Annotated in this window: 36 protein-coding genes, 1 pseudogene and 1 riboswitch; of the genes and pseudogenes, 13 read left to right on the top strand and 24 right to left on the bottom strand. The window is 68.7% G+C overall.

Features of this window, described 5'->3' with window-relative positions; translation table 11 throughout:
- The 3 genes and pseudogenes from AC1DYK_RS29630 to AC1DYK_RS29620 all read left to right on the top strand — a co-directional run.
- Nucleotides 1-143 (top strand): annotated as a pseudogene (locus AC1DYK_RS29630) (ferredoxin--NADP reductase); the annotation flags it as partial.
- Between the two features lie 13 nt (nt 144-156).
- Nucleotides 157-960 carry a TetR/AcrR family transcriptional regulator gene (locus AC1DYK_RS29625; RefSeq protein WP_478169557.1) on the top strand — a complete coding sequence of 268 codons (804 nt, stop codon included), beginning with the start codon at nt 157-159 and terminating at the stop codon, nt 958-960.
- 1 nt (nt 961) lies between these two features.
- Complete coding sequence (locus AC1DYK_RS29620; RefSeq protein ID WP_478169556.1) at nt 962-2,149, top strand: amidohydrolase family protein; 1,188 nt, start codon at nt 962-964, stop codon at nt 2,147-2,149.
- 231 nt (nt 2,150-2,380) lie between these two features.
- On the opposite strand, the gene AC1DYK_RS29615 is transcribed toward AC1DYK_RS29620, so the two are convergent.
- The 5 genes from AC1DYK_RS29615 to AC1DYK_RS29595 all read right to left on the bottom strand — a co-directional run bounded on the left by AC1DYK_RS29615 (nt 2,381) and on the right by AC1DYK_RS29595 (nt 8,849).
- Entirely contained in the window at nt 2,381-2,764 is a 384-nt protein-coding gene (locus tag AC1DYK_RS29615) for a GtrA family protein (protein ID WP_478169555.1), read from the bottom strand.
- Nucleotides 2,761-3,723, bottom strand: a complete 963-nt coding sequence (locus AC1DYK_RS29610) for a glycosyltransferase family 2 protein (RefSeq protein WP_478169554.1) — start codon at nt 3,721-3,723, stop codon at nt 2,761-2,763. The genes AC1DYK_RS29615 and AC1DYK_RS29610 overlap by 4 nt, the downstream gene beginning before the upstream one ends.
- Entirely contained in the window at nt 3,720-5,483 is a 1,764-nt protein-coding gene (locus AC1DYK_RS29605) for an ArnT family glycosyltransferase (RefSeq protein ID WP_478169553.1), read from the bottom strand. The genes AC1DYK_RS29610 and AC1DYK_RS29605 overlap by 4 nt, the downstream gene beginning before the upstream one ends.
- A gap of 55 nt (nt 5,484-5,538) precedes the next feature.
- Nucleotides 5,539-8,253 carry a methionine synthase gene (gene metH / locus AC1DYK_RS29600; protein ID WP_478169562.1) on the bottom strand — a complete coding sequence of 905 codons (2,715 nt, stop codon included), beginning with the start codon at nt 8,251-8,253 and terminating at the stop codon, nt 5,539-5,541.
- A gap of 57 nt (nt 8,254-8,310) precedes the next feature.
- A riboswitch (S-adenosyl-L-homocysteine riboswitch) is annotated at nt 8,311-8,403 on the bottom strand.
- 8 nt (nt 8,404-8,411) lie between these two features.
- The gene (locus AC1DYK_RS29595; protein ID WP_478169552.1) at nt 8,412-8,849 is read right to left on the bottom strand and encodes a PACE efflux transporter; all 438 of its coding nucleotides are present in this window, start codon (nt 8,847-8,849) and stop codon (nt 8,412-8,414) included.
- 100 nt (nt 8,850-8,949) lie between these two features.
- Between AC1DYK_RS29595 and AC1DYK_RS29590 the strand changes: the two genes are divergently transcribed.
- Nucleotides 8,950-9,837 carry a LysR family transcriptional regulator gene (locus AC1DYK_RS29590; protein ID WP_478087876.1) on the top strand — a complete coding sequence of 296 codons (888 nt, stop codon included), beginning with the start codon at nt 8,950-8,952 and terminating at the stop codon, nt 9,835-9,837.
- A 21-nt stretch (nt 9,838-9,858) separates the two neighbouring features.
- On the opposite strand, the gene AC1DYK_RS29585 is transcribed toward AC1DYK_RS29590, so the two are convergent.
- The 16 genes from AC1DYK_RS29585 to AC1DYK_RS29510 form a co-directional block, all read right to left on the bottom strand.
- The gene (locus AC1DYK_RS29585; protein ID WP_478169551.1) at nt 9,859-10,656 is read right to left on the bottom strand and encodes an SH3 domain-containing protein; all 798 of its coding nucleotides are present in this window, start codon (nt 10,654-10,656) and stop codon (nt 9,859-9,861) included.
- 246 nt (nt 10,657-10,902) lie between these two features.
- On the bottom strand, nt 10,903-11,949 hold the full coding sequence (locus AC1DYK_RS29580) for a homocysteine S-methyltransferase family protein (RefSeq protein ID WP_478169550.1): 1,047 nt from the start codon (nt 11,947-11,949) through the stop codon (nt 10,903-10,905).
- The gene (locus AC1DYK_RS29575; protein WP_478169549.1) at nt 11,946-13,199 is read right to left on the bottom strand and encodes an MFS transporter; all 1,254 of its coding nucleotides are present in this window, start codon (nt 13,197-13,199) and stop codon (nt 11,946-11,948) included. The genes AC1DYK_RS29580 and AC1DYK_RS29575 overlap by 4 nt, the downstream gene beginning before the upstream one ends.
- Nucleotides 13,196-14,329, bottom strand: coding sequence for a histidinol-phosphate transaminase (locus AC1DYK_RS29570; RefSeq protein ID WP_478169548.1), 1,134 nt, complete (start codon nt 14,327-14,329; stop codon nt 13,196-13,198). The genes AC1DYK_RS29575 and AC1DYK_RS29570 overlap by 4 nt, the downstream gene beginning before the upstream one ends.
- Nucleotides 14,326-15,714, bottom strand: a complete 1,389-nt coding sequence (locus AC1DYK_RS29565; RefSeq protein WP_478169561.1) for an FAD-binding oxidoreductase — start codon at nt 15,712-15,714, stop codon at nt 14,326-14,328. Before AC1DYK_RS29565 ends, AC1DYK_RS29570 begins: the two co-directional genes overlap by 4 nt.
- Nucleotides 15,711-16,529, bottom strand: a complete 819-nt coding sequence (gene hutG, locus AC1DYK_RS29560; RefSeq protein WP_478169547.1) for an N-formylglutamate deformylase — start codon at nt 16,527-16,529, stop codon at nt 15,711-15,713. The genes AC1DYK_RS29565 and hutG overlap by 4 nt, the downstream gene beginning before the upstream one ends.
- Nucleotides 16,530-16,534: 5 nt before the next feature.
- On the bottom strand, nt 16,535-17,917 hold the full coding sequence (locus AC1DYK_RS29555) for a formimidoylglutamate deiminase (protein WP_478169546.1): 1,383 nt from the start codon (nt 17,915-17,917) through the stop codon (nt 16,535-16,537).
- Complete coding sequence (gene hutI / locus AC1DYK_RS29550; protein ID WP_478169545.1) at nt 17,914-19,158, bottom strand: imidazolonepropionase; 1,245 nt, start codon at nt 19,156-19,158, stop codon at nt 17,914-17,916. The genes AC1DYK_RS29555 and hutI overlap by 4 nt, the downstream gene beginning before the upstream one ends.
- Nucleotides 19,155-19,754, bottom strand: coding sequence for a HutD/Ves family protein (locus tag AC1DYK_RS29545; protein ID WP_478169544.1), 600 nt, complete (start codon nt 19,752-19,754; stop codon nt 19,155-19,157). The genes hutI and AC1DYK_RS29545 overlap by 4 nt, the downstream gene beginning before the upstream one ends.
- A 21-nt stretch (nt 19,755-19,775) precedes the next feature.
- Complete coding sequence (gene hutU, locus AC1DYK_RS29540; RefSeq protein ID WP_478169543.1) at nt 19,776-21,494, bottom strand: urocanate hydratase; 1,719 nt, start codon at nt 21,492-21,494, stop codon at nt 19,776-19,778.
- Between the two features lie 39 nt (nt 21,495-21,533).
- On the bottom strand, nt 21,534-23,084 hold the full coding sequence (gene hutH / locus AC1DYK_RS29535; RefSeq protein WP_478169542.1) for a histidine ammonia-lyase: 1,551 nt from the start codon (nt 23,082-23,084) through the stop codon (nt 21,534-21,536).
- Nucleotides 23,085-23,142: 58 nt separating this feature from the next.
- Nucleotides 23,143-23,940, bottom strand: a complete 798-nt coding sequence (gene hutC, locus AC1DYK_RS29530) for a histidine utilization repressor (protein WP_478169541.1) — start codon at nt 23,938-23,940, stop codon at nt 23,143-23,145.
- A 22-nt stretch (nt 23,941-23,962) separates the two neighbouring features.
- A complete protein-coding gene (locus AC1DYK_RS29525) occupies nt 23,963-24,742 on the bottom strand; it encodes an ABC transporter ATP-binding protein (protein ID WP_478087896.1) in 780 nt (259 codons plus the stop codon).
- Nucleotides 24,742-25,584 carry an ABC transporter permease gene (locus AC1DYK_RS29520; RefSeq protein ID WP_478169540.1) on the bottom strand — a complete coding sequence of 281 codons (843 nt, stop codon included), beginning with the start codon at nt 25,582-25,584 and terminating at the stop codon, nt 24,742-24,744. The genes AC1DYK_RS29525 and AC1DYK_RS29520 overlap by 1 nt, the downstream gene beginning before the upstream one ends.
- 33 nt (nt 25,585-25,617) lie before the next feature.
- Nucleotides 25,618-26,583 (bottom strand): ABC transporter substrate-binding protein, encoded by a 966-nt coding sequence (locus AC1DYK_RS29515; RefSeq protein ID WP_478087900.1) that lies wholly within the window; start codon nt 26,581-26,583, stop codon nt 25,618-25,620.
- 255 nt (nt 26,584-26,838) lie between these two features.
- Nucleotides 26,839-27,753 (bottom strand): LysR family transcriptional regulator, encoded by a 915-nt coding sequence (locus AC1DYK_RS29510; protein ID WP_478169539.1) that lies wholly within the window; start codon nt 27,751-27,753, stop codon nt 26,839-26,841.
- A gap of 92 nt (nt 27,754-27,845) precedes the next feature.
- On the opposite strand from AC1DYK_RS29510, the gene AC1DYK_RS29505 reads away from it, so the two are divergent.
- From AC1DYK_RS29505 to recQ, 4 genes are all read left to right on the top strand, one after another.
- Nucleotides 27,846-29,081, top strand: coding sequence for a CaiB/BaiF CoA transferase family protein (locus AC1DYK_RS29505; protein WP_478169538.1), 1,236 nt, complete (start codon nt 27,846-27,848; stop codon nt 29,079-29,081).
- A complete protein-coding gene (locus tag AC1DYK_RS29500) occupies nt 29,078-30,217 on the top strand; it encodes an acyl-CoA dehydrogenase family protein (protein ID WP_478169537.1) in 1,140 nt (379 codons plus the stop codon). The genes AC1DYK_RS29505 and AC1DYK_RS29500 overlap by 4 nt, the downstream gene beginning before the upstream one ends.
- Before the next feature lie 63 nt (nt 30,218-30,280).
- Nucleotides 30,281-30,742, top strand: coding sequence for a PaaI family thioesterase (locus AC1DYK_RS29495; RefSeq protein WP_478169536.1), 462 nt, complete (start codon nt 30,281-30,283; stop codon nt 30,740-30,742).
- A gap of 100 nt (nt 30,743-30,842) precedes the next feature.
- Nucleotides 30,843-32,735: a DNA helicase RecQ gene (recQ, locus tag AC1DYK_RS29490; RefSeq protein WP_478169560.1), complete on the top strand. Its 1,893-nt coding sequence runs from the start codon at nt 30,843-30,845 to the stop codon at nt 32,733-32,735.
- Between the two features lie 123 nt (nt 32,736-32,858).
- Here the strand turns inward: recQ and AC1DYK_RS29485 are convergent, their stop codons facing one another.
- Both AC1DYK_RS29485 and AC1DYK_RS29480 read right to left on the bottom strand, forming a co-directional pair.
- Nucleotides 32,859-34,421, bottom strand: a complete 1,563-nt coding sequence (locus AC1DYK_RS29485; protein WP_478169535.1) for a S41 family peptidase — start codon at nt 34,419-34,421, stop codon at nt 32,859-32,861.
- A 56-nt stretch (nt 34,422-34,477) separates the two neighbouring features.
- A complete protein-coding gene (locus AC1DYK_RS29480) occupies nt 34,478-36,799 on the bottom strand; it encodes an ATP-binding protein (protein WP_478169534.1) in 2,322 nt (773 codons plus the stop codon).
- 120 nt (nt 36,800-36,919) lie between these two features.
- Here AC1DYK_RS29480 and AC1DYK_RS29475 point away from each other — a divergent pair, with 120 nt between their 5' ends.
- Nucleotides 36,920-38,119, top strand: a complete 1,200-nt coding sequence (locus AC1DYK_RS29475) for a threonine ammonia-lyase (RefSeq protein WP_478169559.1) — start codon at nt 36,920-36,922, stop codon at nt 38,117-38,119.
- A gap of 93 nt (nt 38,120-38,212) precedes the next feature.
- On the opposite strand, the gene AC1DYK_RS29470 is transcribed toward AC1DYK_RS29475, so the two are convergent.
- Nucleotides 38,213-38,467 (bottom strand): hypothetical protein, encoded by a 255-nt coding sequence (locus tag AC1DYK_RS29470; protein WP_478169533.1) that lies wholly within the window; start codon nt 38,465-38,467, stop codon nt 38,213-38,215.
- Nucleotides 38,468-38,476: 9 nt separating this feature from the next.
- On the opposite strand from AC1DYK_RS29470, the gene AC1DYK_RS29465 reads away from it, so the two are divergent.
- The 4 genes from AC1DYK_RS29465 (at nt 38,477) to AC1DYK_RS29450 (ending at nt 42,462) form a co-directional block, all read left to right on the top strand.
- The gene (locus AC1DYK_RS29465) at nt 38,477-39,583 is read left to right on the top strand and encodes a capsular biosynthesis protein (RefSeq protein WP_478169558.1); all 1,107 of its coding nucleotides are present in this window, start codon (nt 38,477-38,479) and stop codon (nt 39,581-39,583) included.
- A 214-nt stretch (nt 39,584-39,797) separates the two neighbouring features.
- The gene (locus tag AC1DYK_RS29460) at nt 39,798-40,613 is read left to right on the top strand and encodes an ABC transporter permease (protein ID WP_478169532.1); all 816 of its coding nucleotides are present in this window, start codon (nt 39,798-39,800) and stop codon (nt 40,611-40,613) included.
- Complete coding sequence (locus AC1DYK_RS29455) at nt 40,610-41,275, top strand: ABC transporter ATP-binding protein (protein WP_478169531.1); 666 nt, start codon at nt 40,610-40,612, stop codon at nt 41,273-41,275. The genes AC1DYK_RS29460 and AC1DYK_RS29455 overlap by 4 nt, the downstream gene beginning before the upstream one ends.
- Nucleotides 41,276-41,409: 134 nt before the next feature.
- Nucleotides 41,410-42,462 (top strand): KpsE/RkpR family capsule polysaccharide export protein, encoded by a 1,053-nt coding sequence (locus tag AC1DYK_RS29450; protein WP_478169530.1) that lies wholly within the window; start codon nt 41,410-41,412, stop codon nt 42,460-42,462.
- The last annotated feature ends 432 nt before the right edge of the window (nt 42,463-42,894 follow it).

Here is a 42,894-nt window from a genome sequence, read left to right as displayed (position 1 = left end):
CCGCCGAAGACCGCGTGATGCTGTGCGGCAGCCCGGGCCTGCTGGTCGACCTCAAGCACATCCTCGAGGCGCGCGGCTTCAAGGAAGGCAACACGTCGACGCCGGGCGACTTCGTGGTCGAACGCGCCTTCGCCGAGAAGTAGCCAAGAAGCCGCGATGGCCGAGCCCAAGGCAGCCGCGCGCAAGAGCGCACCCAAGCCCGCGACGCGCCGCACCGGCGTGCGCGAGGCCTCGGCGCAGGCCACGCGCGAAAGCATCCTGCGCGCCGCGACCAAGGTGTTCGCGAAGTACGGCTTCGACGGCGGCAGCGTCGAGAAGATCTCGAAGGCTGCGAAGTCGTACGACCGCATGATCTACTACTATTTCGGCAGCAAGGAAGGCCTGTTCATCGCGGTGCTCGAGGGCATCTACCGGCGGATGGACGATGCCGAGGCCGCGATCGACCTCGATGCGTCCCGGCCGGTGGAGTCGCTCACCGCGGTGATCCGCTTCGTGCTCGGCTACTACCGCAAGAATCCCGAGTTCGTCACGCTGCTGAACACCGAGAACCTGCACAAGGGCCGGCACATCGCGAAGTCGCTGCGGGCCCGCGAATATTCGTCGCGGGCGATCACGGTCATCCACGAGATCCTCGCCAGCGGCGTCGAGCAAGGCCTGTTCCGCGATGACGTGGCGGCGCGCGATCTGTACCTGCTGATCGCGTCGACCGGCTATTTCTACACGTCGAACCGGCACACGCTGACGGCCTTCCTGGGCGAGCCCCTCGAAACGCCGGAAGCCGTCGCACACTGGGAGAACTTCGTGATCGAGACCGTGCTGCGCACGGTCGATGCCGGAGCTTCCGACGAACAAGAGTCCACTCACCCCCACGAGAGAAATATGACCCCCAAAGCTCACATGCGTTCGCAGCCCCCCAAGGGGGCGCAGGCCTCCCTTGGGGCGGCCCGGCGGGAGGCCTGAAATGGCAGAAATCGCAACCAGCGCCAAGTCGGGCAAGGTCGTCATCCGGAACATAGGTCTGCTGCTCTCGGGCGATATCGACAAGCCCATCCTCGACGCCGACACCATCGTCGTCAACGACGGGCTGATCGTCGCCGTCGGCAAGGAGAAGGACTGCGATCTCGAAGGCGCAACCACCGTCATCGACGTGAAGAAGACCTGCGTCGCGCCGGGCCTGATCGACAGCCACGTGCACCCTGTCTTCGGCGACTGGACGCCGCGCCAGGGCCAGATCGGCTGGATCGACTCGACCATGCACGGCGGCGTGACCACCATGATTTCCGCCGGCGAGGTGCACCTGCCCGGCCGGCCCAAGGACATCGTCGGCCTGAAGGCGCTGGCGATCACGGCGCAGCGCGCCTTCGACAATTTCCGCCCCGGCGGCGTCAAGGTGCTGGCCGGCGCGCCCGTCATCGAGAAGGGCATGGTCGAGAGCGACTTCAAGGAACTGGCCGAGGCCGGCGTCGGCCTGCTCGGCGAGGTCGGCCTGGGTTCGGTCAAGGCCGGCTACGAGGCCAAGGAGATGGTGGCCTGGGCCCGCAAGTACGGTATTCAGAGCACGATCCACACGGGCGGCCCGTCGATTCCGGGCTCGGGCCTGATCGACAAGGACGTGGTGCTCGAAGCCGACGCCGACATCATCGGCCACATCAACGGCGGCCACACCTCGCTGCCCGAGGCGCATGTCTGCGAGCTGTGCGAGAAGTCCTCGCGCGCGATCGAGATCGTGCACAACGGCAACGAGCGCGTCGCCATCGCGGCGGCCAAGGCGGCGCTCGAACTCAAGTGCCCGCACCGCGTGATCCTCGGCACCGACGGGCCCGCGGGCTCGGGCGTGCAGCCGCTGGGCATCCTGCGCATGGTGGCGATGCTGTCCTCGATCGCCAACATCCCTGCCGAGCTGGTGTTCTGCTTCGCGACCGGCAACACGGCGCGCATCCGCAAGCTCAACTGCGGCCTGATCGAGGTCGGCCGCGACGCCGACTTCGTCTTCATGGACCGGGCGCAGCATTCGCCCGCGATCGGCCTGCTCGAAAGCGTGCAGCTCGGCGACATCCCGGGCGTCGGGATGGTGATGATCGACGGCATCGTGCGCTGCGGACGCAGCCGCAACACACCGCCGGCGACCGAGATCCCGGTGGTCATTTAGCTCGCCCCCAGGTTGACTCACTTCGTGTAGTCGCCTCGAGTCGCTGCCAGAGGCAGCGGCTCTTCGGGCCGTCCAAGCCTGCGCGGGCAGGCTTGGAGCCGCGGCCCTCAGCCCCCTGCCGGGGGCAACACCAGCGGCCTGGCAAAGCCAGATCCGCGGTGTTTCACAAACGGGCCTGGCTGCGCCGGCCGCGGGAAAACCGGCGCTGTGTTTGTTCTTCGGCTGCGCGGGCTACCTGAACACCAGGTGCCGCGCGGTCAGGAAATTGACCACCAGCCCGGCGCCGCTGCCGAGCGCGACACCGAGCGCAGGCGCCAGCGGGCCGCCGAGCCAGTGCAGCGTCAGCACATACGCCACATAGTTGACCAGCGCGCCGGCCAGCATGGTGAGCAGGTAGCGAAGGTATTCACGCGCGATCGATGCACCCGACCGCCGATCGGCGAAGGTGTAGCGCCGGTTCAGCGCCCAGGTGGCGGTGGCCGCGGCAATGAACGAGACCACGCGCCCGCCATACCAGCCGAGCGTCGGCGCCACCAGGTAGAGCACGCCCAGGTCGACGCCGAAGCCGAGCGCGCCGACGACCACGAACGACAGGAATTCGCGACCGATCTTCACGACCGACCGCGCTGCCGCACGCCGGGAATCGCCAGGTAGCACAGCCGCTTGGCCTCCTGCCGCCCGATGGTCACGGTGTGCAGCACCACGCCGCAGACCAGCGACAGCATCGCGACCAGCATGGTGCCGGTCACCAGCACGGCGGTGGGCTGCCGCGGGACCAGGCCGGTTTGCAGGTAGGTCAGGACCAGCGGCACGGCGAGGATCACGGACAGCAGCCCCAGCAGGCCCGCGATGCCGGCGAAGAACTGCAGCGGCCGCTCGCTCACGAACAGCTTGCAGATGGTCTTCAGGATGCGCCAGCCGTCGCGGTAGGTCGACAGCTTGCTTTCCGAGCCCTCGGGCCGCGAGCGGTACTGCACCGGCACCTCGGCGAAGGGCATGCGCAGTTCGAGCGCGTGCACCGTCAGCTCGGTCTCGATCTCGAAGCCTTCCGATACCGCCGGGAATGACTTGGCATAGCGCCTGGAAAAGACGCGGTAGCCCGAGAGCATGTCGGTCAGGCGGCCGCCGAAGAGGCTGGCCACCGCGCCGGTCAGGAGGGCGTTGCCGAAGCGATGGCCGCGCCGGTAGGTCTGCTGGTCGGCGCGGTCGTCGACCCGCGAGCCGACCACCATGTCGAGATTGCCCTCCACCATCATCTCGATCAGGCGGCGCACTTCGCCGACATCGTAGGTGGCGTCGCCGTCGACCATCACATAGACGTCGGCCTCGACGTCCGCGAACATGCGGCGCGCCACGTTGCCCTTGCCGCGCAGCGCGACGTGCGTCACGGTCGCGCCGCAGGCCCGGGCCACGGACGCCGTGTCGTCGGTCGAGTTGTTGTCGAAGACATGGATCTCGGCCTCGGGCAGCGCGGCGCGGAACTCGTCCACCACCTGCGCAATGGCGAGCGCCTCGTTGAAGCACGGGATCACGGCTGCGATGCGCAGGCCGCTCAGGTCGGGACGATCGGTCATTTCTGGATGGGCAGGATGCGGTAGGCCTTGGCACCGGCTTTTTCGTACATCAAGGCGAAATGGTCAAGGAAGCCGGGCTGGGCTTCGAGCAGCGGGGCGCTTCCGGCGCCCACCGCGATCGCCTCGAAGCCCAGCCCGGCCAGTTTGCGGGCGAACTCGACCGGTGGCAGGACGATGAAGTCGGAATAGCGCCAGGGTCCGATCGCGTCGCCCCACACCGGCGCCGGCCCATAGTAAGTCGCTTCGCTGAGTGCGATCTGGTAGACGCGTCCGGTGGCGTGCTCGCGCAGGTAGTTCATGACGGCGTAGCCGGGCACCTTCGCCTCGAGGAAGGCCGTCCGCTCGGCCGGCGTGGTCGCGATCGCCGCCACGCTGCGCCGCGTCATGTAGAACGAGCCCCCGACCCCGATCACCACCAGCAGCACGCCAAGACCGCGGCCGGCACGGTCGAGGGTGCCCTGGGCGTTCCAGCGCGGCAGCGCGCGGCGCAACCAGCCGGCCAGGCCGCCCAGCAGCGCCTGCCAGCCCACCACCGAGACCAGCGCGATCAGCGGCACCGAGGCCGCCAGATAGCGCGGATAGCGCGAGGTCAGGGCCCAGACGCCCAGCGAATAGATGCTGAAGACCGCGGCCGCACGCACGGCGGGCGAACGCTTCCAGAGCAGGGCGAGCGGGGCGAACAGCACGCCCCAGAGGAAGCCGTTGGGCCACGCGGCGTGGGCCTTCACGTCGTCGAACTGGTTCTTGTAGTCGGCCAGGTTCCAGTTGGTGAAGCCGAACACGCGCGAGCCGATCGGATTGAAGGGGTCGCCAGTCAGGACGGCGTTGCGCGCATACCAGTAGATGCAGGGAATCAGGAAGCAAACGAGCGCCACGGCCCAGACCTTGAGCCTGCGTTCGCGCCGCACCACGAACAGCGCCACCAGCGGCAGCACGGTCAGGGCCTGATACTTGGAACCCGCGGCGATGCCGAGAAAAAAGGCTGCCAGCGCCAGCCAGCGCGGCCCACGCACCGGGTCGTCGGACTCGCGCCACCACCACAGGGCGGTGCAGGCCGCGAGCACGAAGAGCGCCACGCTGATGTCGATCAGCGCGCTTTCATAGTCGCCGATGCCGAGCCAGATCGCGGCGGCGATGAGGCCGGTCACCCGGCTCGCATGCTGCACGCCCAGGCGGTAGACGATTCCCACCGAAAGCCAGCCCGCGAGGCCGCTCAGCAGGTGCGGCAGCACGTCGTCGCCGACCAGCAGCCCGCCCGCATGGATCAGGTTGTAGTTGTACGGGAACCAGGGGTAGCGCAGCCATTCGTGGATGGCGAGCCGGCCGCTTTGCGCCAGCTCGCGCGCATAGGGCAGGTGGTACATCAGCTCGTCGAAGGCCGCCGGCGGCGCCAGCGGCTCGACCAGCGCCGGCAGCGCGGTCAGTGCGAGCACCGCCAGCGCCAGCTTCTCGACGAAGGTCCAGGGCGCCGAGCGCTCGCGCGCGCGCAGTTCGCGCCGCCAGGCCGGCGCCTGCAGGCCGGCCGCCAGCACGCCGGCCGCGACCACGCCGATCACCGCGCCCCGGGTGAACAGGCCGGCGATCGCGATCGCCTGGAAGACGCAGACAAAGATCCCGAGCCCGGCCGCGGCGGCCATGGCGGTCTCGAGCCACACATCGCGGCGCATGGGCGCGCCGATGCGCATCAGCAGCGCCCGGCCGAAACCCCAGCATCCGACCACGAACACCGCCAGCGCCGCATAGTGCGTGGCTGCAAACATCAACTTCTGAATAGGAACTCCCGCTCGCCGTTCGCCCTGGCAACGGCTTCCCGTGTCAAAGATTCGGCGCCAGCAGGCGCTCCAGGTCCGCCTCGCTCTGGTCGCGCCGCGCCGCCTGGTCCTGCAACTGGTCGTGCCCGATCTTGCCGACGTTGAAGTAGGTCGCGTCGGGATGGCTCAGGTAGAAGCCGCTCACGCTGGCGGCCGGCATCATGGCGAGGCTGTCGGTCAGCGTCATGCCGATGTCCGCGCAGTTCAGGAGGTCGAACATCGGCCGCTTCACGCTGTGGTCCGGGCAGGCCGGATAGCCGGGCGCGGGCCGGATGCCGCGGTACTTCTCGCCGATCATCTCCTCGTTGCTCAAGGCCTCGTCGGCCGCATAGCCCCACAGGTCGGTGCGCACGCGGTGGTGCAGCGCTTCGGCGAAGGCCTCGGCCAGGCGGTCGGCCAGGGCCTTGAGCATGATGGCCGAGTAGTCGTCGAGGTCGTCGATGAAGTACTTCTCCTTCTTCTCGACGCCCAGGCCGGCGGTGACCGCGAACACGCCCACGTAGTCCTTCAGGCCGCTCGCTCGCGGTGCGACAAAGTCGGCCAGGCAGCGGCTGGGCCGCATCACGCCCTCGATCTCCTGCTTCTCGGTCTGCTGGCGCATGCCGTACCAGGTCATGGCGACTTCGGTGCGCGACTCGTCGGTGTAGAGCACGATGTCGTCGTCGTTCTCGGTGTTGGCCGGCCAGAAGCCGATCACGCCGCTGGCCGTGAGCCAGCGGCCCTCGATCAGCCGCTTGAGCATGCGCTGGCCGTCGGCATAGACGCGCACCGCCTCGGTGCCGACCACCTCGTCCTTGAGGATCGCCGGAAACGGGCCGGCCAGGTCCCAGGTCTGGAAGAACGGCCCCCAGTCGATGTACTTCGCCAGCTCGGTGAGGTCGAAGTTCTTGAACACGCGCCGTCCGATGAACTTCGGCACCGGCGGCACATAGCCCGTCCAGGCGATCGGCGTCTTGTTGGCGCGCGCCTTGGCCAGCGGCCACAGCGGCGTCTGCTTCTTGTTGGCGTGCTGGTGGCGCACCTTGTCGTAGTCGGCGTTGATCTCGTTGATGTAGTTCGCAGCCTGCTCCGACAGCAGCGACTGCGCCACGCTCACGCTGCGCGAGGCGTCGGGCACGTAGACCACCGGCCCCTCGTAGTGCGGCGCGATCTTGACCGCGGTGTGCACGCGGCTGGTGGTGGCGCCGCCGATCAGCAGGGGGATCTTCTTGATCCGGAAGTGCTCGTCCTTCTGCATCTCGCCGGCGACGTACTGCATCTCCTCGAGGCTCGGCGTGATCAGGCCCGAGAGGCCGACGATGTCGGCGCCCTCGACCTTGGCGCGGGCGAGGATCTCGTGGCAGGGCACCATCACGCCCATGTTCACGACCTCGAAGTTGTTGCACTGGAGCACGACCGTGACGATGTTCTTGCCGATGTCGTGGACGTCGCCCTTGACGGTGGCGATGACGATCTTGCCCTTGGTCCGGACGTCGCGGCCGGCCGCCTCGTCCTGGCGCTTTTCTTCCTCGATGTAGGGGATCAGGTGGGCCACCGCGGACTTCATCACGCGGGCCGACTTCACCACCTGCGGCAGGAACATCTTGCCCTGGCCGAACAGGTCGCCGACGATGTTCATGCCGTCCATGAGCGGGCCTTCGATCACGTGCAGCGGACGGCCGCCCTTGGCCAGGATCGCCTGGTAGGCCTCCTCGGTGTCCTCGACGATGAAGTCGGTGATGCCGTGCACCATGGCATGCGAGAGGCGCTGGCTCACGCCCACCGGATGCTCCGGCGTGCCGCGCCATTCGAGCTTCTTGCTCTCGTCCTTGGCGCCGCTCTTGGCGGTCTCGGCGACCTCGACCAGGCGCTCGCCGGCATCGGGCCGGCGGTTCAGCACCACGTCTTCCACCCGCTCGCGCAGCTCGGGCTCGAGGTCGTCGTAGACGCCTACCATGCCGGCGTTGACGATGCCCATGTCCATGCCGGCCTTGATGGCGTGGTACAGGAACACGGTGTGGATGGCTTCGCGCACCGGGTCGTTGCCGCGGAAGCTGAAGCTCACGTTCGAGACGCCGCCCGACACCTTGGCGCCGGGCAGGTTCTGCTTGATCCAGCGCACCGCGTTGATGAAGTCGACCGCGTAGTTGTTGTGCTCCTCGATGCCGGTGGCGATCGCGAAGATGTTCGGGTCGAAGATGATGTCCTCGGGCGGGAAGCCGATCTCGTCGACCAGCAGGCGGTAGGCCCGCTCGCAGATCTCGATCTTGCGCTCGTAGGTGTCGGCCTGGCCCTTTTCGTCGAAGGCCATGACCACCGCCGCCGCGCCGTAGCGCCGCAGCAGTCGGGCCTGGTGCCGGAAGGGGTCCTCGCCCTCCTTCATGCTGATCGAGTTGACGATGCCCTTGCCCTGGATGCAGCGCAAGCCGGCCTCGATCACCTCCCACTTCGAGCTGTCGACCATGATCGGCACCCGCGCGATGTCGGGTTCGCTGGCGATCAAGTTCAGGAAGCGCACCATGGCGGCCTTGCTGTCGAGCATGGCCTCGTCCATGTTGATGTCGATCACCTGGGCGCCGTTCTCGACCTGCTGGCGCGCGACGGCCAGCGCTTCCTCGAACTGGCCGTTGAGGATCATCCGCGCGAAGGCCTTGGAGCCGGTGACGTTGGTGCGCTCGCCGATGTTGACGAACAGCGAGCCCTGGCCGATCTGCACCGGCTCGAGGCCGGACAGCTTCATCGGGGGGACGGCGACGGAGGAAGGATCGGAGGACATGGGCTCACCTGTGGAAACGGGGTCAGGCGAGCGTCGTTGCACTCCAGTGGCTGGAAGCCCAAGCCTGACGCCGCCGCCCGGATGGACGGCAGCGCTGCAACGCTCCTTGGGAGCCGCGGATTTTACGCCGGCTGGGCGGCGCCGGCCGCCGATGCGGGCAAGCCGAAGATGGCGTCGAAGGCCCAGTTGAAGACGAAGGTGTAGACCAGGAAGAAAACCACCAGTCCCAGGTCCATCACCAGCGCCTCCCACAGGCTCACGTCCAGCCACCAGGCGAAGATCGGCACCAGAAAGGCCACCAGGCCGCCCTCGAAGCCGATCGCGTGGGCGACGCGGCGGCGCACGCTGCGGCCGCGCACGGCCTGGCGCGATTCCCAGCGCTCGAACAGGGCGTTGAACGTGAGGTTCCAGAGCACTGCGATGACCGAGGCGATGACCGCCAGCACGCCCGAGTGGCCCAGGCCCTGGCCCGACATCAGCGCCAGCCCCGCGCTGGCCACGACGATGGCGATGCCCTCGTAGAGGCTGATGTAGACGAAGCGGCGTTTGAGCCCTTGCATGAAATCGATCCCGTGTTGGTTGGTGTTGATGGGTACTTTATATTTGTTTGACTGACATATAAAGTCATCTTCTTTCAAGTTAATTGATAGGTCGGACCACATGAGCTTTTCCAGCGACAACGTGGAGGTGTTCCTCGCGGTCATCGACCACGGTTCTTTCTCGGCCGCGGCGCGGGCCCTGGGCCGGGTGCCCTCCGCGGTCAGCATGGCGATCGCCAATCTCGAGGCCGAGCTCGATCTGCTGCTCTTCGACCGCAGCGGCCGGGAACCGCAGCCCACCGAGGCGGCGCGTTCGCTGGAACCGCAGGCGCGCCTGCTGGCGGCGCAGCTCAAGCAGCTCCAGGTGCAGGCGCTGGCGCTCACACAGGGGCTGGAGAACCGGCTCACGCTCGCGATCGCGCCCGAGTTGCTCGCGGCGCCCTGGAGCGGCCCGCTGGCCGCCCTGGCGAACGAATACCCGCTGCTGGAGGTCGAGGTGCTGGCCGCGCCGCAAGCCGATGCGCTGGCGCTGCTGCACAGCGGCCGGGCGCAGCTGGCGCTGGTGTTCGAGCGTCCCAGCCTGGACGGCCGGGAGGGGTTTCAGGAGGTGGCCAGCGACACCATGGTGGCCGTGATGGCGCCCGACCACCCGGTGCTGGCCGCCGCCGGCGGCCGGCTGCGCGAGGAGCACCTGACGACCACGCGGCAGATCGTGGTCGCCGGCCGTGACCTGGCCACCAGCGACCCGCGCTTCGTCTTCGCACGGCACGTCTGGCGCACCGACAACGCGCTGGCCGCCCTGAGCCTGATCACCGCCGGCCTGGGCTGGGGCTGGCTGCCGCGCAACTTCGCCCGGCCGCACGTGGCGGCGGGCGCGCTGGTCGAGATTCCGTTCGAGAACCTGTCCAACGGGCTCGACCTGTGGGTCGACGTCGTGTGGTCGCGCGAGCGGCCGCTGGGCCTGGGCGCCCAGCGCTTCGTGGCGCTGATCGCCCGCAAGAAGGACTGAAGGCGCGCCGGCCGGCTCCGTCTATCGGTCGGGACCGCCGCGCCCGCCATGACCGCCGCCATGACCGCCGCCATGACCGCCGCCCTGGCCACCTCCATGGCCACCGCCGTTGCCCCCACCACCATGCCCCCCGCCTCCGTGGCCCCCTCCTCCACCGTGCCCCGGCGGTCGTCCGCCGGTCTGGGCGCCTTGGCCGGGCGGGCGCACGCCCGGCTGCTGCCCCCAGCCCTGGGGCGGACGCACGCCCGAAGACGGCAGCGGGCGGATGCCCGGCACCGGAGGCGGGCGGAAGCCGGGTGCGGGCGGCGGACGGAAGCCCGGCGGATGCGGCTGATAGCCCGGCCAGGGGTTGGGACGCCAGCCCGGCACCGGCGGCGGTGGCGGGCGCCAGCCCGGAACCGGTGGCGGCGGCGGCCGGCCGCCCCACCAGCGCGGCTGGTTGTACCAGGGCCGGTCGCGGTAGTAGTTGGACCAGTAGCTGCCGATCGCGAAGGTCACGAGCGGCACGCCGATGATCGCGCCATAGGTCGCCAGCGGCACCCGCTGCTCCAGGTAGGCGTACTCGAGGCTCGCCGCATAGGACCAGCCGCGAAGTCCGTCGGGCAGCACCACGTCGCACCAGCCATAGCCGGCGGTGCAGCCCATCACTTCCAGCGATTGCCCGGGCGCCAGCGAGGCCACCAGCGGATAGTTGTCGCCCGGGCCGGCGCGCAGATTGACGGGCCCGCGGGTGAACGCGTGCTGGGCCGTCGCGGCCAGCGGCAGCATCAGCGCCATGGCGCCGAGGCCGAACCATCGCAGTGCCTTGTTGTCGTTCATGCAGATTTCCTTTGCGTTCCAGGGTAGGGAGGGCGTCGGCGCGTTGTCAATCAGCGACGGCCTTCAGCTAGAACGTTTCAGCACGCGCGTTCGCGCACGCGAAGAACGTTTGGAGAGCTTCTTCATCCCGGCTTCACATGAGCCCGGGATGCGGCGGGTTCAGGCCGGCGCCGGGCCGCCCCAAGGCGGCCTGCGGCCCCCTCGGGGGGCAGCGACCACACGAAGTGAGGGAGCGTGGGGGCCAGCTCAGGCTGCTTCGCTGTAGAAGGCGGCGCGGTGCAGGCTGCGGCCCGCGAGCGGTGCGACCGCCTGGCCGATCGCCGCGATGTGCTCCGGCGTGGTGCCGCAGCAACCGCCGACGATGTTGACCAGCCCTTCAGCGGCGAACTCGTGCAGCAGCCGCGAGGTGACATCGGGCGTTTCGTCGAAGCCAGTCTCGCTCATCGGATTGGGCAGGCCGGCGTTGGGATAGCAGCTGATGAAGGTGTCGTCGGCGACGCGCGCCAGTTCCTGGATGTAGGGCCGCATCAATGCAGCGCCCAGGGCGCAGTTGAGCCCGATGGCCAGCGGCTGCGCATGGCGCACGCTGTGCCAGAAGGCCGTCACGGTCTGGCCGCTCAGGATGCGGCCCGAGGCGTCGGTCACGGTGCCGCTGATGATCAGCGGGAGCCGCTCGCCGCTGGCCTCGAAGTATTCGTCGATCGCGAACAGCGCGGCCTTGGCGTTCAGCGTGTCGAAGATGGTCTCGACCAGCAGCACGTCGGAGCCGCCCTCGACCAGCGCCTCGACCTGCTCGTAGTACGAAGCCCGCAGTTCCTCGAAATTCACGTTGCGCGCGCCGGGATCGTTGACATCGGGGCTGATGCTGGCTGTCTTGGGCGTGGGGCCCAGGGCGCCGGCGACGAAGCGCGGCTTGTCCGGCGTGCTGAACTTATCGCAGGCGGCACGCGCGAGCCTGGCCGACTCGAAATTCATCTCGCGCGCCAGGTCGGCCATCTTGTAGTCCTCCTGCGCGATGCGGGTGGCGCCGAAGGTGTTGGTCTCGACCAGGTCGGCACCGGCCGCGAGATAGCCTTCGTGGATGTCGCGGATGACATCGGGCCGGGTCAGCGAGAGCAGCTCGTTGTTGCCCTTGACGTCGCGCGGGAAGTCCTTGAAGCGTTCGCCGCGGTATTGTTCCTCGGTCAGCCTGAAGCGCTGGATCATGGTGCCCATCGCGCCGTCGAGGATGGCGATGCGGTGGGCCAGGATGGCGGGCAGTTGCTGGGCGCGGGTGTAGACGACGGGCTTCATGGGCCGATTGTAGGAAGCGGCGCCGGCCCGACCGCTCTGCCGGGTCTTGGCCGCCAGCGTGCGGCCCGGGCGAGGCACAGCGCCGAGAGCAACGCCAGGGCCGCGCTGGCGGCGATCGGCCAGGCGTAGCTGCCCCGCAGGTCGAACAGCAGCCCGGCCGCGCTGGCGCCGAACAGCGCCGCCACGCCCACGCCGATGTACAGCGCGCCGAGGATCGCGCCAAGCTGCCGGGTGCCGAACCAGCCCGCGGCCACCGCCGGGTAGAGCGCGATGCAGCCGCCGTTGGCGGCGCCGAACAGCAGCGTGAAGACGACCAGCGCGGCGAAGCTTGCCGCGCCGAGCCAGATGCCGTTGAGCAAGGCAAGTGCGAGAGTGAGCAGCCACAGCAGGCGCTGCGGGCCGAGCCGGTCGCCGAGCCCGCCCAGGAACAGCCGGCCCAGCACGTTGCCGACGCCAATCAGTCCGATCAGCAGGGTGGCGCTGTCCGCCGCGATGCCTTGCGCGCGCGCCGCCGGCGCGACATGCACCAGCGCGACAAAGAGCCCGACCGAGCCGGTAGCGATCGCCGCGAAGTACCACCAGAAGCGCGCCTGCCTGACCGCGTCGCGCAATCGCTCGCCATCCTGCGGCGGAGCCTGCGACGACGGGGATCCGGGATCGTCGCCGTCGGGCAGCAGGCCCAGGTCCTGCGGCCGGGCGCGCATCGCCAGGGCCGCGCCCAGACCCAGCACCGCGATGCCGAGCGCGAAGATCTGCATGGTCGTCTGCCACGACCCGTGGCGCAGCAACAGGCCGGCCGCCACCGGGCCGACGAAGGTGCCGATGCCGGTGCCGGCCAGTGCCAGGCCCGAGGCACGGCTGCGCTGGCGCACGAACCAGCGCTGCACGGCCGCCACCGCCGGCACGTAGACCAGGCCGACGCCCAGCCCCGCGAAGACGCAGAAGACCGCGAACAGCGACGGCAGCGTCGGCGCCACGCTGGCCAGCGCGAACCCCACGGCCAGCAGCACGATGCCGGCGACAACCACCTTGCGCAGCGAATAGCGGTCGGCCAGGGCGCCCGAGAAAGCACCCACCAGGTAGTAGAGGAAGGCGGTGACCGAAAAGAGCGAGGCCACCGAGAAACGGTCGGCATCGAAGCTGGCCTGGATGCCTTCGAGGAAAGCGCCGAAGGAGTAGGCGGCGCCGAACACCACCGCCAGCAGCACATGCGTGGCCGCCACCACGCCCCAGCCCCTGAAGAGGGTCACGGCGCCTCGCCGACGATCTCGCGCAAGGCGCGCAGGAAGCGCTCGTTGTCCGCCGGCATGCCGATCGACACGCGGATGAAGGTCTCGAAGCCGGGCTCCTTCCAGGGCTTGGCGATGATGCCGCGCGCCAGCAGGCCCTCGTTGACCGGTCCGTTCGGACGCCCGAGATCGATGAACAGGAAGTTCGCCGCCGACGGCGCGATCCGCATTCCGGGCAGCGCCAGCGCGCGCAGCTGCGCCACCAGCGTTTCGCGGTACCGCACGGTCTCTCGCACCGCGTGGGCCATGAAGGGCTCGTCGCCCCACGCGGCCAGCGCCGCCGCCTGCGCGGCCTGGTTGACGTTGAAGGGCGTGCGCACCCGGTCGAGCAACTGCACCAGCGCGGCGTCGGAGGCGATGCCGTAGCCGACGCGCAGCCCGGCCAGGCCCCAGGCCTTGGAGAAGGTGCGCAGCACGATCCAGGGCCGCTGCTGGTCGCGCAGCGCGGCCAGCGCATCCGGGAAGCCGGGCGCGAGCCGCGCGTACTCGTAGTACGCCTCGTCCAGCACCAGCAGCGTGCCCGCCGGCGTGGCCGCGAGCAGGCGCTGGAAGGCGGCCGCATCGAACATGCAACCGACGGGATTCGACGGATTGGCGATCATCGCGATCTTCGGCCCGCGCGCCAGCGCCTCGCACCAGGCATCGAGGTCGAATTCGAGCGCGGGCGTGAGCGCCAGCGCCTCGACCTCGGCCCCCATCATGCGCGGGAAGATTTCGTGCAAGCCGAAGCCGGGGCGCTGCGTGAGCACCCGGTCGCCCGGCGACAGCAGGGCCAGGCACAGCATCTGCAGGATGTCCTCGGAGCCGCTGCCGATCACGACCTGGCCGGGCTCGGCGCCGCAGCGCCCGGCGATCGCGGTGCGCAGCGCGGTGCAGGCGGCATCGGGATAGTTGTTGACCTGCTGCGCCAGGCCGGCCAGCGCCTGCGCCACCGCCGGGCTGGCACCGAAGGGGTTCTCGTTGCTCGCCAGGCGGCTGATCTCGCTGACGCCGTAGCGTGCGCGCACCACCTCGGAAGACAAGCCGGCGTTGTAGGGCGGCAGCGGCGTGACTTCGGGACGGGCGAAGCCGTGGAATGGGGATGCGTTCATAGGTCGAATACCTTGCCGGGATTGAGAAGGTGGAGAGGATCGAGCGCGCGCTTGATCGCGCGCATGGCGGACAGCTCGGCCGGGCTGCGGCTCGCCGACAGATAGGGTTTCTTGTGCAGGCCGATGCCGTGCTCGGCCGAGACGCTGCCGCCGAACGCGGCAACCTGCTCGTAGACCAGCGCTTCGATCTGCGCCTCCTGGCCGCCGATCGAGCGCCCGTCGGTCGAGATGTGCAGGTTGCTGTCGCCCACATGGCCGAAGAACAGGGAATGGTGGCCCGGCCAGCGCGCATCGAAGGCAGCGCGGCAGGCGTTGGCGAAACGGCCGATCTCGGCCATCGGGAGACTGACGTCGAAATTGATCGGCGGATGCATGTGCACCGGCAGCTCGGCGGTGGCCTCGCGGATCTTCCAGAACGCGTGGACCTGCGCCTGGGACTGGGCGATGGCCGCATCGCTCGCCTGCCCGGCTTCCATCGCCTCGCCCAGCGTCTCTTCGAGGGCCGTACGCAGCGAGGCCTCGTCGTCGCCAACCACGTCGACCAGCGCCGCGAGCGGATGCACCGCCTCGAAAGGCTCGCGCAGCCGCTGCCATTTCAGCGAGGTCTCGACGAAGTCGCGCCACATGAGTTCGAAGGCCGCCACCGCGCGCGGGAAGCGCGCCTGCAGCCGGCCCAGCAGCGCCAGCGCGGCGTCGAAATCGGTGAGCGCGACCCACGCGGTCGCGCGTGCGCGGGGCGCCGGGTACAGGCGCAGCACCGCGCGCGTGATCACGCCCAGCGTGCCCTCGGCGCCGATGAAGAACTGCTTCAGGTCGTAGCCCGTGTTGTTCTTGAGCATGGGCCGCAGCATCGGCAGCACGCTGCCGTCGGCCAGCACCACCTCGAGGCCCAGCGTCTGCTCGCGCATCATGCCGAACTGCAGCACGCCGTTGCCGCCGGCATTGGTCGACAGGTTGCCGCCGATCTGGCAGGAGCCGCGCGCGCCGAGGTCGACGCCGAACTGCAGGCCCTGCGCGGCGGCGGCCTCCTGTACCGCCGACAGGGTGGCGCCGGCCTGCACCGTCATGGTGGACGCCGCCGCATCGATCGATTCGATGGCGCTCATGCGATCGAGCGAGAGCGCGATGGCGCCGGGGCTCGGCACCGCCGCGCCCGCGAGCCCGGTGAGGCCGCCCTGCGGCACCACCGGCACGCGGCGCTCGCTGCACAGGCGCAGCACCGCCGAGACTTCTTCCGTGCTGCGCGGGCGCACCAGGGCCAGCGGCGCCACGGGCGGCGCACCGCTCCAGTCGGCGTGGTGGCGCGCGGGGATGGCGTCGCCGGTCTGCACGCGGTCGGCGCCGACGGACCGCACCAGCGCGGCGAGGAATTCCACGCCGTTCAGCCCTGGCGACGTTCGACGAAGTCCAGCACCGCTTCGAGCATGCGCCGCACATGCGGCTGCACGCGCGCGGCGACCTCGGGCAGGTAGTCGAAGGGCAGCGCCTCCTGCATGTAGCTGCATTGCGTCATCTCGAGCTGCACGGCATGCACGCCCTGCGCCGGCCGGCCGTGCTGGCGCGTGATGTAGCCGCCGGTGAAGCGGCCGTTGAGCACGGACGTGAATCCCGGCGCCTGCCCGGCGATATCGAGCAGCGACTGCGCCAGGGTCGGATCGCAACTGGCGCCCTGGGCGGTGCCGAGGTTGAGGTCCGGCAGCTTGCCGTCGAAGAAGCGCGGCAGCACGGAGCGGATCGAATGCGCGTCCCACAGCGCAGCAACGCCATGGAGCGACTTCAAGCGCTCGAGCTCGCCCGCGAGCTGGCGGTGGTAGGGCTGCCAGATGGCGTCGCGGCGTTGCGCGATCTCGGCTTCGCCGGGCACGTCGCCGGCCGCATAGAGGGGCGTGTCGTCGAAGCTGTCGACCGGACACAGGCCGGTGACGCTCTGGCCCGGATAGAGGCTCGCGCCGTCGGGCGGCCGGTTGAGGTCGACCACGTAGCGCGAGTGCGTGGCGATCAGCACCGAGGCGCCGAGTTCCTCCGCGAAGTCGTACAGGCGCTCGAGATGCCAGTCGGTGTCGGGCACCTGGCGGGCCTCGTCGGTGAAGCGCGCCGCGAGCTGCGGCGGCACATAGGTGCCGACGTGCGGCATCGAGATCAGCAGGGGGCGCTTGCCGGGATGGAAGCGGAAGGGGGGCTCGGGTGTGGTGAAGCTCATGGGATTCAATCCTCGAGAAGTTGGGTGCGCGCGGCCACGAAGGCGGCCGCGGCTTCGTCGTGCAATGCGTGGCGGCCGCCGGTGACGCGCGTCTGGCCGGCCACCCACACGGCATCGATGGCCGAGGTGCGGTGGCTGGCGAAGACGTGGGCCGAGAGCATGTCGGACGCGGCCAGGCCCTGCAGCGCGAGGTGGCGGGCATCGAGCGCGACGAAGTCGGCCTGCTGCCCCACCGCCAGGCCGCCGATGGCGCGGCCCGCGGCCTGCGCGCCGCCCCGCACGGCCGCCAGCGTGAGCGCGGTCGCGACCTGGGGATGCGACCCATCGGCGCCCACGTTGCGCTGCCGCGTGGCCAGGCGCTGGCTGTACTCCAGCATCAGCAGCTCCTCTGCCGCGTTGACGCAGGCGTGGCTGTCGGAACCGACGCCCCAGGCACCGCCGTAGTGGCGCCAGGCCGCGAAGTCGAAGATGCCGTCGCCGAGATTGGCCTCGGTCGTCGGACACAGGCCGGCGACTGCACCGCTCGTCGCCGCGCGCCGGTACTCGTCCGCATCCATGTGCGTGGCATGGACCAGGCACCAGCGCGCATCGACCGGCGCATGGTCGAGCAGCCATGCCACGGGACGCTGGCCGCTCCACGACAGGCAGTCGTCGACCTCCTTGGTCTGCTCGGCGATGTGGATGTGGATCGGCGACGTGGGGTCGAGGGCATCGAGGCCTGCGAGGGCATCGCGCAACGCGTCGGGCGCAACGGCACGCAGGGAATGCGGCGCGAGGCCGAGCCGCGCGCCCTGCGCGTCGCACACCGGCCTCAGCGCTTCGAGCAGGCGAAGCATCGATTCGGTCGACCGGATGAAGCGACGCTGCCCCTCGTTGGGCGGCAGGCCGCCGAAGCCGCTGGACTGGTAGAGCACGGGCAGCAGGGTGAAGCCGATGCCCGTACGCTGCGCGGCGCGCAGGAGCGCAAGGCTCAAACTCGCGTCATTCGCGTAGGGACGGCCGCCGGTGTCATGGTGGACGTACTGGAATTCGCACACGCTCGTGTAGCCCGCTTCGAGCATCTCGGCGTAGAGCCAGGTGGCGATGGCCTCCATGTGCTGCGGCGCGAGGCGCGCGGCAAAGCGGTACATGAGCGTGCGCCAGCTCCAGAAGCTGTCCTGCTGCTCGGCGCGGTGCTCGGTGAGGCCCGCGAAGGCTCTCTGGAAGGCGTGCGAATGCAGGTTCGGCGTGCCGGGGATCAGGGGGCCGTTCGATGCGGGTGTGCCGGACGGCTGCGCGGCCTCGGGCTGCACCTGCGTGAGCCGGCCGGCCGCGTCCCAGGCCAGCAGCACGTTCTTCGACCATCCGGTCGGCAGCAGCGCATCGGCCGCGAAGAGCGTGCGCGTCATGCCGCCTGCTCCACGGCGACGCGGCCCTGCCGGACCACGCAGCGCACCGGCCGCTGGCCGAACCAGTAGGCGAGTTCCGCCGCCTCCCGCACGTTCCAGAGCACGAAGTTGGCCGGCTGACCCCGATGTAGCGCGCCATGCGTCTGCTGCAGGCCCAGCGCGCGCGCCGCATGGCGGGTGACGCCGGCCAGCGCCTCGGGCACCGTGAGGCGGAACAGGGTGCAGGCCATGTTGACCATCAGCAGCAGGCTCAGCGCCGGCGAGGTGCCGGGGTTGTGGTCGGTGGAAACGGCCATCGGCACGCCGGCCGCGCGCAGCGCCTCGATCGGCGGCAGGTGGGTGTCGCGCAGCGTGTAGTAGGCGCCGGGCAGCAGCACGGCCACCGTGCCGGACTCGCGCATCGCCGCGATGCCTTCGGCCGACAGGTGCTCGATGTGATCGCAGGACAGCGCGCCGTAGCGCGCCGCCAGCGCGGCCCCGCCCATGTCCGACAGTTGCTCGGCGTGCAGCTTGACCGGGAGCCCGAGCGCCCTGGCCGCCTGGAACACGCGCTCGGTCTCGGCCAGCGAGAAGGCGATGCGTTCGCAGAACACGTCGACCGCATCGACCAGCCCTTCTTCGGCCAGCGCCGGCATCATCTCCCGGCAGACGAGGTCGACGTAGTCGCCGCTGCGGCCCGCGTACTCGGGCGGCAGCGCGTGGGCGCCCAGAAAGGTGGTGCGCACCGTCACGCCATAGGCCTCGCCGAGCCGGCGCGCGACGCGCAGCTGCTTGCGCTCGTGTGCCAGCGCGAGCCCGTAGCCCGACTTGATCTCGATGGCACAGACGCCGTCGGCGAGCAGTTGCTCGAGGCGCGGCGCAGCCTGTGCGTAAAGCGTGTCCTCGTCGGCCTCGCGCGTGGCGCGCACCGACGACACGATGCCGCCGCCGGCTTTCGCCACCTCTTCGTAGCTCGCGCCGGCGAGCCGCATCGCGAACTCGTTGGCGCGCTGGCCGCCATAGACCAGGTGGGTGTGGCAATCGACCAGGCCGGGCGTGACGAGGGCACCGCCGCCGTCGAAGCGCCGCAGCCCGGCGAAATGGCCGGGCAGCGATGCGCCTTCGCCGATCCAGGCGATCTTGCCGTCGGCCACGACGATCGCGGCCTCGGCCCATGGCGTGTCGTCGCCGGCGAGTGCACCGGGCGCGAGCCGCAGCTGCGTCCAGACGCCGTCGGCGGAAGGGAGTGCGGAGAAGTTCATGCGGATCCACTCGTGGTGGTCGTACGGGTTGTCGATTCGAGCCGCACCGCGACGAGCGCGGCATCGGCGTCCTGCGGATCTGCCTGCCATCCGCGCGAGCCGCCGTCCCACCACACGCCCTCGCCCGGCCCGCAGTCGAAGGCGTCGAGCCGCCAGCGGCCGCCGAGGACCATCAGCAGGCCGCGCTCGGCGGGCGCGATGTGGTCGCGCTCGCGCAGCAGCCGCAGATCGGCGCTGACGCGGCCCCGGCGCGTCATGAGGTTGAAGTCGGTCGACGTGCCGCCGAGCAGATCGCAGTCCAGCGCCGCATCGCCGGCGAAGGCGAACGGCAGATGCGGCAGGTCGAGCCGATGGTCGATGCGGCCGTCCTGCGAATGCAGGCGCACGCCGGCACCTTCGAGCAGCATGATCACGCGGTCGATGCCGGCAAAGGCGGAGAACGGCCCTGGCCGGTCGATGGTCGCGATGCTCACGCGCCAGTCGAAGCCGTCCATGTCCGCGCCCGCCGGCGAGCAGACGATCTCGCGCGTGGTGCCGCCGCCGTTCTTCCACGGCGAGGCGGCCAGCGAGGCGATGTCGAAGCGGTGGAGTGCCACGGGCCCGGCTCCTCGCGCGGCCTACTTGATCATCGGCAGGTTGAGGCCCTGCTTCTTCGCCGTTGCGATCGCGATGTCGTAGCCGGCATCGGCATGGCGCATCACGCCGGTGGCGGGGTCGTTCCACAGCACGCGCGCGAGGCGCTGGGCCGCCGCCTCGGTGCCGTCGGCCACGATCACCACGCCCGAATGCTGCGAGTAGCCCATGCCCACGCCGCCGCCATGGTGCAGGCTGACCCAGGTCGCGCCGCCCGCGGTGTTCAGCAGCGCGTTGAGCAGCGGCCAGTCCGACACCGCGTCGCTGCCGTCCTTCATGCTTTCCGTTTCCCGGTTCGGGCTCGCCACCGAGCCGGTGTCCAGGTGGTCGCGCCCGATCACGATCGGGCCCTTGAGCTCGCCCGACTTCACCATCTCGTTGAAGGCCAGCCCGGCCTTCTCGCGCTCGCCCAGTCCCAGCCAGCAGATGCGCGCCGGCAGGCCCTGGAAGGCGATGCGCTCGCGCGCCATGTCCAGCCAGCGGTGCGTGTGCTTGTTGTCGGGGAACAGCTCCTTGATCTTGGCGTCGGTCTTGTAGATGTCCTCCGGGTCGCCCGAGAGCGCGACCCAGCGGAACGGACCCTTGCCCTCGCAGAACAGCGGCCGAATGTAGGCCGGCACGAAGCCCGGGAAGTCGAAGGCGTTCTTCACGCCTTCGTCGAACGCGACCTGGCGGATGTTGTTGCCGTAGTCGACGGTCGGGATCCCCATCGCCTGGAAGTCGAGCATGGCCTGCACGTGCACCGCGCAGGACTTGGCGGCCGCCTGGCGCAGCGTCGGGTGCTGGGTCGGGTCGGCCTTGGCGGCTTCCCACTGCGCCAGGGTCCAGCCGATCGGCAGGTAGCCGCTGGCGAGGTCGTGCGCGGAGGTCTGGTCGGTCACCAGGTCGGGCTTGAGGCCGCCGGCCTGGGCGCGCTTCACGAGCTCGGGCAGGATCTCGGCCGCGTTGCCCAGCAGGCCGATCGACACCGCCTCCCGGGCCGCCGTGTGCTGCCGGATCAGCGCGATCGCATCGTCGATGTCCTTGGCCTGCTTGTCGAGGTAGCGCGTGCGCAGGCGAAAGTCGATGCTGGCCTGCTGGCATTCGATGTTGAGCGACACCGCGCCCGCCAGCGTCGCGGCCAGCGGCTGCGCGCCGCCCATGCCGCCCAGGCCGGCGGTCAGGATCCACTTGCCCGCGAGGTCGTTGTTGTAGTGCTGGCGGCCGGCCTCGACGAAGGTCTCGAAGGTGCCCTGCACGATGCCCTGGCTGCCGATGTAGATCCAGCTGCCGGCGGTCATCTGGCCGTACATCATCAGGCCCTTGCGGTCAAGCTCGCTGAAGTGCTCCCAGGTGGCCCATTTCGGCACCAGGTTCGAATTGGCGAGCAGCACGCGCGGCGCGTTCTCGTGGGTCTTGAAGACGCCCACGGGCTTGCCCGACTGGATCAAGAGCGTCTCGTCGTCGTTCAGCGCCTTCAGCGACGCCAGGATCTGGTCGAACGAGGCCCAGTCGCGCGCGGCGCGGCCGATGCCACCGTACACCACGAGGTCCTGCGGGCGCTCGGCGACTTCCGGGTCCAGGTTGTTCTGCAGCATGCGGAACGCGGCTTCGGTGAGCCAGCTCTTGCAGTTGAGCGTGCTGCCGCGCGGCGCGCGGATCACGCGGCTTGCGTCATGGCGGGGGTCGGCGGACTGGGCGAGGAATTTGTCGGGTGCGTTCATGGCGGTGTTCCTTTCGATGTCGGTTCGGATGGAAGAGATTCAGGCGTGGCTGGGCAGGATGGCTTGCACGGCTTCGGGCCATTGGCCCTGGCGTGCCCACAGGCGCATGGCTTCGATGGACGGTGCGAGGAAACGGTCCTGTTCGATGAAGGCGACGCGCTCGCGGATGCTGGCGAATTCGGCTTCGAGCAGCGGCGAGCTCTTCAGCCCTCTTTTCAGCTCGATGCCCTGCGCCGCAGCCATCGCCTCGATGCCGACGACGACCGCGGTGTTCTCGACCATCTCGCCGAGCCGGCGGCCCGCGAAGGTGGCCATCGACACATGGTCTTCCTGGTTGGCCGAGGTCGGCAGGCTGTCGACGCTGGCCGGATGGGCGAGCGACTTGTTCTCCGACGCCAGCGCCGCGGCCGTGACCTGCGCGATCATGAAGCCGGAGTTGACGCCGCCGTCGCGCACCAGGAACGGCGGCAGGCCCGACAGGCCGCTGTCGAGCAGCAGCGCCATCCGGCGCTCGGAGATGGCGCCGATCTCGGCCACCGAGAGCGCGATGATGTCGGCCGCGAAGGCCACCGGTTCGGCGTGGAAGTTGCCGCCCGAGATCACGTCGCCGTTGTCGAACACCAGCGGGTTGTCCGAAGCCGCATTGGCCTCGATGCGCAGCACGCGCGCCGCATGCGCGAGGTTGTCCAGGCACGCGCCCATCACCTGCGGCACGCAGCGGATCGAGTACGGGTCCTGCACCCGGCCGCAGTCGGCATGGGACGGCAGGATCTCGCTGCCTTCGAGCAGTGCACGCACCGCCCCGGCCACCGCCATCTGGCCGGGCTGGCCGCGCGCGGCGTGGATGCGGGCGTCGAAGGGCTTGATCGATCCCTGGATGGCTTCCAGCGACAGCGCACCCGCCATCAGGCCGGCCGCGAACACGTCCTCGGCGCCGAACAGGCCGGCCAGCGCCAGCGCGGTCGACACCTGGGTGCCGTTGAGCAGCGCCAGTCCTTCCTTGGGGCCGAGGACGAAGGGTGCGAGGCCGATGCGTGCCAGCGCGTCGGTGCCATTGATGACTTCGCCATCGGGCGCCGTGACCTCGCCCTCGCCGATCAGCACGCAGGCCAGGTGCGCCAGCGGCGCCAGGTCGCCCGATGCCCCGACCGACCCCTTCGACGGGATGCGCGGCAGCAAGCCGGCGTTCGACAGCGCGAGCAGCGCGTCGACGATCTCGGGCCGCACGCCCGAATGCCCGCGCGCCAGGCTCACGGCCTTGGTCGCGAGCACCAGCCGCACCACGCCCGCGGCCAGCGGCTCGCCGGTGCCCGCGCTGTGCGACAGCACCAGGTTGCGCTGCAGTTCGGCCAGCCGCTCGGGCGGGATGGTGGTCTGCGCCAGCTTGCCGAAGCCGGTGTTGATGCCGTAGACCACCTCGCCCGCCTCGACGATGCGGCGCACCGTGGCCTGGGCCGCCAGCAGGCCGGCGCGGGCCGACGGGTCGAGCGACAGCTGCACGCCGCCGGCATGCACGCGGCGCAACGTGGCAAGGTCGACGTCGCCGGGCGCGAGGACGATCGGTGCGGAGCCGAGGGGGGTGGTGTTCATGGGTTTCTCCTGTCTATACAAGTAGGTTCGTGCGAAAGGCGAAGAGCGGCGTGCGCGCTCAGCCGAAAGAGGGATTGCCGTCGGCGCGGAAGCGGCTGCCGAGCCGGTAGCGCGAGGCGGGATGCAGGCAGCGCACCACCGTCACCGGCAGGGTACGGGTCCAGGTGCGGCGCGTGAGCAGCAGGCAGGGGTCGGTCACCGGCATGTCCAGGCGCTCGGCCTGCTCGGAGGTCGGCAGCACGGCATCGACCACATGCTCGATCTGGTCGAACGGCACGTTGCGCACCAGGTACTCGCTCGGAGGGACGAGCGAGAAATCCTGCTCGAGAAAATCCGGCACCACGCGCGGGTTGACATAGCGATCCTCGAGCTGCACCGGGGTTTCGTTCTCCAGGTGCAGGCAGACCGTATGGAAGACCGACTCGCCGGGCCGCAGGTCGAGCCAGACCGCCACGTCGGGCGAGGCGGCGACGCGCTCGGCGGCCAGGAATTCGCAGCGATAGTCGTGGCCGCGTTCGCGGATCTCGCTGGCGATGTTGGCGATCTGCAGCAGGGTCGACTGCGGCCTGTCCTCGGCCACGAAGCTGCCGACGCCAGCCACCCGCACGATGCGCCCCTGCTCGACCAGCTCGCGCAGCGCGCGGTTGACCGTCATGCGCGCGACACCGAATTGCGCCACCAGCTCGCTCTCCGACGGCAGGCGGTGGCCGGCGCTCCAGGAGCCGTCCTGGATCTTGTGCGTGATGAAGGCCTTGATCTGCTCGTACAGCGCCAGCGCGGGGGACGTCGAGGCCGCGGCGCGCGGATGCGCGCTGCGACGGGCGTCGGTGGCTTTGCGAAGGCTGGCGGCTGTCATGCGGTCTTTCGTGCGGCGTGGATCAATGCTCGGCGGCGGCCATGGACTCGGCGCGGATCTCTTCGGTCAGGCGCGCCTTGATCTCCATGAACTCGGGCGAGGTCTTGATCGTGTAATGGCGCGGATGCGGGAAGTCCACCGCGATCTCGGTCTTGATGCGGCCGGGCCGGGCGCTGAACACCGCGACGCGGTTGGCCATGAAGATCGCCTCGTCGATGTCGTGCGTGACGAACAGCACGGTCTTGCGGGCCGACTCCCAGATGCCCAGCAGCAGTTCCTGCATCAGCACGCGGGTCTGGTTGTCGAGCGCACCGAAGGGCTCGTCGAGCAGCAGGATCTTGGGGTCGTTGGCGAGTGCGCGGGCGATCGCGGTGCGCTGCTGCATGCCGCCCGACAACTGCTTGGGAAAGTGGTTCTCGAAGCCGCGCAGGCCGACCTTGGCGATGAAGAAGTCGCTGCGCTCCTTCTGGTCGGCCTCGCTCATGCCGCGCTCGCGCAGGCCGAAGCGGATGTTCTGCGCAATGGTGAGCCAGGGGAACAGCGTGTAGCTCTGGAACACCACGCCGCGATCGGCGCCCGGGCCCTCGATGGTCTGGCCATCAAGCAGCACGCGCCCTCCGGTCGGGTAGTCGAGTCCGGCCACGATGCGCAGCAAGGTCGACTTGCCGCAGCCCGAGGGGCCGAGGATGGTGACGAAGTCGTTCTCGCGCACCTCGAAGTCGACCGGCAGCAGCGCCTGCGTGCTCTGGCCGCGCGTGCCGGTGAAGGTGCGCGAGACACCGCGAATGGACAGCTGATTCATCACAGGGTGCTCCAGGCGAAGAGACGGCGGTTGAGGGCCTTGAAGGCGAAGTCGGAGATGAGCCCGATGATGCCGATCACGATGATCCCGAAGATGATCTGCCCGGTGTTGAGCAGCGCCTGGCTGTCGGTGATCATGTGGCCGATGCCGGAAGAAGATCCGATCAGCTCGGCGACGATGACATAGGTCCAGGCCCAGCCGAGCACCAGGCGCAGCGTCTCGGCGATCCCGGGCGCGGCACCCGGGATCAACACCCGGGCGACGATGCCGCGGCTGTTGGCACCCAGCGTGTAGGCGGCTTCGACCAGGTCGCGCCGCGCGCTGCCCACCGTGACCGCCACCATCAGCGTGATCTGGAACACCGAGCCGATGAAGATCACCAGCAGCTTCTGCGTTTCGCCGATGCCGGCCCACAGGATCAGCAGCGGAATGAAGGCCGAGGCCGGCAGGTAGCGGCAGAACGAGACGAAGGGCTCGAAGAAGGCCTCGACGCTCTTCCACGTGCCCATCGCGATGCCCAGCGGCACCGCCACTACGGTCGCCAGCACGAAGCCGCCGAACACGCGCCAGACGGTCATGCCGATGTCGTGGCTGAAGTTGTACTCGGTGAAGAGCAGCACGGCCTCCTTGACCATCGTGACCGGGCTGGCCAGGAAGGTCGGCGAGACGAAGCCGCCGAGCGTGAACAAGGCCCAGACCACCACGAAGAGCACGAAGAAGCCGACGCCGAGCAGCCAGCGCGCCCGCGCGCTGACGGGCTCGAGTGGCGCCAGCGCGCGGCGCCGGCGTGGCTCTGCTGGCGTGGCCGAGGCGCCGGGGATCACCGGATTGGTTGAGTTCATGACAGGCGTCGCGCTCATGATCGATGGCGTCCGTTACTTGATGAAGCTGGTGTCGAAGGTGGCGTTGAGGTCGTCGGGCGCCTTGCGGATCACGCCGGACTCCAGCAGGATCGCCTGCGCGTCCTTCATGAACGGCACGATGTCGTTGGCGAAGAACTTCTGGTTGGCCGCCTTGTCCGACCAGCGCAGGTTGGCCGACGACTTCGCGAACTGCTCGCCGGTCTGCTTGACCGCCGCGCCCATGATTTCGTTCGCCTTGGCCGGGTCGGTCTTGATCATGTCGAGGGCCTCGAAGTACGAATTCGCCAGCGCCTGGGCTGCCTTGGCGTTGGACTTGAGCCAGGTCGGGGCGCAGCCCACGGTGTCCATCACCATCGGGTAGTCGAGCGTGGTGGCGAGAATCTTGCCGGCGGTGGGGTTGGCGCGCACGGTCGAGAGGTAGGGCTCGTAGGTCATGGCCGCGTCGTTCTGGCCGGCCACGAAGGCCTGGGCGGCGGGCTGGGGCTCGAGCGAGACCAGCTTGACGTCCTTCATGGACATGCCGTTCTTGCTGAGCATCCAGGCCAGGCCGAAGTACGGCGCGGTGCCCGGGGCGCTGACGCCGATGGCCTTGCCCTTGAGGTCGGCGAAGCTCTTGACGTCGTTGCGCACCGCGATGCCGTCGGCGCCGTAGGACTTGTCCATCTGGAAGATCTGCACGATCGGCACGCCGTTGGCGTTCCAGGCCACGTGCGTCTCGACCGTGGTGGCCGCGCACTGGATCGCGCCGGAGGCCAGCGCCAGGTGGCGGTCCTTCTGCGGGATCATGCGCAGGTCGACCTCCAGGCCGTTCTTCTTGAAGATCCCGGCCTTGTCGGCCAGCGTCAGCGGCGCGAAGCCGGTCCAGCCCGACATGCCGAGGGTGATCTTGGTGTCTTGTGCGTGGGCGCTGGTCGCCATGCCCGCGATGCACGCACCTGCCGCCATCAGCGAGGCGATCTTTGCTACCGTCTTGACCATTCAGGTTCTCCTGTTGCGTTTCAAAATTTCGGCTCGCCGGCGACGCGAAAAACGCGAACTCCAGCAGTGCGGCCGAGTTTCATTCCCCGCGATGCACCTGTATATACAGGTTAACCCGGAATTGCGGTCCGGATCAAGAGCCGCTTGGCCCCTTGTCAGGGCGCGAAAGCGGTTTCATGCACCAAACGCTGTCTAGACAGGGTCTGGCGGCGGCGAATGGATGAGGATAAGCAAACGACGTGCCAGATGAAGCGGCTAGCGGGTCAGGGCATCGGCCTGCCTCGAAACGCTGGCCTGCACGACCGCCGCGAAGGGCTCGGCCAGCGGCGAAGCGAAGCTCCCCGGCGGCGGATAGGCCAGCACCACCGACTGCAGCGCGAGCTGGCCGCGCAGCCGCCGGCAGGCGATGCGCTTGCCGTCATAGGCCTGGTCGCGCAGCGGCCGCGTCGTCAGCAAGGAGACGCCGAGCCCGTTCGCCACCAGCGAGCGGACCATTTCGAGCGAAGCGCTCTCGTGCGCGATCCGCGGCATGACGCCGGCATCGCGGAACAGCGAAAGAAAGTACTCGCGGCTGTGCGGCAGGTTGATCAGCACCAGCGGCTCGCGCGCAAGGTCGGCGATGCGCAGGCTCGTGGCCCTTGCCAGCCGGTGCCCCCACGGCAGCAGCGCGTAGGGGCGCAGCTGCATCACGGGCTCGAGCCGCACGCCGCGCGCCAGGCCGAGGTCGTACATCAGCGCGACATCGAGCGCGCCGCGCTCCAGCATTCGCGTGAGCGTCTCGGTATCGCCTTCGACCAGCTGCACCTCGATCGCCGGGCAGTCCGCCGCCATGCGGGCCAGCATGTCCGGCAGCCAGCGCGGCGCCAGGGTGCTCAGGCAGCCGACGCGCAGCAGGCCGGCCAGCTCGCCCGAGCGCGGCGCGGCCAGCGTGCGCGCCTGCTCGAGCAGTGCATGCGCCTCCCGATGGCGCAGCGCACCGGCCGAAGTCAACTCGAGCCCGCGCGCGTGCAGCCGGACGAACAGCGGTTCGCCCCAGAGTTCCTCGAGATCGGCGATGGCCTTGGAGATCGACGGCTGCGAGACGCTGAGCGCCTCGGCCGCGCGGGCGGCGCCGCCATGCCGGGCCGCGGCGACGAAGTATTCGAGCTGGCGAAGGTTCAGGTGAATCATTTTTCTTGATCCAAGACATCAATGATGAGTATTTTCAATTGATTCAATGGAGGCCGACCATGGCGACCTTCCGGTCACGAAAGGACCCCGCCATGACAGCCTCCGCCCGTCCGCTCGACGGCATCCGCATCCTCGACTTCACCCGCGTGCTCGCCGGGCCCTTGTCCACCGCTCTGCTGGCCGACCTGGGCGCCGAGGTGATCAAGATCGAACCGCCGCAGGGCGACGACTACCGCGCCATCGGGCCGATGAAGAGCGGCCAGAGCGCGCTCTTCACGGCGATGAACCGCAACAAGAAGAGCATGGTGCTCGACCTGAAACATCCCGATGCGGTGCGGCTGGTGCGCGAACTCGCGGCCCGCGCCGACGTGGTGGTCGAGAACTTCCGCCCGGGCGTGGCCGAGCGGCTCGGCATCGGTCCCGAGTCGCTCGCGCGGCTGAATCCGAAGCTGGTCTATGTGAGCGTCTCGGGCTTCGGCCAGACCGGCCCCTATGCCCATCGCCCGGCCTACGACATCATCGTGCAGGCCATGAGCGGCCTGATGGAGGCGACCGGCGACCCCGAAGGCCCGCCCACGCTGGTCGGCGAGGCGGTGTCGGATGTGGTGGCCGGCCTGTTCGCCTCCTGGGCCACGCTGGCCGCGCTGCTGCAGACCCAGCGCACCGGTCGCGGACAGCACGTCGACGTCGCGATGTTCGACACCACGCTGAGCTTTCTCGCAACCTCCATGGCGCGCTATCTCTTCACCGGCAAGCCGGCGCGGCGGGTCGGCAACCGGCACCCCCTGTCGGCGCCCTTCGGCGTCTATCGCGCGCACGACGGCCACTTCGCGCTGGCGGTGCTCAACAAGAAACTGTTCGATGCGATGGCCGTCGCGATGGAGCTCCCCACACTCGTGCAGGACCCGCGCTTCACCACCGACGCGCTGCGCTCCGAGCAGGAGCCGGCGTTGCGCAGCCTGATCGAGGACTGGGCCGGCGCGCATCCGGTCGAGGAAGTCGTGCGCCGGCTCGACGCCGCGGGCGTGCCCGCCGCGCCGATCTGGAACATCGCGCAGGCGCTGGAATCCCCGCAGGCCCAGGCGCGCGAACTGCTGCGCGAGGTAAACGACGATCGCCTGCCCGGCCTGCGCCTGCCGACGCAACCGGTGCGCTTCAACGGCGCCGCACCCAACCGCAGCGCACGCGCGCCCGCGCTCGGCGAACACACCGACGAACTGCTCGCCAGCCTGCTGGGCTGCGGCCTCGACAAGCTCGCCGAGTTGCGCGAAGCCGGCGCCTTCGGCGTCCCGGCGACCTCCTCTTCACCACTCAAGGAAACGACATGACACGACTCGGCGTCACCGAAGAAGACCAGGCCCTGGCCGATGCGGTCGCGCGCTATGCGGCCGAGGCCGTCGCGCCGCTCGCGCGCGCCATCGACGAGGAGGAGCGCTCGGCGACCTGCCATGTGCCGCAGCTCGCAGCGCTCGGCGTGATGGGCATGAACCTGCCCGAGCGCTGGGGCGGCCCCGGCGTGTCGCCGACGGCGATGCTGCTGTCCCTGGTCGAGATCTCGCGCGCCTGCGCCGCGACCTCCTCGATGATCGGCGCCCACTACCTGGGCACCGACGCCGTGCTGATCGGCGGCGACGATACGCAGCGCGCGCGCTACCTGCCGCGCGCCGCCAGCGGCGAGTGGCTGGCCGGCTTCGCGCTCACCGAACCGCGCGGCGGCTCGCACCCGGCCGACCTGCGTACGCGCGCCGTGCGCGACGGCGACCACTACCGCATCGACGGCGTCAAGCACTTCATCTCGAACGCGGCCGAGGCGAAGTTCCTGGTGGTGTTCGCCAAGACCGACGCCACGGCCGGCGCGCGCGGCGTCAGCGCCTTCATCGTCGACACCGACCTGCCGGGCGTGCGCATCTCGTCGCCCGAAAAGCTGATGGGCATCCGCGGCGGCCATGCCTTCGAGGTCGCCTTCGAGTCGGTGAGCGTCCCGCTCGCGAATCGCCTCGGCGACGAAGGCAGCGGCTTCAGAACCGCCATGAAGGTGCTCGACAACAGCCGCCTCGACGTCGCCGCGACCTCGCTCGGCATCGCCGAAGCCGCGCTGGCGGCGGCTGTGGCCTGGGCCCGCGATCGGCAGATCGGCGGCGAGCCGCTGGCCGGCAAGCAGGGCATCCAGTGGATGCTGGCCGACATGAAGATGCGGCTCGAAGCCTCGTGGGGCCTCACGATGCAGGCCCTGGCACTGCGCACGGCCGGCGAGCCCTTCACGCTGCAATCCGCCATGGCCAAGCTCCATGCGTCCGAAATGGTGGCCTTCGTGGCCGACACAGCGCTGCAGATCCACGGCGGCTACGGCTTCACGCGCGAGATGCCGCTCGAGCGCTACGTGCGCGATGCGCGCATCCTGCGCATCTACGAGGGCTCGTCGGAGATCCAGCGCAACATCATTGCGCGCATCGTGCTGGGCTGAGCTTGCTTGCCCGATGCGGGCAGCCATCCCATAATTGACCTTTACGTAAACGTCAATTACCTCATGGCAGCCACTTCCTTCATCGCCCAGGACCCCGACTATGCGCAGCGCGTGCGCCAGAGCTTCGAGCGCCAGGGCGCCATGGCCACCATCGGCGCGCGGCTGGACGAGATCGCGCCGGGCCGCGTGGCGATCGAACTCGACTGGGCCGCAGGCCTGACCCAGCAGCACGGCTTCCTGCACGCCGGCATGGTGGCGGCCGCACTCGATTCGGCCTGCGGCTACGCCGGCTTCACGCTGATGCCGGCCGACGCCGCGGTGCTGACCATCGAATACAAGATCAACCTGCTCGCGCCCGCCAAGGGCCAGACCTTCCGCATGGTCGGCAGCGTGGTCAAGCCGGGCCGCACGGTCACGGTCTGCGAGGGCCATGCCTACGCGATCGACGAGGGCCGCGAGAAGCTGGTGGCCACCATGGCCTGCACGCTGATGGCCGTTTTCGGCCGCGAAAACATCCAATCCTGACGGCCGCGGGCGCGCCGCCAAGCGACAATGACGTCCGGCTCGCCGCCATGAGGCTGGTGGGCCGCCCTTCATCCACCGCCGAACCGTGTCCGCCTTGCCCATCGCCTCTTCCGTCTCCGCGCTCGCGCCTTCGTCCGGCGCCGACGATCCGCAGCTGATCCTCCACGAGATCTTCGGCTACGCGCAGTTCCGCGGTCCCCAGCAGGCGATCGTCGATCACGTCGTGGCCGGCGGCGACGCGCTGGTGCTGATGCCCACGGGCGGCGGCAAGTCGCTGTGCTACCAGATCCCCGCCATCGCCCGCCAGCGTGCGGGCCACGGCGTGACCGTGGTGGTGTCGCCGCTGATCGCGCTGATGCACGACCAGGTCGGCGCGCTGCACGAAGCCGGCGTCGACGCCGCCTTCCTCAATTCGACGCTCGACTGGGAGCAGACCCAGGACGTGGAGCGCCGCATGCTGCGCGGCGAGATCACCCTGCTGTATGCGGCGCCCGAGCGTGTCAACACGCCGCGCTTCCTGTCGCAGCTGGATTCGCTCAGGGAGCGCGGCAAGCTGGCGCTGTTCGCGATCGACGAAGCCCATTGCGTGAGCCAGTGGGGCCACGACTTCCGGCCCGAATACCGTGCGCTGACGGTGCTGCACGAACGCTATGCCGGCGTGCCGCGCATCGCGCTCACGGCCACGGCCGATGCGCTCACGCGGGCCGACATCGTCGAGCGGCTGCAGCTCGAAGAGGCGCGCCAGTTCGTCTCGAGCTTCGACCGGCCCAACATCCGCTACACCATCGTCGAGAAGAAGGAAGCCACCACGCAGCTGATGCGCTTCATCGAGCGCGAGCACGAGGGCGATGCGGGCGTGGTCTATTGCCAATCGCGCAAACGGGTCGAGGACGTGGCCCAGACCCTGCGCGATGCCGGCGTCAACGCCCTGCCCTATCACGCGGGTCTCGATGCCGCGGTGCGGCAGAAGCACCAGGACCGCTTCCTGCGCGACGAGGGCATCGTGATGGTGGCCACCATCGCCTTCGGCATGGGCATCGACAAGCCCGACGTGCGCTTCGTCGCCCACCTCGACATGCCGAAGAACATCGAGGGCTACTACCAGGAGACCGGCCGCGCCGGCCGCGACGGCGCGGCGGCCGATGCCTGGATGGCCTACGGCCTGCAGGACGTGGTGAACCAGCGCCGCATGATCGACGAGAGCCCGGCCGGCGAGGAGTTCAAGCAGGTGATGCGCGGCAAGCTCGACGCCCTGCTGTCGCTGGCCGAAGCCAGCGATTGCCGGCGCGTGCGGCTGCTGGGCTATTTCGGCGAGAAGAGCACGCCCTGCGGGAATTGCGACAACTGCATCACGCCGCCCCGGGTCTGGGACGGCACCGATGCGGCGCGCAAGCTGCTGTCGACCATCTATCGCGTGCAGCAGCAAAGCGGTATCAGCTTCGGTGCCGGTCACATCATGGACATCCTGCGCGGCAAGGCGACCGAGAAGGTCAAGCAGTTCGGGCATGAGAGCGTCAGCACCTTCGGCATCGGCGCGGAGTTCAGCGAAGCGCAATTGCGCGGCGTGCTGCGCCAGCTGATCGCCACCGGCGCCCTGTCGGTCGACGCCCAGGCCTACAACACCCTGCAGCTCACCGACGGCTCGCGCGCCGTGCTCAAGGGCGAGACCCAGGTGATGCTGCGCGAGTCGGTCTCCTCGCCGGCCGAGCGCAAGCCGCGGCGCGAGAAGTCGGTTCGCGGCGCGCCCTCGCCCGCCTCCGCAGCGCTCGACGCGTCCGGCCAGGCCCGCTTCACGGCACTCAAGGCCTGGCGCGCCGAAGTCGCGCGCGAGCACAACCTGCCGGCCTACGTGATCTTCCACGACGCCACGCTGGCCGCGATCGCCGAACGCGCACCGGCCACGCTCGAGGACCTGCAGGGCATCAGCGGCATCGGCAGCAAAAAACTTGAAGCCTACGGCGATGACGTCCTGCGCGTCTGCAGCGCGTTCTGAGCTCGCCCCCAGGTTGCCCGGCACTTCGTGTCCGGGCGCCCCCCCCTACCGGGGGCAACACCAGCGGCCCGGCCAAGCCGGTTCCGCGGTGTTTCACCAACGGGCCTGGCTGCGCCGGCCGAGCTATGGGCGAGCGACGATGCGGTTTTCGCGCAGCGGCGAGCGCACCAGGTAGGGAATGCCGGCGGCCTCGGCCTTGCCGAGCGCGACCTCGGCCTTGCTCGCCGCCGCCGCTGGGCAGGCACCGGTGCTGCGCAAGGTCAGCGCGGCCGCCAGCCGGGCTTCCGCCGGATCGCCCAGCGCGTGGCCGAAGTCGTCCGCCACCGCGCAGGTCGGCGCGAAGCCGTCGCCGTAGTCGCCGAAACCCTGTTGGTTCACACCCTGGAACTGGATCGCGAAATACGTCGTGCCGCAGTTGTCCTGCGGATAGAAGCCATAGGGCTTGCCGCAGGTCGCGCCGCCGACCAGGTTCACCACGATGCCCACGCCGCGCAGGCTGTTGACGAGCGATTCGCTGGCCGAGCAGGTGTCCGGCCCCGTGAGCACCGTGACGCGCGACAGGCCCAGTTGCGGCAGGGGCTGCCCCGCAGCGGTCGAGAGACCGCGCGTGGTCGCGTGGAACGGAATGATCGTCTGCTGCAGGGCCAGGCGAAACGGATTCTTGCTGTTGAACTGCAGCCGCTCGAACACCGTGCCGCTGGTGGCCCCGGGGGTGCCGACCATGTAGGCCAGTTCGCTGGCCACGTCGAGCAGCCCGCCGCCGTTGTAGCGCATGTCGATCACCAGGTCGGAGATCGACGCCGCCTTGAGCTGGTCGACGGCCGCGATCAGCTGCGATTCGGCGGTCGCGAGGTGGTCGTTGAAGAGCAGGTAGCCGACCGGGCCGCTGGCGGTGCGGATCGCCTGCACGCTCTGCACCGGCGTGCGCGAGATGCGGGCCGAGGTCAGGCTCACCAGGCGACGGCTGCCATCGGCCGCCTGCAGCCTGAAGCTATGGGTCTCGCCTTCGCGCGCCGGCCTCAGCCCGGCGTTGAGTCCGCCGACGTCGGCACCGGCCACGACGTCGATGCCGTCGATCTCGACCAGCTTGAGGCCGCGCTCGATCGTCGCCTGCGCCGCAGGCGACCCGGGTTCGGCGAAGGCGACGCGAATGTCGCGCGGCGGCGCGGCGCTCAGGAAGGCCAGTTCGAGCCCGTAGCCGACCTCGACACCGCTCTGCGACAGCGCTCGATAGTCCGCCGTGTCGGCTGTGAAATGAAAGCGGTCCCTGGGCTTGCCTGAGGCGGTCAGGTTCGGCGTCTTGAGCACGCCGAAATACGCGATCGGCGTGGTGTAGTCCGCGGCCGCGAGCGTGGCCGGCACCTCGGCGAACCAGAGGTAGGTTTCGTCGATCCACGCGCGGACCCAGCGCTTCTCGGTGGCGAGCGAACCGCTGCGGTCAGGGAAGGCGGCCCCGGTGTCCGGGTCGACGCCGAAGCGCGGCGCGGCGCACTGGCCGGCGACGCTGGCGGAAGCCACGATCGGATCGTCGCCCGGCGCCGCGGGTGTGGGCGCCGACAGCGCAGCCGGTGGCAACGTCGCGCCGCCACCTCCGCCCCCACCGCATGCACCGAGCAATGCCGCCACAGCCAGCGCTGCGGCACCCATGGCGCGACGACCCGCGCCCATCTTCCGGCCACCCCTCATCGATCACGCTCCCTCGCGCGCGCGGAAGAAATCCGGCGCTCTTTCTGTGTTGGTGTCTACTGGACGAAGCCCATCCCGCGCGACTCGCGCACTTCGGGCTTGATCCGGTGCTCTGCATCGAGCTGGTCCAGGAACTCGGCGGCCGAGAACTCGACCGCCAGGATGTCGGTCTGGCGTTTGACGGCCGCGAAATCACCCGGGCACAGCTGCGGCAGCCTGGCCAGCCGCAGCTTGATCTCGCTGGTGATCAGGCTCGCATCGCCGGCCAGCGCCTCGGTCACGAACATCCGCTCGCGCTGCTCGCCGGTCAGCGGCATGAACTTGATCTTGAAGGTGAAGCGGCGCAGCGCGGCCTGGTCGAGCCGGTCGAGCAGGTTGGTGGTGCAGACGAAGATGCCGTCGAAGCGCTCCATGCCCTGCAGCATCTCGTTGACCTCGGTCACTTCATAGGTGCGCTGGGCCCCGCGGCGGTCCTGCAGGAAGCTGTCGGCCTCGTCGAGCAGCAGCACGGCCTTCTCGGCTTCGGCTTCCTTGAACATGGCCGCCATGTTCTGCTCGGTCTCGCCGACGTACTTGCTCATCAGGTCGCTCGCCTGCTTGATGATCAGCGGCCGCCCGATCGCCTTGGCGATGTGCTCCGCCAGCGCCGTCTTGCCGGTGCCGGGCGCGCCGTAGAAGCACATGGTGCCATGGCCGCGCGCCTTGAGCGCCTCGACGATGCGCGGGATCTCGAAGCGGGTCTCGACGTTGAGCATCTCGAGGTCATACGTGGTGACGCTGCGGCGCGCGCCCAGCCCATCGGCCGTGCCGAGCGCGAGATCGGCATTCTTGAGCTGGCGCTCGATCAGGCTTTCGACGGACCCTCCGTCGGTCATCGCCAGTTCGGCGAAACGCACCGCGGTCCGGATCTGCGCCGGCGTCAGGCCCTTGCGCCCGGCCAGCTTGGCGGTGAAGGCTTCGGACACCGCCACGCCTTCGAGCGTCTTGCGCACCAGTTGCTCGCGGGCGCCGGGCGGCGGCGACTTGAGCTCCAGGTGGTAGGCGAAGCGGCGCCGGAAGGCCGGATCGATCTGCTCGATCCGGTTGGTGACCCAGAGCGTCGGCACCGCGTTCGTTTCGAGGATCTGGTTGACCCAGGCCTTGCCGCTCACGCTGCCGCTGGTGGGGGACGGGATCTGCTCGGCGCGCGCCATGAGTTGCGCCGCCTCGGTGCTGATCGGCGGGAACACGTCCTCGACCTCGTCGAACAGCAGGGCCGCCTGCTCGCTGCCCTTCAGGAACACCTGCGCGATCTGCAGCGAGCGGTAGCGATCGCGGCCCGACAGCGAGTTGCCGTCGCGGTCGGCGTACTCGACCTCGAACAGCTCCAGCCCCGCGGCCTGCGCGACCACCTTGGCAAGCTCGGTCTTGCCGGTGCCCGGAGGACCGTAAAGCAGCACGTTGACGCCCGGCTCCTTGCGCCCGACCGCCGCGCGCAGCAGGGTGACCAGCATCTGCGTATCGTCCAGCACGAATGAAAAATCATGGACCGACAGCGCGCTCTTGGCCGACGGCCGCGTGAACACCGCCATCAGCTCGTTGCGATCGCGGTACTCGCGCATCAGCACCGGCGGCAGCTTCTCGCTGACCTTCATGAGATCTGCCAGGTCGGTGATGTTGTGCTCGGAGATCAGGTTCTCGACCAGCCCGATGCGCTCCAGCCGGGACCCGGCGCGCAGCGCCTCGCCGACCTCGCTGGCGCTGACCCCGGCCACTTCGGCGATCGCGGCATAGGCCTCGGGCGCGTTGTTGACCTTGAACTCGACCAGCAGCGAGCGCAGGTCGCGCTGGTAGCGCGCCAGCGTGCCGTAGAGCAGCAGCGCGCGCTCGGCCTTGTTGAGCTGCAGCAGGCCGGCCAGCGCGTCGATGTTCTTCTCGACCAGGGTCGACTGCTTGCGCAGCGCATGGGTGAGCCAGTCGCGCGTCACCGACAGCACGGACAGCAGGTCCTTGGGCTGGTCCTTGGCGTATTCGTCGAGGTAGAAAAACAGCGTGCCTTCCTCGTAGGGCCCGCGCCAGACGCCATGGCGATCGAGCAGCGTGCGGCCGTCATAGGCCTCGACGCCCTTCCAGATCTCGTTGCCGACGCAACGCCGCACCAGAAACTCGCGCAGCCGCTGCAGCACCGGCAGCGGCCAGACCAGGTGGCGGCCGGTCAGGGACAGCAGCCCGTTGAGGTCCCGGCGCACGTTGAAGCGCGGGCCCTGCTTGGCCGCGAGAGTCAGCACGAAGTGCGAACACATGAGTTCGAGCACCGGCGCTTCCTTGAGTCCGGGCGATGGCAATGCATGGCCGCGCGAAGCCGCGGCCACCACATCGACACCGGAACGCTTGACCATCGGACAACCTCCAGCTAGGAGAAGGTGAATCTGGACGCGACCATAGCGCAGAGTTTTGGCTTGGGGAAGCCTGCGGACGCGAAATACCTTGTTGTTGCAATTCCGTCCACAATTCTCCCGATGATTGGAATCGAAGCTATCGAACGCGCAGCCCGGCGCCTCCACGGGCAAGTGCTGGACACGCCCTGTGTCGAATCGCGCACCCTGTCCGAGATCGTCGGTGCCCAGGTCTTCCTCAAGTTCGAGAACCTGCAGTTCACCGCCTCGTTCAAGGAACGCGGCGCTTGTAACAAATTGGTCGATCTTTCGGAAAGCGGCGTCAGCGGGGTGATCGCCATGTCGGCCGGCAACCATGCCCAGGGCGTGGCCTACCACGCCCAGCGCCTGGGGCTGCGGGCGCTGATCGTGATGCCGCGCTTCACGCCCGGCGTCAAGATCGAACGCACGCGCGGCTTCGGCGCCGAGGTGGTGCTGCATGGCGACACGCTGGACGCCGCGCGCGCGCACGCACTGGCGCTGGCCGAGCGCGAGGGGCTGGCCTTCGTCCATCCCTACGACGACGAGGCGATCATCGCCGGCCAGGGCACGGTGGCGCTCGAAATGCTGGATGCGGTGCCCGACCTGGATGTGCTGGTGGTGTCGGTCGGCGGCGGCGGGCTGATCGCCGGCATGGCGGTGGCCGCCAAGGCGCGCCGGCCGGGCATTCGCGTCGTGGGTGTCCAGACCTCGCGCTTCCCGGCGATGGTGAATGCGGTGCGGGGCACCCACCATCCCCAGGGCACCAGCACCATCGCCGAGGGCATCGCTGTCGGCACGCCGGGGGTCCTGACCCGCGAGATCATCGCCCGGGAGGTGGACGACCTGCTGCTCGTGGACGAGGGGGACATCGAGCAAGCGGTGCTGATGCTGCTCGAAATCGAGAAGACGCTGGTCGAGGGGGCAGGTGCGGCCGGGCTCGCGGCGCTGATCCGGCACCCCGAACAGTTCCGGGGGCAGCGCGTCGGCCTCGTGCTGTCGGGCGGCAACATCGACCCGCTGCTGCTGGCCGCCATCATCGAGCGCGGCATGGTGCGCGCCGGCCGCCTCGCCCGCGTGCGGGTCAGCGCGCGCGACGTTCCGGGCTCACTGGCCCATATCACGGCCACCGTCGCGGAAGCGGGCGCCAACATCGACGAGGTGCACCACCAACGGGCCTTCACCATGCTGGCGGCGCAGAACGTGGATGTGGAACTGGTGCTGCAGACGCGTGGGCGGGAGCATTTAGCGGCGGTGCTGGAGGCCTTACGGGAGGCGGGGTTCGAGGCGGTGGAACAACGCTGAGCGCCGGCCGGGCCTTCGGATCGGCTTTTTCCGATTCGGGCGCCGGAAAAGGCCAACTCGCAGAAGGATGCGCTACGTCGCAAGGCTTCGGCCTTAGTCTCGCGGCGCATGATCGAACGCGGAATCCACGCCTTCCGAGGAAAAGGCGTCCTCTTGTTGCAAGGCCCGGTCGGGCCTTTTTTCAGTCGTCTCGCGCACGACCTGGAAATCGCAGGGGCCACGGTATTCAAGGTCAACTTCAATGCCGGGGATTGCCTGTTCTATCGGCGGCCGGCGTTTTCGTTCCATGGCGACATGGCCGATTGGCCGGCCTGGCTGGAAGCGCTCCTCGAGCGACTGGACATCCACGTGCTGCTGATGTTCGGCGACTGCCGGCCGATCCATGTGGCCGCACACGAGATCGCCGAGCGGCGCGGGCTGGAAGTGGGCGTGTTCGAGGAGGGCTACCTGCGCCCTCACTACATGACCTTCGAGCGCCACGGCGTGAATGGCCATTCGCAGGTGCCGCGTTCCCCCGAGTTCTACCTGGACCAGCCCGAGGCGAGCCGTCCGCGGCGCACGGAGCCGGGCAACACCTATTGGCACATGGCTCTGTGGGCGTTCCTGTACTTCTCGATCGGCAGTCTGGGAAAACCGTGGTTTCCGCGCTACGTGCATCACCGTACGCTGGCCCTGACCGAGGCTTGGCCCTGGGTGCGCTCGGCTTGGCGCAAGCTCAAATACCGCGCACTCCAGCGCGGCACGCTGGAGCGCCTGTGCAATGAGTGGGCCAAGAAGTTCTTCCTCGTGCCGCTGCAGGTCTTCAATGACGCGCAGATCTTCGTGCATTCGAAGTTCGACTCGGTGGAAGAGTTCGTCGAGGAGGTACTCGGCTCCTTCGCGCGGCATGCGCCGGTGGATACCGCGCTGGTGATCAAGCATCATCCGATGAGCCGGGGCTATACGGATTACACGGGCCTGATCAGGCGTCTGGCGCGCGAGCACGGCATTGCGAACCGGTGCTTCTACATTCATGACCAGCATCTGCCGACGCTGCTGAAGCTCGCGCGCGGCGTGGTGGTGGTCAACAGCACGACGGGACTGCAGGCCCTCAACCATCACGTGCCCGTGAAGGCCTTGGGCGATGCGATCTTCAACATGCGGGGCCTGTGCCATCAAGGCTCGCTCGATGCGTTCTGGCGCGAGGCCTCGAAATGCGCGCCGAACAAGCGCCTGCTGAAACGATTTGTCAGTTACCTGGTGGCACGGAGCCAGCTCAACGGGAGCTTCTACAGGCGCACGCCGGCACGGGTCCGCGAAGCAGCTTCCACTTGGCATGCGACCGACTGGGGCGCTCTGCCGCCGCCCGCCCAAAGACGGGTGCAACTCAAGGGTCTGGCCATGCCGCTTTCGAATTCCACCCAAAGCACCCGCTCGAATCAGCGCGCGCGGCATCGCAGTTCTTCACGCACAACGTCGGCCTGAACGCTTGAGCCAAACAGCGAATTCTTCCGCTTTGGATATAGAAGATTCGCGCAACTAATTGCGAATATTCGGCAATTGCATTTGCATAAAATATCGAGCCAATCTTCGATGAACATTCAATTCAGCGACTCCAACCAGTCCCGCCCTAATCCAGGAAGCCGTTCATGTTCGTCATGGACTTGACGCGCATCCGCTCCGACCGCGAGGTCGCCGATTGACTCCCCCTTCTCTACTCGCAACTTCGGACCGGACGCGCCGCAGCTCGCTCGAAATCACGTTCTCGGTATGGCGGGCGCTGTTCATGCGCGAGGCGTTGTCGCGCGTCTCGTCGCAGCGCCACGGCTGGGTCTGGCTGTTGATGCAACCCGTCGCGCACATTGCACTATTGATGCTTCTGTTCTCGACGCTGCGCCAGCGCAGCCTGGCGGGGGCGGACTTCGCCCTCTTCCTGGCACTGGGACTGCTCGGCTTCCAGCTGTTCACGAACACATCGCGGCGAAGCGCGTCCGCCCTCTCCGCGAACCGGGGCTTGCTTGTTTATCGCCAGGTCCTGCCGATCGATGCGGTCCTGGTGCGCGCCATGGTCGAGGGCACGATCCAATGCTTCGTCAGCTTCGTCCTGCTTGCCGGCGCGGCGTTGCTCGGCTTCGACGTGCTGCCACATGACCCGCTTCGAGCTCTTCGCGCCTTTTTCCTGTTGTGGCTGCTCGGGACCGGACTGGGTCTGACGCTGTCCGTGGCGTACGTCCTGATTCCGGAGGTCGAGAAGATCGTGGGCTTCGTTTTTCCACCGCTCTATTTTGCTTCCGGTGTGCTGTTCTCCCCGGCGGCGGCGCCGGCTCGGCTGCAGGAATGGCTGCTCTACAACCCACTGATGCATGGCCTGGAACTGGGCCGATCCGCATTCTTCCCTGGGTACTATGTCGTGCAGGGAGTCAGTGAGGGCTACGTGGCCTCGTTCGGCGTCGCTCTCGCACTGACGGGGCTCCTGCTCCATCGCCGTTTCGCGGTGCAGGTGGCCGCGCAATGATCGAGTTGCTCGACGTTCACAAGCGCTACCGCACCGACCACGGCAAGAGCAAGTGGATCCTTCAAGGCCTGAATCTCCGCATTCCGACAGATCGAGGCGTCGGCCTGATCGGCGCCAACGGCCAAGGCAAGTCGACATTGCTTCGACTGATCGGCGGCATCGATACCCCCACCAAGGGCCGCGTCGTGCGTCACCGTCGCACTTCCTGGCCGATGGGACTTGCGGGTGGCCTGCAAGGCTCGCTCACCGGGCGACAGAACGCAAGGTTCGTCTGCCGGATCCTCGGCCACGAGGCCGACATTCCGGATCGTCTTGATTTCATCGCGAACTTCGCCGAGATCGGAGACGCATTCGACGAGCCCATCAAGACCTATTCGAGCGGCATGCAGGCCAGGCTGAAGTTCGCCATGAGCCTGGCCTTCGACTTCGAGGTCTATCTGGTGGACGAACTGACCGCGGTCGGCGATGCCGCCTTCCGCAAGAAGGCGCAGACGGCATTCAAGCAGCTGGCGGGCCATGGCAGCGTGATCATGGTGTCGCACAGCGAGAGCACGCTGCGGGAATTCTGTCAGAGCGGCATCTGGCTGCACGACGGCCAGGCGCATTGGTTCGACGAACTGGGCGATGCGCTGACAAACTACAAAGAGAGCATTCGAGCATGACCGACATCACGAGGACCGGCGTCAGGCCGGACACCTCCGCCTCCTCCGCCGCGGGGACTTCCCCATCCACCGTGGATACGCCAAGGACGTCGCTCTTGTCGCGAGCGCGGCGTCATCCTCTGCTGAGCGCGGCAGTGTTGCTGATCCTCCTGGCGGCCGTGTACTGGTGCTTCGTGGCATCCGACCGCTATGTGTCCGAGGCCCACGTCGTGGTCGACCGGACCGACTTCAGTGCCAGTCAATCCGTGGATCTGGGCAGCCTGATCACCGGCAGTGGCGGACGCAGCCAAAGCGACATGATGCTGCTGCGCGATCACTTGCGATCGATCGACATGCTCAACAAACTGCAGGCCCGGCTCGACCTGCGCAGCCACTACAGCGACAGCTCCCGCGATCCCTTGTCCCGCATGTGGTCCGCGACATCGCCTCAGGAGTTCTTCCTGCGGCACTATCTGCGCCGCGTCAGCATCGAGATGGACGAGATGGTCGGCGTGCTGCGGATTCGCGCTCAGGCATTCGACCCCGCCACCGCGCAGGCCATTGCCAAGGCCCTGCTCGAGGAAGGGGAGGCCTTCATGAACGAGATGGGCCACCGCCTGGCACGCGAGCAAGTCGCATTTCTCGAACAGCAGGTTGCAGAAAGCGGCGAGCGCGCCTTGGTTGCCCGGCGCGCGCTGCTGGATTTCCAGAACAAGACCGGCCTGATCTCCCCGCAAGCGAAGGCCGAGAGCCTGGTCGCGATCGCGGCACGCCTGGAAGGGCAGATTTCCGAACTCAAGGCACGGAAGGCCGCGATGCTCGGCTATCTCAGCCCGCAGGCGCCCGACGTCGCGCAGATCGACCTGCAGATCGGGGCTCTCGAGCGGCAGCTTGCCGCGGAGCAGAAGCGGCTCGCGGCGCCCCAGGGCAGCACGCTGAACAGCAGCGTCGAGGAATACCAGCGGCTGGAGCTCGAATCAACGTTCGCGCAGGACGTCTATCGGACGTCGCTGGTCGGACTGGAGAAGGGGCGCATCGAAGTGGGCCGCACGCTCAAGAAGATCTCGGTGCTGCAAAGCCCCAACCTGCCCGAATATCCGCTGCAGCCGGAGCGGCTCTACAACCTGCTGGTGTTTGCGCTGGCCGCGCTGGCGCTTGCGGGAATTGGGCATTTGCTGCTGGCGATCGTGCGGGATCACAGGGACTGAAGAGGCATGCCTCGCCCCTGACTCCCTCGGCACAACGCATCGGCTTGGGTGGATCTCAATTATCGATGTGCCAGCCCCGTGCTGACCACCTCCTAAGCCACGGCAACCCAGATTGGAACGAAGTAGCAATGCTCATACTGAACAACATCTCGCCTCAATGCAATGACCACATCGAAATTGATCGGGAGCCCTACGCTTGCAAGAACGTGACAATTCGGGTCGACGGCCGAGGAAATCGACTCTTCGTCGGGAAGAATGTTCATCTTCACAACGTCACGCTGTAGGAGCGATTTAGTAATGTCGCGTTCTGGCCGATTTCAGATGTCGCAAAGTCGCCCAACCCAGGTTCTGGGCTTGGGGTCCGGCCATGGCGACATCAACGGCGACGATCACGATGACGATGCGCGAAGCAGATCGGCTCAAGACCAAGAC

It is taken from the genome of Variovorax sp. P2_H12 (genome assembly GCF_056403395.1).
Note: the sequence above shows the minus strand (reverse complement) of the source record. Positions and strands in the feature narration are given on the sequence as shown.

Bases quoted from the DNA above. Each gene is read 5' to 3' on its own strand.
- AC1DYK_RS29505 (WP_478169538.1), top strand. From the start codon at position 27,846: ATGACAGCCTCCGCCCGTCCGCTCGACGGCATCCGCATCCTCGACTTC.
- AC1DYK_RS29610 (WP_478169554.1), bottom strand. From the start codon at position 3,723: ATGACCGATCGTCCCGACCTGAGCGGCCTGCGCATCGCAGCCGTGATC.
- AC1DYK_RS29590 (WP_478087876.1), top strand. From the start codon at position 8,950: ATGAGCTTTTCCAGCGACAACGTGGAGGTGTTCCTCGCGGTCATCGAC.
- AC1DYK_RS29475 (WP_478169559.1), top strand. From the start codon at position 36,920: ATGATTGGAATCGAAGCTATCGAACGCGCAGCCCGGCGCCTCCACGGG.
- hutC (WP_478169541.1), bottom strand. From the start codon at position 23,940: ATGACAGCCGCCAGCCTTCGCAAAGCCACCGACGCCCGTCGCAGCGCG.
- AC1DYK_RS29520 (WP_478169540.1), bottom strand. From the start codon at position 25,584: ATGAACTCAACCAATCCGGTGATCCCCGGCGCCTCGGCCACGCCAGCA.
- AC1DYK_RS29485 (WP_478169535.1), bottom strand. From the start codon at position 34,421: ATGAGGGGTGGCCGGAAGATGGGCGCGGGTCGTCGCGCCATGGGTGCC.
- AC1DYK_RS29500 (WP_478169537.1), top strand. From the start codon at position 29,078: ATGACACGACTCGGCGTCACCGAAGAAGACCAGGCCCTGGCCGATGCG.
- hutU (WP_478169543.1), bottom strand. From the start codon at position 21,494: ATGAACGCACCCGACAAATTCCTCGCCCAGTCCGCCGACCCCCGCCAT.
- AC1DYK_RS29465 (WP_478169558.1), top strand. From the start codon at position 38,477: ATGTTCGGCGACTGCCGGCCGATCCATGTGGCCGCACACGAGATCGCC.
- AC1DYK_RS29525 (WP_478087896.1), bottom strand. From the start codon at position 24,742: ATGAATCAGCTGTCCATTCGCGGTGTCTCGCGCACCTTCACCGGCACG.
- AC1DYK_RS29555 (WP_478169546.1), bottom strand. From the start codon at position 17,917: ATGACGCGCACGCTCTTCGCGGCCGATGCGCTGCTGCCGACCGGATGG.
- metH (WP_478169562.1), bottom strand. From the start codon at position 8,253: ATGAAGCTGTCCGGCCTCGAGCCGGTGCAGATCGGCCAGGGCTCGCTG.
- AC1DYK_RS29515 (WP_478087900.1), bottom strand. From the start codon at position 26,583: ATGGTCAAGACGGTAGCAAAGATCGCCTCGCTGATGGCGGCAGGTGCG.
- AC1DYK_RS29510 (WP_478169539.1), bottom strand. From the start codon at position 27,753: ATGATTCACCTGAACCTTCGCCAGCTCGAATACTTCGTCGCCGCGGCC.
- AC1DYK_RS29480 (WP_478169534.1), bottom strand. From the start codon at position 36,799: ATGGTCAAGCGTTCCGGTGTCGATGTGGTGGCCGCGGCTTCGCGCGGC.
- AC1DYK_RS29620 (WP_478169556.1), top strand. From the start codon at position 962: ATGGCAGAAATCGCAACCAGCGCCAAGTCGGGCAAGGTCGTCATCCGG.
- AC1DYK_RS29605 (WP_478169553.1), bottom strand. From the start codon at position 5,483: ATGTTTGCAGCCACGCACTATGCGGCGCTGGCGGTGTTCGTGGTCGGA.
- hutH (WP_478169542.1), bottom strand. From the start codon at position 23,084: ATGAACACCACCCCCCTCGGCTCCGCACCGATCGTCCTCGCGCCCGGC.
- AC1DYK_RS29495 (WP_478169536.1), top strand. From the start codon at position 30,281: ATGGCAGCCACTTCCTTCATCGCCCAGGACCCCGACTATGCGCAGCGC.
- AC1DYK_RS29625 (WP_478169557.1), top strand. From the start codon at position 157: ATGGCCGAGCCCAAGGCAGCCGCGCGCAAGAGCGCACCCAAGCCCGCG.
- AC1DYK_RS29570 (WP_478169548.1), bottom strand. From the start codon at position 14,329: ATGAACGCATCCCCATTCCACGGCTTCGCCCGTCCCGAAGTCACGCCG.
- AC1DYK_RS29580 (WP_478169550.1), bottom strand. From the start codon at position 11,949: ATGAAGCCCGTCGTCTACACCCGCGCCCAGCAACTGCCCGCCATCCTG.
- AC1DYK_RS29455 (WP_478169531.1), top strand. From the start codon at position 40,610: ATGATCGAGTTGCTCGACGTTCACAAGCGCTACCGCACCGACCACGGC.
- hutI (WP_478169545.1), bottom strand. From the start codon at position 19,158: ATGAACTTCTCCGCACTCCCTTCCGCCGACGGCGTCTGGACGCAGCTG.
- AC1DYK_RS29595 (WP_478169552.1), bottom strand. From the start codon at position 8,849: ATGCAAGGGCTCAAACGCCGCTTCGTCTACATCAGCCTCTACGAGGGC.
- AC1DYK_RS29585 (WP_478169551.1), bottom strand. From the start codon at position 10,656: ATGAACGACAACAAGGCACTGCGATGGTTCGGCCTCGGCGCCATGGCG.
- hutG (WP_478169547.1), bottom strand. From the start codon at position 16,529: ATGAGCTTCACCACACCCGAGCCCCCCTTCCGCTTCCATCCCGGCAAG.